We start from the raw sequence: 57671 nt of genomic DNA on the forward strand, positions 1-57671 counted from the left end.
AAAATACATTTTTTATTACTGAAAAAAAAGTCTCCAAGAAAACCACCAAGAATACCTGAAAACAATATGAGGATTAGCGTAGATTCATAAACCCTTATCGCTATATCACTGGTCATTTGTATAGTATCCGTAGTCATATATGCAAATAGCAGCATCAGTAAGCCGTGATGTCCTATTTGTTCTAAAACCCTTGATTTACTAAGGGAATATGCAGATAATGGATGCTTTTGCTCACTCATCACATTTGTATGATTTGTAGGGTGTCTTTCGTTCATATGGCTTTAATATTGGAAACGTTGAGTAGTAAAAATAAGGGTTTGAAATTTATTTGTTTTCGGTTTATGATATTTATCATAGTTATTGCCCCTTATGATCTTTAGTTTTGAGTATCAATTTTAAAAAACAAACGTGATGAATAAGATACTTGTACCTGTAGACTTTTCTAAGTATTCTACGGAAGCACTAAAAGTTGCAGCCCATATAGCAAAAAAACAGAATGCTGAAATTGTTGCCTTACATATGTTGGGTATCACAGAGGCTGTATTGATCAAGAATGAAGAGCAAGAAGTGGCAGAGGCCATGTATTATATGAAATTGGCAGAAAAGCAATTTGATTCCTTATTACAGGAGGATTTCCTTGCCGATGTAAAAATTACCGAAAGGGTGTTGAACCACAAAGTATTTAGCGAAATCAATGATTTAGCTACAGAGCTAGATATTGACTTGATTATTATGGGTTCTCATGGTACCACTAATCTAAGAGAAGATGTTTTTATTGGTTCCAATACCGAAAAAGTTGTCCGTACCTCCAATGTACCAGTGCTGGTAATTAAGGAAAATGCTGAAGATTTTAAAATGGAATCTGCAGTATTTGCTTGCGATTTTAAGCTGCCAAGCCTGAAAGCTTATCATAATGCTATCAAATTATTTGAACGTTTTGATATGGATTTCACCCTATTGTACATCAACTTACCGGGAGAACGATTTAGGAGCAATCTAGAAATTGATGAACGTATCAAAGGCTTTTTGACCAAGGCTGATCCTGAAACGGCAGATGAAGTATTTAAAAAAGTAGTGTATTGGTGTGATTTTAGTGTAGAAAAAGGAGTTTTTCACTACAGTAACAAAATTAATGCGGATATCATTGCTATCCCAACCCACGGCAGAAGAGGTTTAGCTCATTTTTTTAGTGGAAGTATAGGAGAGGATATTGCAAATCATGCTACTAAGCCGGTGATCACCTTCAAAATGTAAAAAAATAAGAGTTTGTGTTTAGTATAAAGGATCAGAACCGCTTTGCTGAGGTGTGTTTTGGTCCTTTTTCTATAGAATACCTAATGCAATTTCAACCATAGTAGAAAAAGTAGTTTCGCGTTCTTCTGCGGTAGTTTTTTCGCCACTGACTAAGGAATCTGAAATCGTTAAAATCGAAAGTGCTTTTACATTATGCTTAGCGGCAACGGTGTATAGCCCAGCGGTTTCCATCTCCACGCACAATACGCCAAATTCTGCCCATTTTTGATAGGACAAGGGATCATCTTCATAAAATTCATCAGCAGACAATACATTGCCGGCTTTTATAGCAATATTATGTTTTTTGGTAAAAGCAATTACTTTTTCAAAAAGTTCAAAATTAGCAGTAGGCGAGTAGTCCGCATTGATAAACCTGGAATTATTGATGCCTGAAGTTGAGGAGGCTGCCATAGCAACTACAATATCTCTTAGTTTGATATGAGGCTGATAAGATCCAGCAGAGCCAACCCGTATTAAATTCTTTGCTCCATAATCGGTAATTAATTCATTGCAGTAAATTAAAGCAGAGGGTATCCCCATACCTGTTCCTTGAACAGAAACTTTTTTTCCTTTATAATTACCCGTAAATCCAAGCATACCCCGTACTTCAGAGTAACAAACTACCTGATCCAAAAAAGTCTCTGCTATCCATTTCGCTCGTAGTGGATCTCCAGGGAGTAGAATAGTTTCAGCGATTTCGCCTTTTTTGGCTGCGATATGAGTACTCATACAAAGCGTTATTCGGATAATATTTTAATACCTGATGAGGTTCCAATTCTTTCGGCTCCGGCTCTGATAAAAGCCACCGCTGTTTCGCGATCTCTAATACCGCCAGAGGCTTTGATTTTAATACGATCGCCTACTTCTTTTTTCATTAATTCCACATCTGCTAAGGTGGCTCCACCCGTACCAAAACCGGTAGAGGTTTTAATAAAGTCAGCTCCAGCCTTAATACTTAAATTACAGGCAATTTTTTTTTGTTCATCAGTAAGATAGCAATTTTCAAAAATAACTTTCAAGGTACGCTCTTCGATGGCGTTTTTAACCATTCGGATTTCTTCTTCAATTAAGTCATAGTAGCCCGATTTGAGCATGCCTACATTGAGCACCATATCAATTTCATCCGCACAATCTTGCGCACATTGTTTTGCTTCAAAAGCTTTAACGGATGCTTTTTGAGCCCCAAATGGAAATCCTACAACAGCACAAACCTTGATATCTGTATTTCTTAACTGACTGTCGGCAAGTGCAGCATAATAGCTATTGACACAAACAGAATAAAAATTGTATTGTTTTGCTTCATCACACAAATTTTTGATATCATCTACTGTCGCATTGGGTTTTAATAGGGTGTGATCTATAAATTTACCAAACTCCATAATTAATGGTAACTGTTAATGACTTCTACAATTTGCTGTTTTTGTAATACGCCTGATTGGCGCCACAATTGTTTGCCGTTTTTAAATAACAACATCGTGGGTACACCTCTTACTTGAAATTTGCCAGCGAGATCTTGATTTTTATCGACATCTACTTTTATGATCTTAATTTGATTACCAAGATCATCTTTAACTTCCTTTAGAATCGGAGCAAGCATTTTACAGGGACCACACCAATCCGCATAAAAATCGACCAGCACCGGTTTATCTGAATTTATAATATTTGAAAAACTATCTTTCATAATTTTATTTGCGGTTTGTTACTAAAGTTAGGTAACTCTAAGCAAACTTGTAAAGGTTATGAATCAAAATTAGTTGTTTTTAAGAATAAAATAACGAATAATACTTAGGTTAACTTACCACTGGCTCGTTGTTATATGCCTTTATAATGGGTAATAATTCTTTGATAGGGATGCTAACATAATAAGTTCCGGTGTAGGAAGGACAAATGACGCAGTCATCAAAATAATAAAGAATAGCATCATCTTTAATGACAAAATTATTTTGATAGACTTCAAAATCTCCTTGCGAAATTTCCCAGCAGTTGTAATACAAATTGCCTTTTTCAATTTCAGCGGTGATAATCTCATTAATCTTATTGAAAACGACACTTTGAGAATTTGGCTTAAAGAAATCATCGAACTCGATGAATTCTCCTTTTTCTAAATCATAGTTAATACAATCAAAACTATAGGTACTGTTTTTCATACCTGCATAGTAATTTTCTTTATAAATTAACACACTAAGTAGGTCGTTTTTTGATTGATATACCTTGTAATCTATATATCGTTTATCTTTTTGGATAGCACCGTTGATAGAATCGCAAAGCATTTCTTTATCATCTAATAAATCATTTTCTGTGGCTTCTATATTTAGATATTTTTTTTGTACATAATCATTGAATGTAGCGTATTGTTTATTGTTTGCTTCATTGAGATTAGGATACCTATAGTCAATAATATAAAAGTCACTTTCTTTAAAAAAGCTCTTATCTACAATAATATCTTGCAGGTTAAGTTTGTCATCTTTTGCTTTAATAAGTATTTCTTTTTTAATAGCCTTTGTTTTTTCTTGATCGTACTCCAGGCTTTCTTCTGAAAAATAATTTTCAGTTTTGTTTGAGGAATCTTGTTCTACAAGTTTTGGTTCTTCTTTATGCTCTTCTTGTTTGCTATCCGATTGTTGATTGCCACAAGAAACCAGTGTCAAAGCTAAGAGGGTTACTATATAGTATTTCATAAATTTATAGTTTTAGGTATAGTATAAAAATACTACACATTTCAGTTCTTATCTATGATTTTAATCACATTTTACACAAAAAAAGACGGAAATATTTCCGTCTTTCTCCTCCTAATCAAAATCGCGAATGATTTTAAAAAAGCATATTTCCAGAAAAAATTATCAAGTTAGTTATAACGCTCAATACTAATAAGTCAAATACAACTTTTGGTTTTTGAACGGTTAATATGGCTGCATTATGAGCACTACATACGACAACGCTTAGAAATACCATAAACATTTGTAGTAGATTATGACCATTCATTAAGGTTGCCATAATTGCGATGGATCCCAAACAGGTAGAAACGATGATTGCTAAAGCGGAGTATCCAATGTAATTTTCGGTAAAGTCAGTGCTTAATTTTGTATACAGTGTCATAATTATATCTTTTTGAATTATGATGTAAAACTACACTTTGGAGAGCTCTTAAAATATGATAAAAATCATACTTAAACGATTTTTAATCTTCGTATAAACGAAGTCTGTTTTTTAAGGTAATTACTTCATTTTGTATCTCTTCTACCTGGCGCAATAATCGCATGATTACTTCTACACCTTCGAGATTTATGTCTAAATCTTGATGTAATAATACAATTTTTTCAAGTTTGGGTAATTCCTCTTGATGGAGATAGTACTCCTTTGAATTTGTGGTAATTATTTCTATCAACCCATAACGTTGCAACGTATTTATGAATTCTATTTCAACTTGATGTTGATTACAGAATTGAGTGATAGAAACCAAATATTCTTTGCTCATGGCATTACTATTTAAAGTTTAGCTAATTTTTTAAATAAGTCCCTCTGCTCTTGTGACAAGGAGGTAGGTAGGTTAACCTTATAGGTTATATAGAGGTCTCCAAACTGACCTTCCTTTTTATACACCGGAAATCCCTTGCCCTTTAGCTTTACCTTACTGTCATTTTGAGTCCCCGGTTTTACGGCTAGCTTAACTTTACCACTAAGTGTATCAATCGTAATGTCTCCTCCTAATACAGCGGTATATAGATCAATCTCTTTTGTTAGGTATAGATTAGATTTGTCACGTTTAAATGGAGTATTGTTTGCAATGACAAAAGTCAGGTATAGATCCCCATTGGGACCACCACCCATACCTGGTCCTCCATGTCCTTTTATTTTAATAGTCTGTCCGTTTTCTACTCCAGCAGGAATCGTAATACGTATGTTTTTATTGTTTATGGTTAGGGTTCTTTTATGCGTAGTTAACACCTCCATAAGATCAAGGTGAAGCTCTGCATTATAATCTTCTCCTCTAAATTTTGCCTGTCTGCTACGATAGCTTCGCTTACCTCCGCCAAACATACTTTCAAAGAAATCCGAAAAATCACCTTCACCAAAATTACTGTGAAATTCTGATCTACCTTGCTGTCCTTGATATTGTCTACGGGATTGCTTCGCTCTTTCAAACTCTTCTGCGTGTTGCCAATCCTTTCCGTACTGATCGTATTTTTTACGATTTTCAGGATTGGCTAATACCTCATGTGCTTCATTAATTTCTTTAAATTTCTTTTCAGCTTCTGAGTTATTTGGATTTAAATCCGGATGGTATTTTCGAGCTAGTTTGCGATAGGCTTTTTTAATATCTGCTTCAGTAGCATCTTTGTTGATACCTAAAACTTTGTAATAATCAATGTAATCCATAAATAGAACTAAAGCTTATTATTGTTGAAATAATAGGTGTAAGTTGGCTAACATGGCGAGTTCTGATTTATTCTTACCACTAAAGGAAGCAGCAATAGCATCACAGGTTTGTCTTATTTTAGTTTTAATAGCAGTACTAAAAAACTCTTGATGCGTTACATAGTAATCTTTAAAATCTTGAAAAGCTTCTTGAGCTTTTGTACCCTCGTTGTCTAGCCAATCAAAAACGGATTCAATTTGAAAAGCCGTGTCTGAACCAAATTCATCTGTATCTTGTTTAATCGGCACCCATTCTTTAGTGACTAATTTTTTTAATGCATCTACCTCTGTTTTTCTGACTACCTTATCGGCAGCTGCCATGGCATAAAACAGTTTACCCAGGTTTTCATAGAATGTAACAGGAATATTTTTTGCGGTTGTGTCCATAAGTATAGTTTTATTGAGTTAAAGCTTACAGTAATTAGTAACCACTACTACTTAGTAGTAAGATACTAACTAGTGTTTTTTTGAGTGCTTAATTTTTCGTTAAAGTACATCCTTGGTTTATCTGAAACAATGACGATCATCATATTTCGATTTCAATACTTTGCTAACTTTTTGTAGGTGTTTTAAAAAAAATCGATATTAGTGCAGTAATACGTATTACTTATAATATGCTAAAAGCCCAGGACAATACATTTAACATTCTCTCTGAGGCGATCTCCGAAGGGGTTGTGGTCGTTGACAAAAATCAGGTTATTGTGGTGGCAAATGCTTCTGTTTTAGAGATGTTTGGTTATTCAGAAAATGAATTGATAGGCAAAAATTTAGATGTATTAATTCCTAAAAAATACAAGCCGTCTCATAGCAAAAATGTCGATAATTTTGTACGCGAGGGGCAAAAACGCCAGATGGCTCACGGTAGAAATTTATATGGTAAGAAGAAGGATGGTGCTGTTTTTCCTGTTGAGGCGGGTTTAAACCCTTTTGTTATTGAGGGAGAGAAATATGTGATGGCATTGGTATCAGACATTACCCTGCGGAAAAAACAAGAGGAGAAAATTCAAAATCTCAATCAAGAGTTAGAAGAAAAAGTACAGCAGAGAACTAAAGCACTTCATAAAACGATTACAGACTTAGAAGATGAGGTGGTTTTACGCAAGGAAGCTGAAGCACGTGCTCAAGAATCTTTACAAAAGGAAAGAGAACTCAATGAATTAAAGACAAAGTTTTTGTCGCTGGTCTCTCATGAATTTAAAACCCCGCTTAGTGGTATCCTTACTTCAGCTACACTAGTCGGTAAATATACCGCCGAGAAACAACAAGAAAAACGAGAAAAACATCTCAATACCATAAAGAGCAAGGTAAAGTATCTTAATACTATTTTAAATGATTTTTTATCCATAGAGCGCTTAGAAACAGGAAAAGTAACCTACAAGTACAGTACGTTTCCGTTGAGTAAGGTGGTTAATGAAGTGGTATATGATGCTAATATGTTACTTAAAGATGGTCAACGTATCAATTACCCAGACGATATTGATGAATGTATCATTGAGTTTGACGAAAAGATTTTGGAATTGATACTGTCTAATTTAATTAATAATGCCATAAAATACTCTGCCGAGCATACATCCATAGATCTCAATGTAAGAACAGAGCAGGATAAATTATACTTTAGTGTAAAGGATCAGGGTATTGGTATACCAAAAGAAGAACAAAAATATATATTCAATAGATATTTCAGAGCAGAGAATGCTTTGCTTAATCAAGGAACAGGAATAGGACTTAATATCGTAAAGACGCACCTCGAAAATTTAGGGGGAGCCATATCTTTTAGTAGTAAGCAGGGAGAAGGATCTACTTTTACCATTCAAGTTCCAATCCATCAAAATCCAAAGTAACCAAATGAAAACGATACTTTTAATCGAAGATGATACGGCCTTAAGAGAAAACACAGCAGAGCTTTTAGAATTATCCGAGTATGAAGTAATTACTGCACCTAATGGAAAGTTAGGGATTGAACAAGCCAAAGCACATCTACCAGATGTTATCGTCTGTGATATCATGATGCCAGAAATTGATGGATACGGAGTTTTAGAAGCATTGGCCCTCGATAAAAAAACCAGTTATATCCCATTTATTTTCTTATCCGCAAAAACGGAACATAAAGAAATACGAAAAGGAATGGATATGGGTGCAGACGATTACCTTACCAAGCCTTTTGATGAGGAAGAACTAATAAGCGCAATAGAAAGTCGATTGGCTAAATCAAAATTATTAAAAGATGTAGTACAGGGCGCTTCTAAATCTATTCAATCCGAGGATGAGGAGCATTTGCGAAGCTTACACGAGCTCAAGATTTTTTTTGATGATTATGGCACTATTACTAGCTATAAAAAAGGTGAAATGGTATATAAAGAAGGAGACCATTCTAATAATGTCTTTTTAATTCTAAACGGGGTTATCAAGTCACATAAAATGGACGAAAATGGTAAGGAGTTAATCACAGCACTTTATAAAGCTGATGATTTCTTAGGATTTACCTCATTTATGGATAATACGCCTTACCAAGAGTCTGCTACAGCTGTTGAACAAACAACCCTGGCAGCAGTTTCTAAAAAAGATTTAAAGGATATTTTAGAAAAGAGTAAAAATGTGTCTTTAGAATTTATGGAGCTTTTAACCGACAATTTATCGGGTGTAAAGGACCAACTACTACAAATGGCCTATAGCTCTGTACGAAAGAAAACCGCAAAAACAATACTTCAATTTGCTGAAGTGCTCAATAAAAAACCGGAGGATGGTATTAAAATCTCCAGAAGTGATTTAGCTAGTGTTGCTGGTATCGCTACAGAAAGCCTAATACGAACATTGTCAAGCTTTAAAAAGGAGCAATTAATTGATATTGAGGGCAGAAATATAAAGATTTTAGATCTAGAAAAACTTCAGCAGTTGGAATAGCAGCTTAATGTGGTAAACTGACTTTTGTCATTTTTTAACAATACCTACTACAATATTTTTGTGGTAATTAGAGAAAGTGGTATTGATGAAAAAAGTCTTAATTCCAACAGATTTTTCGCAGAACTCGTGGAATGCAATTTCTTACGGCTTGTCCTTTTTAAAGGAAAAGGAATGCACGTTTTATTTGCTTCACGTTGAAACGCATAATCCTTATGTATTTGAGGATAATGTCTATAATGCTGCGCCAACATTGGCAAAGAGTTCTTCTAAAGTAAAGGAGAATATGAAGGTGCTCCTAGACAAGATCAAAAAGCAATATCCTAATCTTAAGCATCAATTCGAAACCGTATTTGAATCTCTATTTTTTGTTGACTCCATTAGAAAACAAATTTCAGAAAAGGAAATTGATTTAATTGTTATGGGCACTAAGGGAGCATCAGGCATTAAAGAAATGACCATAGGAACCAATACCGGAGATGTAATTACAAAAGTAAAATGCCCAGTGTTGGTAGTGCCTGAAAATGCCAGGTATACACCAGTAAAAAGGATAGCCCTTCCAACAGACTATAATATCTATTATAAATCCAAAATAGTAGAAACCGTAAAAGAATTTATCAGTTTTAATAAGGCAACGTTGAAAATACTTCACGTAGCCAAAAAAGAAAAAGAACTAACGGAATGTCAACAAAAGAATAAAAGTTATCTACACGAGAGCCTTGATGATACAGCGCACGGTTTCTATTTTTTATCTAATGAGAACATTGAACAAGCGGTACAATCTTTTGTAGACAGCTATGACATAGACCTAATTACAATGGTGGCCAAAAATTTAAACTTCTTTCAACGAATTTTGTTTAGACCACTTGTTGAAAAAATATCCTACCATACCGAAATTCCATTTTTAATTTTACACGAATAATATGTGCAGTACTTTAGTTAATAAATATAATATTCCAGGGCCTAGATATACCAGTTATCCCACTGTTCCGTATTGGGATAACACTACTTTTTCATTAAAAGCCTGGACAAAATCTGTAAAAACAGCATTTGACACCAGCAATGATAAAGAAGGTATTAGTCTTTACATCCATTTACCATTTTGCGAAAGTATGTGTACGTTTTGTGGGTGTAATAAACGAATTACGAAAAGACACGATGTAGAAATTCCTTATATTAAATCCGTACTCAAAGAATGGGATTTATACCAACAGATTTTTGAAGCAAAGCCAAAGCTTAAAGAATTACATCTGGGAGGAGGAACTCCGACATTTTTTTCACCGGAGAATTTAAAACTATTACTACAAGGAATTCTAAAACATACCGATCTTGCCGAAAATTATGAATTTAGTTTTGAGGGGCACCCAAATAATACCACAAAAGAACATTTACAGACTTTGTATGATTTAGGATTCAGAAGAGTAAGTTTTGGAGTACAGGATTATGATCATAAAGTACAGAAGGCGATTCATAGAATTCAATCTTTTGAAGCTGTTAAGTATGTTACAGAAACTGCACGAGAAATAGGATATACATCGGTAGGGCACGATATCATTTTTGGATTACCACATCAGACAAGCGAAGCGGTCAGAAAAACGATTTTGAAAACAAAAGAATTAACTCCGGATCGTTTGGCGTACTATAGCTATGCACACGTACCTTGGCAAAGTGGAAATGGGCAACGAGGATTTGATGAAAAAGATATACCTGCAGGAGAAGAAAAAAGAAAACAGTATGAAACAGGTAAGTCTTTATTAGAAGAAGTCGGTTACGCCGAAATTGGTATGGATCATTTCGCACAAAAAAAGGATAGTCTTTATCAAGCGATGCAGCATAATGCGTTGCATAGAAATTTTATGGGATATACTGCTTCAAAAACTAAGCTTATGATTGGTTTAGGCGTTTCAGCCATTGGTGATAGCTGGACTGGATTTGCACAAAATGTAAAAGGAGTAGAGGAGTACAATCATTTATTAGCTGAGGGAATTCTACCAGTTTATCGAGGCCATATACTTTCTAAAAAAGATACTATTATCCGAAAGCATATTCTTGACTTGATGTGTACTTTTAAAACAAGTTTTCAAGAAGATGGTCTTTCTGAAGAAGAAAAAACTGATATCCTGGAAAGATTACACGAAATGATAGCCGATGATTTAGTTGCCCTCAAAGGAAAGGAGCTAAAGATAACTACCAAAGGAAAACCTTTTGTGCGTAATATATGTATGGCATTCGACTTACGATTACAAGATAAAAAGCCAGACACTAAATTGTTTTCAATGACGGTATAAACTAATGCAAAGAAATTAAAACTTAAAAAATCCCAATTGAATATTGGGATTTTTTGTTGGGTTATTGGATCAAAAAAAGAAGTATTCAAATTATAAATATAATTTGATCTTATTTGGGTACAGAGCAGTTGAAATTAGCATTTACAACTGTAGTAAGATTGGGTATATCCGGTGATAGATAAGGAATCCCTAATCCAAGACCCCTGATAATAAATAACATTCCGATGAGTACCACTACAATCGGAATTAGCTTTTGCAAACGCTGTTGAGACTGGAGCTGTAATGAGGTGCCAAGATAAGCTGCCAGCGTCATTAAAGGAACTGTGCCAAGACCAAATAAAATTAGGTAAAGTCCACTGAGTCCAATATTGCCAAAGGATAATGTACCTAAAACAGCTATATAGATCATCCCACAAGGCAGAAAGCCATTGAGAAACCCTGTAGTCAGAAAGGTGTCTGGGCTTTTTCGCTTAAATTGAGCCCCTAAGGTGTTTTTCAATCGTTGCACCCAGGTTTGTACAGGAAGCAAACGTAAACTTTTAAACCTTACAAAATAATGAGATGCCACAGATATAATCATCAAAGCTCCAATACTTATAGAAAGCGCTTGTTGCCAACCAAATAAAGATAGTCCTTTACCGATAAATCCAAAAACGACACCAATTAAACCATAAGCTAACAATCGACCGATGTGATATAGAGTGATGTATAGTCCCTTTGTCAAAGGTGGCGTGTTACGGCCAATAGGAAGCATAAAAGCGATGGGGCCACACATTCCTATACAATGCAAACTGCCTATAAGTCCTAAGATAAAACCGCTGAGCAACATATTTATAATTTTATCGATTTTTTAATTAAGAATTTTTCATCTTCGATCTGCCAACTAATAGTGATGTCCCATCGACCTGCTGCTAAATGTTTAGTTGGTATTACCATAGCTGATTCTGATAACCGAATAGGAAGCTTAAAATCTAATTTCTTGTCTGATGGTCTATAAAAGTCTACATACCCTGAAATTACATCAACATTGTTGTTGTACGGAAAAAGGATTCGTAATGCTCCTTTTTCTTCGATCAGGGTAACATTTGTTGATAATGAATTTGCATTCTTTAGCGCATTAATTTCATCTTGAAATGCAAGCTCTTTTTTGTAGTAATCATCCGTTACTAAATCGTGGCTATACTTATCTTCGGTGTTCATCCGAACAACAAAAAATAGAATAAAGCTTATAAAACAAACGAAAGCGATTACAATTCCTGTACCCCAGTTTATTTTCATGGTATATATTTTAATTGTTGTATTTCAGTAAATAATTCATTTTTATCGAAACTATCGATATCGACGTGGTCCTAAAAAGGATGCTTTAGTGGTTTCAATCAGTGTATCTCCACTATAGATACCTATTTTTACTTTCACTTTATCCTCTACTAATGCATTGGATTTAATATTAATAAATAATGTGCCTTCTGATAACCCTTGTCCAGGCACACTTAGTGTTCTATCGCGCACCGTTTGGATCTCTCCGGAGTGCGAGAGCAATCTAAATTCTACTTTATTGATCGTGTCTGTGGTCTTATTAATTAATTTAAAGGTATACACGTTGCTAATTATATTATTATCTCGGTGCTCGTATAATTGACCAGGAATTCTTAGGATATTGGCTTCCACATCATTTCGTAAAAACAGCATACTAATAAAAGTACCGATTAATAAGATCAGTACCGCCGTATAGGCCTTAAGTCTTGTAGAAAATTTGAATTTTTCTTTTTTGGCTATATTATTTTCGCTGGCATACCGTATCAAACCTTTAGGTAAGTTTACACTTTCCATCATATGATCACAGGCATCAATACATGCAGTGCAATTAATACATTCTAGTTGAGTACCGTTTCGTATATCTATCCCGGTAGGGCACACGTGCACGCATTGAAAGCAGTCAATACAATCCCCATTGCCAGTAGTTGCTCGATCTTCATTCTTCTTAAATTTTGCTCTACCTTTTTCTTTTTCTCCTCTTTTATAATCGTAGGCAACCACCACCGATTTTGAGTCAAGTAAAACACCTTGTAGTCTTCCATAAGGACAAGCGATTACACAGACCTGTTCCCTGAACCAGGCGAATACAAAATAAAATACTGTGGTGAATATTAATAATGAAACTAGCGTTGAGGTATGTTGTAAAGGTCCCTCAATAACATATCCCAATAACTTATCACTACCAATGAGATAGGCTAAAAATACATTAGCAATTAAGAAGGAAATAAAAAAGAACAAACTCCATTTGAGTCCTTTTTTTCGTATTTTTTCAGCATTCCAAGGTTGTTTGTCTAAGCGTATTTGTTTACCACGATCTCCTTCTATCCAATACTCTATTTTACGGAATACCATTTCCATAAAAATAGTTTGCGGGCATACCCATCCACAAAATAATCTACCAAACGCAACGGTAAAAAGGGTGACAAAGATGACTCCTATAATCATGGAAATGACAAAAAGGTGAAAATCTTGTGGCCAAAAAGGAGCTCCAAATATATTGAAACGCCTTTCTAGTACATTAAAAAGTAAAAATTGATTGCCATTAATTTTAATAAACGGAGCTAGGAAAAGAAATAATAACAACCCATAGCTTACCCAAGCTCTGTAGGTATAAAATTTACCATCAGGCTTTTTTGGATAAATCCAGGCACGTTTTCCTTCTTCACTTATAGTGCTGATGGAATCTCTAAAATTTTCGTTTCCTTGTGTTTCCAAAATCCACAATTATGCTTGTTAATACAGACTGCTGGTTTGCTATTCTTCTACGTTTTGTTGAAGTGAATCAATCACAGCCTCGTGTGTTCCTTCTTCTGGAAGAATTACATTTGGGCTATCAGGATCGATCCATATTTCTCCTTCTGCTTCTTTGGGTTCAGCAGGGGTTGAACCTCCCAAGGAAATAACGTAGCTAGCTACCTGTGCCATTTCAGAGGGTTTTAAAGTTTGTTTCCAGGCTACCATTCCTTTTCCATCACGTCCACCTTCAGAAATGGTTCTAAACACATTTTTAATTCCTCCGCCCATAATCCAATAGTCATCAGTTAGATTAGGTCCGATGCCTCCACCACCATCAGCCTTATGGCAGGCTACACAATTAGCTGCAAAGATGGCACCACCTGCTGTTAAGTCTGAAGCTTCTGTGAGAAGCATTACAGTATTGACATCGATTAAATCCTTAGCATTCTTTTTATATTCTTCAATTTCAATTTGAGCTTCGGCTACTTCCATCAGATACTCCTCTTCTTGATCGTAATCATTAAAAACGTGGAAACGTACCAAATAAATTACTCCAAATATGATGGTAACATAGAAGCTATATACCCACCAAGGCGGTAAATTGTTATCTAACTCTTTTATGCCATCATAATTATGGTCAAGAATTATTTCCTCTTCTTCATCAACCGGGGTACTGTCAACTAGTTTTAAATATATTGATCTAAACCACTGGGTAACCTTTTCTTTTTTAGCTTTTTCGTTTTGCAAGTATCTTTCTTGCGCATCAGGTTTAAGTGCTAAGAATAGAATGTTACTAAGCGCAGCTACACACAGCTCTATAGCTAATGCGAATACGAATACAATGCCTAACCAAATCCAAACCAGGGGTTGGTTAATTATGGCATAATCATCTGTCTGATCAGTCCATTCTATAATGACCCAAGCTATTAATACAATAGCTACTATTCTTAGGTAAGGTGCTATTTTCTTCATTGGATGTTATCTTTTGGGTTTTCTTGGTCTAGTGGTAAATTGCTAATGAAATTGATGTGATCTTTTTTAGCCGTAGCTACCCACCAGAATAGTGCTACAAAAAAGAAAAAGAATATCAGTAGTGAAATCATAGGATAGATCTCTATCCCTTCAATGGATTCCATATGGCCTTTTACGAATTTTAGCATGGCTATTGTTTTTTAGTTTCTGCAATGTTTTCTTGTACCTTGATATCAGTACCTAATCTTTGGATATATGCGATCAACGCTATGACTTCTCGATCTTTCATTTCGATAAACTCGAGTCCATTGGCCTCGGCATATTTTTTATCTTCTTCATAATTTTTCGCAAAATCTGGATCGCTATACAGGTTCTTTTCAATTTGCGAAGCCTGCTCGTCCATCCACTCTTCAGCTCTGGCAATTTGCTCTGGGGTGTAAGGTACTCCTAGTGTTACCATAGCTTCCATTTTTTGTTGTATTTGCGATCTATCGTGCTTATCGGTGATTAACCATTTATAACTTGGCATAATCGATCCCGATGAGGTACTCTGTGGATCATAAAAATGATTGAGGTGCCAGTTATCGGAGTATTTTCCTCCAACTCTATGCAGGTCTGGACCAGTTCGTTTGCTTCCCCATAGAAAAGGGTGGTCGTATACGTATTCCCCTGCCTTGGAATACTCTCCATAGCGCTCCACCTCACTTCTAAATGGACGGATTAATTGAGAGTGACACGACACGCAACTTTCTCTGATATAAAGGTCTCTACCTTCTAATTCGAGTGGAGTATAAGGCTTTACACTACTTATAGTAGGTATATTAGAGTCCACCATTATGGTAGGAATGATTTGAACGATACCTCCTATTAATATTGCTATAGTAGCAAATATGGTTAGCTTTACAGGTCTTCTTTCCAACCAGGTGTGGTACCCTTCTTTTGCTGTTCTATGCTTAGTTACTTTTGTTAGTGGCGCAGCTTCAGCAAGTTCGTCGGTTACTTTTTGACCTGATTTTGCTGTTTTTACGATGTTGTAAAGCATTATAAAAATTCCAAGAATATAAATACTTCCACCAATAGCACGCATCCAATACATCGGTATAATTTCGTTGACTGTTTCTAAGAAATTACCATATACTAAGCTACCATCAGGATTAAACTGTTTCCACATAGAAGCTTGTACAAAACCAGCTACGTACATCGGTAAGGCGTAGATAATAATCCCTAATGTTCCTAACCAAAAGTGGGTGTTGGCAAGTCCTGTAGACCATAATTTAGTTTTAAATAACCTCGGCATCAACCAGTATACCATACCAAAAGTTAAGAAACCATTCCAAGCCAATGCTCCAACGTGAACGTGTGCTATTACCCAGTCACTAAAATGAGCTATCGCATTTACATTTTTTAAGGAAAGCATAGGTCCTTCAAAAGTTGCCATTCCATATCCAGTGATCGCAACCACCATAAATTTTAAAACAGGGTCTGTACGAACTTTATCCCAGGCCCCTCTAAGGGTTAAAAGACCGTTGATCATACCTCCCCACGATGGAGCGATAAGCATTATTGAAAAGGCAACCCCTAAATTTTGAGCCCAATCGGGTAAAGCGGAATATAAAAGGTGATGAGGACCTGCCCAGATATAGATAAATATTAAGGACCAAAAGTGTACGATGGACAATCTATAGGAATAGATGGGTCGATTAGACGCTTTTGGAATAAAGTAATACATCAACCCTAAGAAGGGTGTGGTTAAAAAGAAAGCTACAGCGTTATGACCATACCACCATTGCACCAATGCATCTTGAACACCTGCATAGACAGAGTAACTTTTAAATGCACTAATAGGTAGCTCTAAACTATTAAAAATGTGTAGTACAGCAACGGTCACTACCGTAGCGAGATAAAACCATATAGCTACATAAAGGTGACGTTGTCTCCTTCTTAAAATAGTTCCTATGAGGTTCCACCCAAAAACCACCCAAATAACAGCGATAGCAATATCAAATGGCCATTCTAATTCTGCATATTCCTTAGAGGTCGTAATTCCTAGAGGTAAGGTAATAGCAGCACCAACAATAATAAGTTGCCATCCCCAAAAGTTGATATTACTTAGGGTGTCATTAAACATTCGGGCCTTGAGTAATCGCTGGGTAGAGTAATACACGCCAGCAAAAAGCGCATTACCTACGAAAGCAAAAATTACTGCATTAGTATGTAATGGTCTTAATCTACCGAAACTCAACCATGAGATTCCATCGGTTAGATTTGGAAAAATAAACAAAAAGGCTAATAATAAGCCCACAGACATACCTACAATTCCCCATAGCATAGTGGCATATAGGAACTTTTTTACGATTTTATTATCGTAATGAAACTGCTCGATTTCCATATTTACAATTGATTGTTTTGAGAATTATTTCTTGACTTTCCAGAGGAGTGTTCCGTCAGTTCGTCTTCAAATAACATTCGGATTGAAGGGGTATAGGTATCATCATACTGGCCTTTTTTTACAGATACTAAAAAGGCTGCAAAGAAAATGATGGCAACTACGACACTAACAGATAGCAAAACATAAATCACACTCATAGGTTTGGTTATTTAGGCCAAAAGTAAAAGTGAAAGCTTTCTTAAAAAATGACAATTGTCAGGTTTTTCAACCGTGTAGTGTAACAGACGCTAAAGCCCGATTTTAAAGGCTTTATTTTACTGTAAAACAGTTTGTTATGTTTTGCAGTAAAATTAAAAATAGTTAATTTTTGTTAAAATAGTACCTTTTTATACATAGTACTGTAACAAATTTGATTTAACGCCGTCTTATAAGTAAATAACAGTCAATTAAAACAAATAGATATGCGAACCTTAGACAACAACCAAATCAGTAAAAGAACACAAAATAGTATAGGGTATACTTGGAATCAAAAAAGAAGATACCACTAATACATCAAAAACAAATCATCAATCAAAAAAACAAGCAGTCATGAGAACTTTAGACAACAATCAAATCACAAAAAGACAGAACACCACCATTGGATACATTTGGAACTCCAAAAGGAGATATCACTAATCATTAATCAAATTCATCAATCAATCAATCAAAAAACGAACAGATATGAGAACTTTAGAAAATATTCAACTTAGTAAAAGAGTGCAAAATAGCATCGGGTATACTTGGAATCAAAAAAGACGTTACCGCTAATAAACATAATAATTCATCAATCAAAAAACAAACCATCATGAGAACTTTAGACGACAATCAGATCACAAAAAGACAGAACAATACCATTGGATACATTTGGAATTCCAAGAGGAGATTTCACTAATCATCAATCATCATCAAAATCAATCAATCAAAAAACGAACAGATATGAGAACTTTAAATAGCAACGAAATTACTACAAAATTAAAAGAGACTAACGGTTACATCTGGAACTCCAGAAGAAGATACCGATAAACACCACCAATAAACCCTTTAAAACAATGTGTTATGAGAACGTTTCAAAATGTAAGAAAAAGGCTGAAAAGCTTTGCACAACGACAACATATGTTTTCGGATTTATCAGTTAATTCATACAACAACGAAAACAAACAAATTTTAGAATTTCATAGATATTCATTTTAAATATAAAACCATCTTACCCAAGGGTGGTTTTTTTGGCATTTAATATTTTGTTTGCCTTCCAATTGGTAAGTGCCGTTACATATAAGACGATTGATATCGAACTTAGGGGCATTAATATTGCCGCTATAACAGGTTGCAACTGACCAGTGATCGCAAAATACAAGCCTATTAAATTATACACAAAGGACAAGAAAACACTGGATTTAATGATACTCAAGGCGGCTTTAGCCAAGCGTAAAAAGTTGGGAATTGAATTAATTTCACTAGCTTTTAAAATCGCATCACAAGCAGGAGAGAAGGCGTTAGTATCTTCCGAGACGACAATACCCACATCACTTTGTGCTAATGCGCCGGCATCATTAAGACCATCTCCAATCATCATTACCTTTTTATTTTGTTGCTGTAGTGTTTTGATAAACTCTAATTTTTGATCAGGTTTATGGTTGAAATAGAGCTTTATTGATTTCGGTAACATGGATTGTAACTGTTTTTTTTCTCCTGCATTATCACCAGATAAGATCGTCAAATCGTAATAATTATTTAGAGTGTTGAATAACTTTGGTATTCCTTTTCTATACGTATTGGTAAATTGAAAATATCCTTTGTAGCTGTCATTGGTCTGTATATGGATAGCAGTTTTTAATTGGTTTTTAACGTGCAAATTACCAGTATGTAAAGCCGAGCCAACTTTGATGAAATCTTTTTTGAACTTGGCTTCAATACCTTGTCCGATAATTTCGTCATATTGATCAGCAGTAAGTATATCGTGCTCCTCAAGAATATCATATAGCTTACGACTCAGCGGATGACTGGAGCCCCGTAGCGCATTTTTTAATAAGCGCTCTTCTTTAACGGATAACGGCACACCTTGATAAGCTATAGAAGTTTCTTTATTGGTGGTTATGGTTCCTGTTTTATCAAAAATAATCGAGTCTATTTTGGTTAGCTCTTCTATAACATCTGCATTTTTTACATAGAACTGATGTTTGCCAAAGATCCTTAGCATATTACCCAGAGCAAAGGGCCTGGCTAAAGCCAATGCACAGGGACATGCTATAATGAGCACCGCGGTAAATACGTTCATCGCTTTGGTCGGATTATAAAAAAGCCAAAATAGCGAAGCAAGTATCGCTATGGTTAGGATCGATATCGTAAAATATTTACTAATACCATCGATTATCGTAATATACGTTGGTTTTTTGGTAGCATTAAAAGCTTCTTTTCCCCATAATTTAGTCAAGTAACTTTGTTCAACGGATTTTAACACCTCAACCTCAATGGCACCATTTAATTGTTTGCCTCCGGCATATAATTTATCACCAGTAGTTTTAGTTACTGCGTCACTTTCGCCCGTTACGAAACTATAGTCGATAAGTGCATTTCCCTTTTTAAGGGTACAATCTACTGGGATCAAATCACCGTGTCTGATTAAGAGAATATCATTTTTTGCAACTTCGTATAATTGTATGTTTTCTTCTGTGTAGCGATCTTGATTCTTGTTTTTTTGTATTCGAGTGACCGCTATAGGAAAGTAAGATTTATAATCTCGTTCAAAAGAGAGGAAGGCATAGGTTTTTTGCTGAAAAAATTTACCCACCAGCAGAAAAAACACCAATCCGGTTAAACTATCAAAAAAACCTGTTCCCCAGTCAAAACTAATTTCTAAAGTACTTCTTACAAATAAAACGAAGATGCCCAATGCGATAGGGACATCAATGTTTAGTATATGGTTCTTGAGTCCTTTATAGGCAGATCTAAAGTAGTCACTAGCAGCATAGATCACAACAGGTAGCGAAAAGAAGAACATTAACCATCGGAATAGATGTTTATATTTTTCTAACCAAAATTCTGATAGTTCAAAATATTCTGGAAATGAGAGAAACATCACATTACCAAATGCAAAACCGGCAACCCCTAATTTGTAGAGCAAAGAGTAATCCTTTTTAGTGTTTTTAGTACTTGTATAATCTTCAAGACTTATGGTAGGCTCATATCCTATAGAATTTAGTAATGTAACTATTTCTTTTAAAGAAGTTTCCGTATTTTTATAAGTAATAGATAGTTTTTTTCTGGTAAAATCTACTTGAGATGATCGAATTCCGGATGAAAGTTTTTGTAAATTTTCTAAAATCCATATACAAGAGCTACAATGAATATGAGGGATGTATAACGTTACAATACTAATCTCATTTTCATTAAAATCTAGTAATTGGTTAGCGATACTTTCATTGTCCAAGTAGTTAAATTGATCCTCGGCAGGCCTAGGTTGCGCTCCAGGTGCTTGTTCAAGTTCATAATAACTATGCAAGTTGTTTGCGGTAAGCAGTTCAAAAACCGTTTTACAGCCTTGGCAACAAAATTGTTTGTCTGCACTACTTATAAGGGCAGTGCCTAAAGCATTACCGCAATGATAGCAATTATGAGTATCCATAAGGTATCTTTTTGCCACAAAAATGCTAAAGCTAGTGATAACCTAATATGATAATTGTCATAGATAAGTAGTACTATATAAAATAGATTTGTTAAAGTGTTAAAACAATAGACTATGAGGAAAGTTATTATTCCGACTGATTTTTCTGAGAATGCCTTAAATGCCATTAAATATGCGGTAGAACTCTTAAAATATGAAAGAGGAGAGTTTCATATTGTACACGCTTACGCCGAAAAAGTCTATGAGAATGAAGAAGTGGTATCCAGAGCCATATTGGATGAAGTTAGAAAAGTAGAACATGAGCAATCCAAAGAAAAACTAGGAAATATAAAGAGTGAACTGCAGCACATTTCACCAAATCCCAACCACAACTATTTTTATACTGCCACATTTGGAATTTTAGTAGATGTAGTTAATGATTTAGTAGAGGACATCAATGCAGATCTTGTAATTATGGGTACTCGGGGATTAACCAATGATCGACAAATTACTTTTGGTAGTAATACCATGCAGATTATGAAATATGTACGTTGCCCCGTTCTTTCCATACCTGAAGGACATAGCTATACCGCACCAAAATGGGTGGTATTCCCAACAGATTTTATGCTTCCTTACAAAAGGAGAGAACTGAAATTGCTCTATACTATGGTTGCCAGTTATCGTTCCTTGATAACGCTACTGTATTTTTCAGAAAATCAACAACTGTCTTTCAGGCAACAAGACAATAAAAAATTTATAGAAGAAGCGTTTAAAAATGTGGAGTTGGAGTATGTAACCCAACCATCTGATGATATTACGGCTGGTATTAATCACTATTTGCAGAATCAATCTGTGGACTTATTGGTTATGGTTAATTCGAGGCATTCGTATTTAGAAAATATTTTATTTCAATCCACAATCGATAAAATTGGTTTGCAGATTCAAAAACCATTTTTGGTGATGCAAAACTTAAATCGAGACTAAGCAATAACCGTAAAACAAACCCTAAGAACACAAATAAAGACCTGATGAAAAATATCTTATTACCCACTGATTTTTCTGATAACGCCCTAAATGCGATTCGCTACGCGGTACAGCTGTATCAAGGGCAGCAAGTAACCTTTTATCTACTAAATACATTTACACCGGCATCCTACCATATGTCTTATTTAATTGAAAATCCAATGCCATATGGAATGGAAGATGTTGCTTTAATGAATTCAAAACGACAACTGGAGGAAACCGAAGAAACCATAAAAAAGGAATTTGATTGTTCAACTTTCACGTTCATTCGACTCACTGCCTTTAACATTTTAGTTGATGAAATTAGACATGTGGTTGCTACTTATACTATTGATTTAATTATTATGGGTACTAAAGGAGCTACAGGAGCTAAGGAAATTTTTATTGGAACGCATACAATGTTTACCATTAAAAAAACAAATTGTCCTGTATTGGCGGTGCCCAACGATTATAAGTATGAAGATCCTAAAGATATTTTGTTTCCCACGGATTATGAATTCAGTGAAGAAAATACAGGATTGTCGTTGATCAGAGATATTTGTGCCTTACATAATAGTAAATTGAATATTTTAAATGCCTATTACGGTATTCCGCTAAATGAGCAACAAATTGCAGCCAAAAATTATCTTGACACCTATTTACAAGATACAGCGCACTTATTTCATTTAGCTGACGGTATGGATGTTTTAGAAGCGGTAGAGGATTTTCAAAAAAAGTATAAAATCAATTTACTAGTAATGATCCGCTATGAACATTCTTTTTTGGAAAACCTTTTCTTTAAACCAGTGATTAAAGATGTGGTTTTTCACACAAATATTCCGTTTTTAGTACTTCCTTCTATTGAAACAAAGTAAATCTAATCCTGTCAAAATGAATTGTATGATTTACCCTATCGATTGTGCTAGGCTCTTTTTAGTAAACACTGAGCAATATCATAGTTCAGGTTATATTTTAAAAATAGATTTACATTAAAATATTTTAGTTATAAGCTTTAAGAATATAATTATCAAAGTATAAGCCTTTACTTGTTATGAAAACCATATTAGTTCCAACAGATTTTTCTCACAATGCTTATCACGCATTACTTTATGCAACCCGCTTGTTTAAAAATCAAAAATGTCATTTTGTGCTACTTAATACTTTTTTGGTAAAAACTCCAATATTGACCAGCAGACTAAACACTGAAAAAGGAGAACAATTATACCAGCAATTAAGTTTGCAGTCCAAAGAACAACTTACGGAGGTATATCACAACATTATACGAGATACGGAAGGCTGTAGGCATACTTTTGAGATGGTTTCAATCTCTCAAGAATTAACAGAAACGATTCAAAAAACTGCAGCAACAAAAAATGTCGATTTAGTCATCATGGGAACAAAAGGTGCAACCGGTGCCAAGGAAATCTTTATGGGTAGTAATACAGTGAGTACCATAAAAAAATTAAAAAATACTCCAGTATTAGCTGTGCCCCTGGAATTTGAAACCAGAACGCCTTCAAAGATAGCTTTCGCTTCGGATTTTAAAAGACCTTATAAAGATAATGAGTTAGCTCCGCTGCATCATATAGCATCCTTATTTAAAGCAGCTATTGATGTGATTTATGTTAATGAAGATAAAGGTCTGGACGTAGATCAAAAAAATAATTTAAAAATCTTTAAACAAACTTTTCAGGAGTTTGATCTTACCATTCACGAAATCGAAAAGTCAAAATACATTTCAAAAGAAATTGATAGTTTTATTAAGCAAGATGATTTTGATCTTCTTGCGATGATCTATTACCAACACAGTCTTATGGAAAGTATAACCAAGGAACCTGTTATTAATAAGCTGGGATTTCGAACCAATATTCCGTTTTTGGTCATGCAACAGCTAAGATGATAAAAATCATATTTTTTGTGTAATGGTAGTAGTACTTTTAGTAGTAAGTAACCTCTTAATACTACGACGATGAGAAAAAAGCTATTACTTCCAACTGATTTTTCTGAAAATTCTTGGAACGCTATTGTGTATGCAATTACGATGTTTCAAAAAGTACAATGCGATTTTTACCTGCTCAATCTTTTTCAATCTACAGGATATAGTTTAGATAACTTTATGGTTCCTGAGCCTGGTGAAAAAAATTATGAAGCTTTACAAGAAAAATCCGGGAATGGTCTGGCCAGGACGCTAGAGCGAATTACTGAACTCGAGGATAATCCAAATCACGAGTTTTTTCTGATATCAGAATACAATAGTATGGTTGAAGGAATTAAAAATTGCGTAGCCAAAAAAGATATAGAATTGATCGTTATGGGTACTAAAGGCAATACTAATGCAGATCACGTGATATATGGATCTAATGCAGTGCAGGTTATGGATCAAGTTACCAATTGCCCTGTATTAGCAATACCTACTACAGCACGATTTAAACGCCCTAAGGAAATTGTTTTTCCTACAAATTACAAGACTCATTTTAAAAGAAGAGAATTACAGCATTTAGTTGAATTGGTAAAACTAAATAACTCTACATTAATACTGCTGTATATCGCAGAGGACGATACATTATCTAAGGAACAGCAAGAAAATCAAAAGCTACTACTAGAAAATTTAGACGAAGTTTCTTATAAATTGCAAAACTTACATCATCCAGATGTAAAATCTGGTCTTAACTGTTTCGTGGAAAGCAGGGATAGTGATTTGGTCACCTTTGTAAATCGTAAGCATGGTTTTTTTGAGCAAATTGTATCCAAACCATTGGTTAAAGACCTGGGGTATCGATCTAAAGTACCCGTACTTGCACTGCATGAGTTTCCGGAGTAATCATTAATTTTAGGTGGTATAATGCAACTTACAAACTTTTTTATGAAGAATCGATATCGTAAATTCTATAGTTATGATACTAAGACCTTAGAGGTAAAATAATGGAAAGTCAACAAGAGATCAAGGTTATAAAATCTAGTGGTAAGCGGGCTAAGTTTTCGTTGACCAAATTGCGATCTTCATTAAAGCGTTGTGGTGCAGATGATCATATGATCGATAAGATAGTGAATAGTGTTAGAGACGAACTATATCAAGGGATATCCACTAAAGAAATCTATAATCGGGCGTATGCAATGCTTAAAAAAGAAAAACACGTATATGCCTCTAAGTATAAACTTAAAAAAGCCATTTATGAATTAGGACCCACCGGTTTTCCTTTTGAAAAATTTGTATCCACCATTTTAAACTATTCTGGATACAAGGTCGTCTTAGATCAGCAGGTGGAAGGAAAATGCGTTACTCACGAAATTGATGTAGTAGCGACTAAAAATGAAAAACAAATCCTTGTAGAATGTAAATTTCATAGTGAAGAAGGTAGAAATTGTGATGTAAAAATACCCTTATATATTCACTCTAGATTTCAGGACATTCTCTTACAATCTACAGCTGAAGAAACAAAGCCCCAAGAGTGTTGGGTAGTCACCAATACGCGTTTTACCAAAGATGCATTGCAATACGGTAGCTGTGTTGGACTTTATTTATTGAGTTGGGATTATCCCATAAACGACGGTTTAAAGGATAGAATTGACAGGCTTGGTTTATATCCTATTACTGTATTGTCTCTACTTAGTAATCGAGAAAAACAATTTTTGTTAAGTAGAAATGTAGTGCCTTGCCGACAACTTATTGGAGATCAGTTTTATTTAGATCATTTAGGTGTATCCCAGGAAAGACAAGAAAAAATTATGACAGAAATAAATTTGTTAGCTAATCTTTAAGAAGTTGATATGCCATATATAAAGATTCATTTTTTGGGAGGTGCAGAAACCGTTACAGGTTCTAAATATTTGTTAGAAACGTCTGAAAAAAATATCATGATCGACTGTGGGGTCTTTCAAGGGTTAAAAAAACTTAGAGTTTCCAATTGGGAACCTTTGCCTGTAGATGTGACTAAAATTGATGTAGTATTACTTACACATGGTCATTTGGATCACGTAGGCTATCTGCCAAGACTGGTTAAAGAAGGATTTACCGGCAAGATAATTGGTACTTCTCCAACCTTAGCCATAGCTAAAATAATTCTGTTGGACAGCGCTAAGATACACGAGGAAGAAGCGGACAAAGCCAATAAAGAAGGCTATGCTAAGCATAGTCCAGCACTTCCTTTTTACACCATAGAAGAGGTAAAGGAAATGTTACATCTTTTTGAGCCTCAACCCAAAGAGGAGTGGATTGAGTTGTCAGCAAATTGTAAACATAGGTTCCGATATAATGGCCATATCATTGGAGCCACTTTTATTGAGCTTAAGGTATTTGATAAAGACTTCGTTTTTTCTGGAGATATTGGTAGAAAGGATGATGTTTTATTGATGGATCCGGATCGGCCACAATGGGCTGATTACTTATTTCTAGAAAGTACGTATGGCAATAAACTACATCCAGCTTTTGATGTTGAACAACAGTTAATTGCACTTATTCAGCAAGCCATAGTTTCTAAAGGAACAGTAATCATTCCTTCTTTTGCAGTAGAACGAATACAAACCTTAATGATCATTTTATGGAAGCTTTATCAAAGGAATAAAATTCCTAATATCCCAGTATTTATTGATAGCCCTATGGGTAATAATGTCCTTTCAGTTTTTGAAGAGTATGCGGACTGGCATAAGCTATCTATGCAAGACTATTTTGCTGCAAAACATCATATGAACATTGTTACTTCTTATAAAGAAACCTGGGAGGTGATTGATAATCCAAAGCCTAAAATAATCATAGCGGGTAGCGGTATGGTAACAGGGGGTAGAGTATTAACTTATTTGCAGCAAATGATTGATAAGCCAGAAACGATAATAGTTTTGGTTGGCTACCAGGCAGAAGGCACTAGAGGTAGAGCATTATTAGAAGGAGCTCACGAGCTAAAATTCTTTGGTAAATACTACCCGGTAAAGGCGGAGGTTCATATGATCGAAAGCTTATCCGCACACGCCGATCAACAAGAAATTCTGGATTGGATTAGCGAAGTTAAAAATATACCTGAGGAAGTTTTTTTAATTCACGGGGAGCCAGCAGCAGCAGATGCCCTAAGGGTTAAAATACAAGATACCCTAGGTTGGTTCGTTAGCATCCCAAAACACGGTGCAACTAAAAATATTATAGTATAGTTCAATCGATAGCTGATACAAGATGAAGTTAATGTATTCTATTAAATTACAACGAGATAACTGATAATTGTCATAGTATTTTGATATAAAAATCGTAAATTTAAGTATACCTATTAACCAAAAAACCAACTCATTATGACAACACAAAGTATCCAAACCGAAAAAGAACTGAAAGATATCCATTTTAAGATGTTAGAGTGGAAGTCTATTTTAGGATTTATTGAAGGCGAAATGACCTTTATTAATCAACTATTGCACTCCTATGTTTTCGAGCCAACTACCCCTAATTTATTTGAAAAACTCCAAGAATTTAGGATTCAAATGATTGAGGTAAACAAGGATCTACAACAACTCAAGGAAAGTATACAAGAACAAGAGAATAAGCTAGGTGGAATGCTTGAGTGCGACACGGTTTCTTGTGATACGGTGTATTTTGAGAAGTACAAGGAAATAAAGGCGTCTATGAAATCCTTTAATAAACATTTTGCAGCCTTTAAGGCAGATGTTTTTCAATATGCCGGAAATATCTTAAAAAAAAATAAAAAATAAGAACACTATACTTTAGGTAAAAGTTACGGATGACCATAACGCAATTATGTAAACTTAAAAAAGCGCTAGTATTACTAAAAATTCACAGATATGGCTCTTATTAAATTAAATAAACAAAAACACCCCTGGATAAAGGACCATATTTGTAGTTGGGGTGATTCCGATAACTTTTATTTTCACGATTTCTTACGTAGAGAAACTTATATGCCTAACGTAAAAAATAAAGTAGATAAAATCCCTGCTGAAATTAAAAAATCACGATTACCGTACAACGCAGGTTACAAAAATACCAGTAGAAAAATAAAGGTGGTTTAACTAAGTCTTAAAAGGACAGTGGGCAACTAAGCCTAATTCTCTTTTTGGGGCATTCAAATCAAATTAATTATGAGGCTTAAAACATATAATAATGCAGATACAGGCTGGACAGCACCAAAAGAATTACACAATCAAGCCATTGTATGGCTTTCAGATTTAAAGTTCTATAAAGAAGAACAACATTTTTTAGAAAACCTAATCGAACAACACACTTTTCAATTGATTAAAGGGGCTCTGTTTGATAAGAGCAAAGAAGTCATTTCTGAGCTCAACAGACTAAAGAAGGAAATAGAACCTTTAATAAAAAGAGTAATAAATCACACTAACAATCTTACCCTGGTTATTGACAGTAAAGAGGAATCCGATGAGGTGATTTTGTATAGAGTACATCAAAAAGAATTGTTCGATACTTTTAGAAATTACAGTATTCAATTTATGGAGGTTAAAAAGGCAATTTTTGCGGTAATTTCTAGCGTAATGAAACAGGATAAACAACAAAGACTACTTAATTAGTCACTATACATGCGGATAAAAAAAATTATAGTAGCTGTTATTTTGTTGGGTATTGGTTTCGGACTGCTTTACGTTTTTTTTCTTAAAGGAAATCAGGAGGTGCCCTATACCATCACAGTAGAGCAACCAAAGTTTGAAGTATTGATTGCTTCTCAAGGAAGTGAGTTTAAAGAAGCCCTGGTTCAAAGTGTGTTAAAGCATTATGAAAGCAAACCCATCAATTTCAAAGTTATTGACGCGTATACCCTTTTTACCGTAAACATTGATAAATGGGATGCAGTTGTCGTTATCAATTCCTGGGAGTATAGTACTCCACCATTTAACATTAAGAAATTTATAAAAGAACAGCCAAATAATAGAGATAAGTTGATTATTCTGTCTACAGTGGGTAGCTATAATATGGCTTTAGAAGAAGTAGATACAATATCAGGGGAATCTATCATTGAAAAAGTTCCAGAGTATTCGGCTATTTTGGTTGATCGCTTGGATGCTATATTAACTCGAAATAAAAAATAAAGACATGAATACTATATATAAGTTGATGGTATTGACCTTGGTAATTAGTAGTTGTTCCTCCAGTGAACTAGTTGAGAATTGGAAGAACCCCGATATTGATACCTTTGAGGCAAATAAGGTTTTGGTTATCGGTATTACGCCACAAGAAGATGCACGTAAGTCTTTTGAAAAAAAATTAGTTTCAGCGCTTCAAAGAAACGATGTCAATGCAGTAGAGAGTTTAGACTATTTTAATAATAATTTCACCTCTCAACCCAGAACAGAAGAAGAAATCTATAGTTTAGAAAGAGAATTACTAGCCAATGGATTTGATGCGATTTTGATTTCAAAAGTAATTGGAACTGAAGAAAAGGTATCCCTGGTACAGGCCTATCGTAATTTGGATAGAACCTTTAATAGTTTTAGAGATGATTATTATGAAAATCAAAGTATTTATCAAAACGATAAGGACAATTATGAAGAGTATAAAATTCATCACGCCCAATCTTCTTTGTATTGTATCTGTCCGGATAAGGAGCGAGAAATTTTGTGGAAAGGGGCTATCGATGTCACTGAACCAGATAATGTACGGTCAGCGATAAACGATTATGTTAAATTATTAATATGGGCGTTGAGCGAACAACAATTATTAATTATCAATAAACAATCTAATGAAAGTTTTGATCTTTAGTGCCAAAGACTTTGAAATACCATTTTTAGAAAAAGCCAACACCAATAAATATGCGATTACATTTTTACCTGATAGGTTGACTTCTAGTACAGCAGATAAAGCAATCGGTTATGATATAATTTCTATATTTTCTGCAGATGAGGCTTCGGCTCCCATTTTGGAGAAACTAAGTGATTTTGGTGTAAAGTTGATCACGCTGCGATCTAAGGGATATGATAATGTAAATTTAAAAAAGGCAGCCCAATTAGGAATACAAGTTACCAACGTCCCGGACTACTCTGCAAATTCGGTTGCTGAGCACGCCATAGCTTTGATGCTAGGTGTAAACCGAAAGTTAAAACTGGCGTGTAATCAATTAAATACCAATAATTTCAGTCTTGCTAATTTAGTGGGTTTTGATGTAGTTAATAAGAAATGTGGAGTGATAGGTACGGGTAAAATAGGCAAGATCATTGCTCAAATTTTAGAAGGTTTTGGAGCCGAGTTATTTGGTTATGATTTATACCCAGACTATGACTGGGCAGAACAAGTAGCAATTACCTATACTAATGTAAGCTACATCTACAAGCACTGTGATCTTATATTTTTAGCAACACCACTAACTACGGCCACTCATTACATGATCAATGCGGATACACTTCAACAATTTAAGAAGGATGCAGTTTTAATAAATATTGCACGTGGAGCAGTGGTTAGAACCGAAGCAATACTCAAGGCATTAGAAAAGGGTAAATTGGGTGCCTATGCTACTGATGTTTATGAGCACGAAAGCGGTGTGTTTTTTTATGATCTAAGCGGTCAAAAAATCGATGATCCTTTATTGGATACATTACTTACGCATCCTAAAGTTTTGCTTACACCACATCAGGCATTTGCGACTAAAGAAGCTTTACAGGAGATTGCTGAGGTGACCTTTAAAACAATAGATTGTTGGGAGAAAGGACTACCACTTTGGAATCAACTTACCAAGCAAAAAGAGTTAGAAAGTTAGTGCTTATAAGTTGATGACCTGGATACTGTTTCGGTGCAGTTCAATTTTATTTTGCTGTTCTAATTTTTTAAGTAATCGTGATATGACCACTCTAGAGGTATGTAAGTCATAAGCTATTTGTTGATGGGTGCTTTGTATTAGGGGTGTATTTCCTATTTTCACTTTATCTTTGAGGTATTTTAATAGCCGCTCATCCATATTCATGAAGGCTATACTGTCAATGGTCTCTAGGGCTTCCATTAATCGCTTGTGATAGCTTTCAAAAACAAAATTGCGCCACGATTTATATTTTGCGGTCCATTCTTCCATTTTAGCGATAGGTACCATAACTAATGTTGTTTTCATTTCGGCTACAGCTTTAATTTCGCTTTTATTTTGTCCTAAACAACAGGTAAGAGTCATTGCGCAGGTGTCTCCACTTTCCAGAAAATAGAGGAGGAGCTCATCACCATCGTTATCTTCTCTAAGGATTTTTATAGCGCCACTGAGTATTAGCGGCATGGATTTAATGTAATTACCAGGTTTTATAAGTTCAAAACCTTCTGTAACTTCCTTAAATGTGCCCACTCGATTTATTTCTAACAAAAGGTCTTCTTCAAATAAATTACTGTATTTTTCCCTGAGAAGTTGAATCATTCTTTTGTTCTTTTAATAGTTTAGCGATTTGTTTCTTTGCCTCTTGGTATCCTATCTCATAAACTTTTTCAGTGTTGGTATTGCTAAATAAACCATAATTGATGAGTTCTTTAGGATGAATTATGATGTCGCATTCATTGAATCGTGTCATTGAATTTGGCATGGCTCTTAAATAGTATGCACGTTGCATTACATTAAAGGAATGTTTAAAGTCAGTGATTTTTGGTTTCTTGATTGGAGAGACATCAACACCTACAATAAATTCACTTTTTTGCTTAATGGGTTGCACCGGAAAATTATCTAAAATTCCACCATCAGCGTACAAATGATTATTGATCATAATAGGAGAAAAAACGCCAGGAAATGCAGCAGATGCTATAATAGGCCGTATGAGTTCACCTCGGCTAAATACTTTTACCACTCCTTCTACAAGATCCGTGGCGGTGACAAATAATTTTTTTTCTAAAGCAGCAAACGAGTCTTCGGGGAAATAGGTAGCCAAATCGTCGTAGTATTTTTCGGAGTCAAAAAATCCTGCTTTGCTTCGGGTAAACCGGTTTAGCCGGAATAATGAGGTTTTTTTGAAAAAGGTTTTAATGTCTTCAGGTGAATATCCTGCAGCATACAAGGAGCCTACCAATGCACCAGCACTGGTGCCAGATATAAAGTGAGGTTTAATATTGTGTTCTTCTAAGGCTTTGATTGCACCAATATGTGCCACGCCTTTATAACCACCACCAGATAATACCAGACCAATTTTTGTAGATGCTACCATTACATTTTTGTTTTATAATATAGGACTAAAAATCTTAGCAACCGCTTCTTTAAATTTATGACTCCAAGGCCTCTTTACAAAAGTACGATAGTTCAATACTATCGCAGCATGCGATTCCTTCAAAAAATCTGCTTTTAATTCTACACACAGATTATGGTCATAAACTACCACGTTGACCTCGTAATTTTGCTCAAAACTTCGTAGATCCAGATTAGCAGTTCCAATGGAGCATACACGATCATCAACTGCTATGGTTTTACTATGCAAAAAACCATCGTTAATCAGATAAATTTTTACTCCCGCTTTTAAAAGTCGCTCAAAATAAGAACGAACACACCAACGCACTAACTTACTGTCGGAATTATTAGACAATAAAATTCTTATATCCACCCCACTAAGTGCTGCGACTTCTAGCGCGTGCAAAATACTCTCATTAGGTATGATATAGGGATTGGTAATATATACATACTCTTGAGCATCTGTGATCATGGCAAAAAATAGTTGCATCGCTGATAAATAGTCAGAATCCGGACCGCTGTAAACTACTTGGGCTTTGTGATCCCCTTTTGAAGCCACCTTACTGGGTAAGGTTTGTAAATCAATATCCTTGCCTGAAGCATAAAACCAATCGCTTCCAAAAACGAGTTGTAGCTGCTGTACAACGGGTCCTTCTAATTTAAGGTGCATATCTTTCCAATTCCCTAACTCTGGATCACCTTTGACATATTTGTCAGAAACATTTATACCCCCAGTAAAAGCTATCGTATTGTCAATAACAATAATTTTTCTGTGATTTCGATAATTAATGGAAGATAAAAACTTACCAAAGCGAATGGGTAAGAATCGCTCAATTTCAACACCGATTTCTTCTAGCTTATTAATGTATTTCTTGCCTAGTGAAAAACTTCCGATACCATCATATAGAACTCTTATAGTAACACCTTCTTTAATTTTAGTTTCAAATAAAGCAAAAAGTTCATCCGAGAGTTGACCTTCTTCAAAAATATAATATTCAAGGTGTATAAAACGCTTTGCCGTAGCGATTGCTTTAAAAATTTCTTTGAATGTTACTTCTCCATTTTTAAGAATTTGAATTCGATTGCCCGTAACAGGATAAAAGTCTGAATTACGAATAATTAATTCGGCCAGTCTTGTTGTTTCCTTAGGGTCCTTTATAATAAAAGCCTCGTAGGATTCTTTGATCTTAACACTATAACTTCTAAAGAGTGCACTTTTTTCAAAATCAAAAAACTTATTTTTCCTTCGATTTCTGCCTAAGATCAAATAGAGAAGGATTCCTCCTACAGGTATCGTAAATATGGCCAATAACCAAGCTAATGTCTTTGTAGGGCGAACACCATCTAATAACAATTTAAATATGATCAATATACTAAATAGCACATATAAGCTGATGATTATATAAATGACCATTGGTTCGTTATGTTATTGTGGCATAAGTAAAAGCGGCACCGTAGTTTTATAACTGATAGTTGCCAATTCCGAACCCTTTAAGAACCGTTCAAGAAAAGGAGTTGGTTTAGCAAAAGTAGCTGTTAAGTCTACGTTTTTTATCTGCACAAAACTGTTGATAGCTATTGCAGTAGGTATATTGGTCAGCGTATGAAATGCTACTTCATATCCTTCTAAAATGCTATCCAATTTATTTTTTTGATTTTGTACCGGTAAGGAAATACTATCTTCCTCTTTAATGTTTAGGATGTTGATTTTGGGGTTGTTCTTTTTTAAAATGCCTAAAAAAGCAGTAAGTTTTTCTTTAGAGAGTCTTACCTGATCATCCATCACAAATGCTATGCTATTGATGTTTTGGTATTTATAATTTTCAGGTATCACTAACACAGGACAGTCAATATTTCTTAATACTTGTAAGGTATTGCTTCCAAAGATTTTTTCTTTGGCGTTGGTAGCCCCATCAGTGCCCATAATGATCAGGTCAATTTCTTTGGCAGTAATAACCTGCTGAACTGATGCCGTAAAGGAATCATAATCAACTATCAATTCAAAAGAAAAATTATCCGTATTAAAAATACCTTTTAATTTTTGTGCTAATTTTTCTAGTTCTTCTTGAGGTTTATTGACTATTCCATCGTGAACGGAGGTACCTACTTTTGCAGTCATTAAATCGTCAGTGATATATTCTGATGCTTTTTGAACGTGAAGGAGGTAAAAGGTACACAGTTCATTATCATATAGTTTAAGTGCATAATGAATTGCGTTTATAGAGTTTTTAGAAAAATCGGTAGGCAATAAGATGTTTTTCATTGATGTCATTTTAGGCAAATAAAAGTAAAAAGTACAATATTTTATTGCTATGACAAAAATCAGTTTAGTGGTAGAAGCAAAAAAGCTTCTCGATATGAGAAGCTTTTTTTGAAGTGCGGGCGGAGAGACTCGAACTCTCACACCTCGCGGCACTAGATCCTAAGTCTAGCGTGTCTACCAATTCCACCACGCCCGCATTTTTAATTTTGTACCACTTAGGACTCAGTACAAAAAGCACTTACTTTTATCAGTAAGCGGGTGCAAATATACACAATAGTTACGAATCTCAAAGCAGTTCAATTATTTTTTTCGCTTTTTCATAATCTTTTTCACGAGAAGATTTACATTACGCTCTCAGCCACTTTTTCATTTTTGGAAGGGTAATGTTGTTGGTTTCGGAATCTGTGAGTCCCATCCACTGTAATAAAGGTAGTCCCAGATAATTGCCTTGTTTAAACTGTGTGATCAACCATTGGCTATCACCTTTATAGCCATCTGCGTGAAAAACAGCCTCTACAGGAATTCCAATATGTGTTGCTGCAGCGTATGACCAAAAAAGTACTGCAAATTCTTCGCCTTCTTTCTGTGGGTCATCCAAGGTTACGTTATCATGTAAAGAGGACCTTTTATCTGCTTCTGTAACGGCAATGTGTCCGGCTTCGTGTAATACGTCTCCTGGGTATTTTAGTTGTTCTAGATCTAGGTGAAGCGCTCCGTTTTTAATAAGAATTCCTGGTAAAAATGTAGATTGGGTTATTTTGGATAGATAAACAGGAATTTGAATCTCTTCAATAAATTGAAGTATCTTAATGAGTATTTCATTATTAAGTTGAACGTTTGCTTCCATGATCAAGTTTCCTTTTGGAGATTGGTTATTAATTGATTGGCAGTGGGTGTATTCATTTTTTGTAATTCTTCGATCATCTTAGCTTTTGTATCCGGATCATAATTGTGCTCTTTTTTTATAGCAAAATCGTATCCTGCTTTTTTAAAGAGGGTATCCGTCCATTCATTTCGTACACAATCTAGTACAAGATGAACTCTATCCGTATTGCCATGATTCTCAACACTATGTGGTAGGGTAAAATCACCATACCAGCACTCCCCGGGCAACATCTCAACTTTATGATCCCCGATTGTAAAATCTACCAGGTCATTGGTGGTGATCGGAATATGAATTCTGAATTCCTTGTCCTCATAACTTAGATTGTGATCTGTATGGGTTTTTATCAAACTTCCTGCGGAGAGATTAAGAAGCCGTATCGATAGTTTCGGACATTTAAAACCTTCAATAATTTCTTTGAAATATAAACATTTGGTCAATAGTTCGGTATCCTTGTAGTTATTGGAACTACTTGCAGTTGCAAAAACCTCCTCAGGATTTCCAGAACTGGATCGTAATGCAATAGAAGTCCAGGTACCCGAATAATCTTGTTGGTTGTAGTGATCAGTAAAATCGTATTTTTTACAATGATCTAAGTCCTTCAACAGTTGTGAGGTTGAAAAGAATAATGGAAGTTTAATAACATCGTTATGCATAAGTATACTGCTGATAAGGCTTCAATTTACCTCATTTTTACTACTTTTAAGCAAAAATTAATTCAAAAAACATGCAAGATCTTACATCCTACATACAGGAGCATAAAGAACGATTTATAAACGAATTAACGGAGTTATTAAAAATTCCATCCATTAGTGCCGACCCTGCGTATAAAAAAGATGTCATTAAAACAGCTGAAGCAGTTAAAGAACAATTAAAAAAAGCAGGCTGCGATACGGTAGAGATATGTGAGACACTTGGGTATCCTATAGTATTTGGTCAAAAAATAATAGACCCTGCATTACCCACTATTTTGGTATATGGACATTATGATGTACAGCCGCCAGATCCATTAGATTTGTGGAATAGCCCTCCATTTGAGCCCGTAATCAAAAAAACAGACACACACCCAGAAGGAGCCATTTATGCAAGAGGCGCCTGTGATGATAAAGGTCAGATGTACATGCATGTCAAGGCACTAGAATACATGACATCTACCAATCAACTTCCTTGTAATGTAAAATTTATGATTGAGGGAGAAGAAGAAGTAGGTAGTGAAAGTTTAAGCGGTTTTGTAGCTCAAAATCGAGAAAAACTAGCTAATGATGTGATTTTAATAAGTGATACCGGGATGATCGCTAAGGATGTACCTTCTATCACTACAGGTCTAAGAGGTTTGAGCTATGTAGAAGTTGAGGTTACTGGTCCAAACCGGGATTTGCATAGTGGCTTATACGGTGGTGCAGTGGCCAATCCAGTAAATATTTTGGCAAAAATGATCGCGTCACTTCACGATGAAAATAATCATATTACCATTCCAGGGTTTTATGATAAGGTTGAAGAACTATCAGATCAAGAACGCGCTGCTATGGCAGAGGCACCTTTCTCATTAGAAGCCTATAAGAAAGCCTTAGCCATTGATGCCGTGTACGGCGAAACAGGATATACAACAAATGAAAGAAACTCTATAAGACCAACGCTAGATGTTAATGGAATTTGGGGAGGATATATAGGTGAAGGTGCGAAAACAGTTATAGCTAGTAAAGCTTTTGCCAAGATATCGATGCGTTTGGTCCCCAATCAAGATTGGAGAGAAATAACAGCATTGTTTCAAAAACATTTTGAAAGTATTGCGCCTGATGCCGTAAAAGTGAAGGTAAAACCTCACCACGGCGGTCAGGGATATGTTACACCAATCGATAGTACGGGGTATCAGGCGGCAAGTAAAGCGTATGAAGAAAGTTTTGGTAAAAAACCGATTCCGCAACGTAGTGGAGGAAGTATTCCTATCGTTTCTTTGTTTGAAAAAGAATTGAAAAGTAAAACCATTTTGATGGGCTTTGGATTAGATAGTGATGCCATTCATTCTCCTAATGAACATTTTGGAATATGGAACTATCTGAAAGGAATAGAAACAATACCCTTGTTTTACAAACATTTTACAGTGTTGAAAAAAAATGAGTAAAGTATGGTATGAATATTGAAGCGTAAAGAAGTAATACTAATAATAACTAAATTAAATCCATGTTTTTCAAAGTAAACGAACTTATGGTTTTCACATTCATTACAATGTTTTTTTACGCTTCAATACCATCCACTTTAAATGCTCAAGTCATCGCTGCTCCTTCTATAAAGACAAAAGCAGAAAAATTAGACCTTTCAGATTTTCAAGGGAGTCCATATTTAAAGGAGGAATACCAACAAGCAATGATCTACGATGCAATAACTGGACAGAACAGAAATGCATTTATACGATATAACGTTCTGGATGATGTTTTTGAGATAAAAAGTTCTAAAACAGCAAATGTGGTTGAGGAGTTAAAAAAAAGCTATGAAATTCACGTGGAATTTGATAATCGAAAGTTTTATTATAGAAATTATACAGACGAGGGAGAAAAAGCAGTAACTGGTTATTTGGAGCAGCTTGGTACTTCAGAAAATAATGATTTTTATATTAAATATGCCAAAGAACTCAGAATGCCTCAGAAAGCTCAAACTTCCTTAGAGCAAGATCGACCTGGTAAAATAAGAGATCAGAGCTATTATCTTACAGGAACGGGTAACGCTATCAAGCCTTCGGATATTGATAAGCGGAATATTCTTAATTTTTTTCCAAAAGCGCAAAAAGCAAAATTAAAAGAGTATATTAAGGAGCAGCGACTTAAGTTTAGAGATGCTGAGGATATTAAGAAATTGGTAGTATATTTTAATAGCTTATAATCGACTTGAAGACCAAATGATACAAAAACCTTTCTGATTTCAGAAAGGTTTTTTTGTTCCTAATTTGTTTTATAAAATTTTTATTCTACATTTGTAGAGTTAATTCTAAAAAAGTAGAGCAATGCAGCTATCAAATTCAGAAGAACAATTGATGAAGTACCTGTGGAAGTTAGAAAAAGCTTTTATGAAGGATCTTTTAGATGCTTATCCTGAGCCAAAACCTGCAACTACTACAGTAGCTACGTTACTCAAAAGAATTAAGGATAAAGGTTTTGTAGATTATAAACTCTATGGTAAATCAAGAGAATATTATCCCGTTGTTAAGAAAACCGATTATTTTTCGAAGCACGTCAATACACTGATTAAAAACTTTTTTAATAATTCAGCTTCACAATTTGCCTCTTTTTTTACCGCAGAGACTAATTTATCCACGGAAGAATTAGAGGAGCTACGAACTATCGTTAATAAACAAATAGAAAAGCAAAGCAAATGATTGCCTATATTATCAAATCATTATTGTGTTTACTGGTACTATGGAGTTTTTATCGTTTAGTACTGGAAAAGGAAAAATTTCATACCATAAAAAGATTTTACCTCATTTTTAGTTTGGTTTTTTCTTTAGTAATTCCAATGATAACCTTCAGTTATACCGAAGAAGTACGGTACGATCCTTCAGAACTGCTAATGGAGGGTGATGAATTAATTACATATACTGTAGTACCCAAAAAAAGCTCAGAAACCGACTTTACGTTGTATCTAAGTCTACTTATAGCGTATCTTCTTGGAGTTGTAGTTTTTGCCATTCGATTTGGTCGCAACTTGTATAGTTTATTTAAAACTGTAGCAACAAATGAAAAAAAGAAAGATGTCATACATACCAATGTATTACTTAACAAAACCATAATACCATACTCTTTTCTTACATACATTTTCTTACCAAAAAATGATTTTGAATCTGGAGCGATTCCCGAAGAAATAATGCTTCACGAAAAAGCCCATGTCGTACAAAAACATAGCTGGGACATTTTAGCAATCGAGTTGATCCAGGTCTTTTTTTGGTTCAATCCGTTGTTCATCCTTTTCAAAAAAGCAATACAGTTGAATCATGAGTTTTTAGCCGATCAAAGTGTAGTAAAAAAGAATTTTTCGATAAAAAACTATTTACATATGCTGGTAGAATATCCAGTCAGTCCTAATCAGGCTGCGCTATCCAGCCCAATCAATTATTCATTAACCAAAAAACGAATTTTTATGATGACAAAGCAATTTTCCAAAACAAGAGCGGTAACCCGTTTACTGCTCTTAGTACCCGTATTAGCCCTGTGTATGTTCTTTTTTAATAATGAAATACGTGCTGAAGAAAAAAACACCTGGGAACCAACAACAACCTTAGCGGTAGAACAAGATAATAACCTGAAAATTAAAATTGAAGGATCTTCTGTTCAGGTTAACGGACAAACTACTTCATTAAATAACTTTGCTAAGACCATTGATCAAATCACTTCGACTTGGAGTCCTGCTGAGATAGCAGGTGCTAACGTAACGATTAAAATAAACAATGCAGACGAAGAATTGCTTAATAAATTAAACAAGGAGTATCGTACATCTAAATTTTACCAGGCGAATCCAGAGCGACATGAGTTAATTCCGCCACCGCCGCCATCTCCTGTAGTAACTGCCAATAACAAAAATACAACGCGTATACCACCACCGCCACCAGCAAAAAAGGCAGGGGAACCAAGGATGCCACCTCCACCGCCAAAACCTGTAGCACCGAAAGCAGGAAAGCAGGATATCAAGGAGATGGAGCGTACAATAGCAGAAGCTAGAGAAGTAGCGTTTAGGGCAGAAAGAGAGGCAATGATAGCTATGAACTCTTCTGAGCAGGCACGTGAAAAAGCGATGTTACGAGCTGAGAAAGCAATGCGAAAAGCTGAAGAGGCCAGAAGAAGAGCAGAGATTAGAATGCAAGAGGCTGAAGTTCGAAGAATAGAAACTACGGTAAGAAGACAACAACATCTAGAGAATCAAAGTGTAGAAGTAGAACGTATTCGTCAGCTAGCAAGAGAAGAAGCTGAAAAAGCCAGAGTAATAGCTAGGGAATACGCCGAGGTAGCAAGAGAACAGGCCATGGAAGCTAGAGAAGTAGCAAGAGAACATGCTATGATAGCAAGGGAGGAAGCTTTGATAATGGCAAAAGAAGCCAGAGAGCGTGCCATGGTAGAAGCTATGAGAGCAAGAGAAAGTGCATTAAGAGAAACAAGAGCTGTCAGAAAGGAATATAACATGGATCGAGAGGATTTGTTAAAAGCACAAGAAAAAGCTCTTAAAAAGCAACTGAAAACGGTTAAAAAACAACTTAAAAAAGAAAAGAAGGCAAATAAAAATTAGCTGCATAGATTTAATTAAAAGTTAAACTCCCTTCACGGGAGTTTTTTTATGCAACATTTTGTTCATTATCAGCGTTGTATAGGTGTATTCAATCAAAAAACCTCCTAGATTATGTTAAAACGATTTTTTATGATCTGCTCGGGAGCAGATATGACAATTTTAAAAGATTGCTCCAATGGAGAGCAGAATAAATATGCCGGTATTGGCGCAACCGTTTTTTTTACAGCAGTTATGGCTTTTGTAGCTGCATCTTATGCCTTGTATACTGTTTTTGACAATTATTATACCTCAGTATTTTTTGGACTGCTTTGGGGATTATTGATTTTTAATCTTGATCGCTTTATCGTATCCACGATTAAGAAAAAAGATAGTTTTATCGATGAGCTGTTGCAGGCGTCTCCTCGAATCATTTTAGCGATTATCATTGCAGTAGTAATTGCTAAACCGCTTGAATTAAAAATTTTCGAAAAGGAAATCGATCGTGTACTGCTCGAACAGAAAAATGAATTGACGCTAGCTAATAAAGAACAAATTGCAACACAATTCACCCCTCAAATATCTGCAATCGATGCTGAAATCAATACGTTGAAAGCCGAAGTAAGTGCAAAAGAAGCAGAAGTCAATGCTTTATATGCTACCTATATAGCCGAAGCTGAAGGAAGAGCAGGTACTAAACTGTTAGGAAAAGGTCCGGTGTATAAAGAAAAACGCGAAAAACACGATGCGGCCTTAGCTGATTTAGTGACGCTTAAAAATAGTACTCAAGAAAAGATTACTCTTTTGGAATCAAAAAAGCAAGAGCTGGCATTGGCCTACGATAGTAAAGTTGAAAATTCACAACCCATCATTGACAATTTTGATGGATTGATGGCAAGAATCAATGCCCTCAATGAATTACCCTGGTTGCCAAGTTTTTTTATATTCTTATTGTTTTTAGCTATTGAAACCTCTCCTATTTTTGCAAAATTACTTTCACCCAAAGGAGAGTATGATTATAAGTTGTCCGATAAAGAAGGGGAAATAAAAACTTGGGTAGCACAAAAACAAGCACAAAGAAAAACGGTATTGAATACCGATAATACGATTAATGATCGAGTGTATACTGATCTATCCGAAGAGGAAGAACTTTATGCCTATAAAAAGAAAATTGCCAGGGAGCTATTGAAAAAGCAACAAGATGCTTTTTATAAGCGGCAAACCGAATTTTTGTAATAAATACTATTAAAAAGTTCTGTTGGGATTAAAAACATCGATTGCTATCGATGTTTTTTTATTTGTGATGATTTCGGACACTAATTTTCCTGTAGAGGCACCCATAGTCCAACCTAGCATGGCGTGTCCGGTAGCTACCGTTGCATTTGTATAAGTTGATACTCGCCCAATATAAGGTAAACCATCTGGCGTTACAGGTCGTAACCCACAAGCAGCATCAGATTTTTCTTGTTCACTTATTTCTATTTCAGGATAGTATTTCTTAGCAGCGCTGGCGATCGCATTTACTCTTACAGGGTTTATGGAGTGATTTATCCCAGCGATCTCCATAGTACCTGCAAACCGGGTAAATCCAGTCATAGGGGTTACCGCCACTTTTGACTCAACCAAAATAGCAGGTAAGGAAATCCCCGTATCTCTTTGTAGGTTGATACGATATCCTTTTCCGGGTTCAAGAAGTAGTCGAACACCTATTTTTTTACATAATGTTTTTGTCCATGCGCCAGAGGTAAATATAAACTCATCTGCTGTGTAGCGCTTGTTTTCGCTCAAAACAGCAGTAATACTTTTATGAGTAGTTGCGACCTCATTAATTTTTTCGTTTTTAATGATGGTTACGCCTACTTTTAACAAATAGCTTTTAAGCTCTTCCATAAAAGAGTGAGGAGTACTATGCCAGTCACATAAAAAGTGAACCGCTCCTAAAGCTTCAATTTTTGTATTTGGTTCTAATCTTTCTAGTTCTTCAGCAGCTATGATTTTGACATCTAACCCTTCTTTCCTGGCAATTGCTGCAACCCTAAACTCCTCCTCAAGTGCTTTTTCTGTTTGGCATAACATCAACAACCCTTTTTTATCAAGATGTGCATTAAAGTTTTCCTCGGTTATAATCTGATCGTACAAATCTCTGCCTAAAGAGGCAATTGCTTTGATAGCAGGAATAGCTTTATCCACATTTTTGGTAGAACAGGATTTATTAAATGCCCAGACCCATTGTAAAAAATCAGGTCTTAGACTAGGTTTAATGAATAAAGGACTTGAGGGATTAAACATCCATTGTATCCCTTTGGCCATTACACCAGGAGCGGCAAGTGGTATAATATGACTGGGTGATAAATATCCGGCATTGACATAAGAAGCGCCAAAGTCCATTGAAGATTGATCGATTACAGTGACTTCATGACCTTCTTTATGTAGATAATAGGCCGAACATAAACCGATGATGCCACCTCCAATAATGTTTATCTTTTTTTTCATATCAAATTACTTGAAATCCAAAAGCGTAGGGGTCGTTTTCTTCATCAATACTAATGGTATTATAGCCATAAATCTTTGCCCATCCCTGGATGCTAGGAACTATAGCTTTGGTATCGGCTATAGCAGTCACTTCTTCTATCCTTCCAATAAATGTACTACCTATATAGCTTTCATGGATATATTCTTCATCTTTTTTTAGCATACCCTTAGCAAATAATTGCGCCATACGCGCAGAAGTTCCGGTTCCACAAGGAGAGCGATCGATTGCTTTGTTGCCGTAAAAGACAGCATTTCTACCGGAGGAAAGAGGATTAATAGGAGAGCCTGTCCATAACAGATGCGTTACGTTTTTTATGGTTTTATTTTCGGGATGTACAAAGTAGCCTGGGTACTTCTGATTAATACGGTCTCTTAGCACTTGTGAATATTGAATAATTTTACCTGCTGTAAAATCTTGGATACCGCTAAAGTTTTTTTGAGGATCTATAATGGCATAGAAATTTCCTCCATACGCCACATCAAAGATGAGTTCGCCTAATTCAGGGCAAACAATTCGTAATTCTTCTGCAGCGAGATACGAGGTTACATTTTTTAGCTTTACCCATTCCACTTTACCATTGCGCTGTTGGTACTCTACTGCTATCAATCCTGCTGGAGCTTCCATTTTTAATTTTCCTGGAATTTTAGGAACAATAAGTTGTTCTTCAATTGCTATGGTTATAGCACCAATAGCACCGTGTCCGCACATCGGTAGACATCCTGAGGTTTCAATAAAAAGAATTGAAAAATCGTTTTCTGGATTGTGCGATGGATACAAAAAATTTCCACTCATCATATCATGCCCCCGAGGTTCAAACATTAAGCCTGTTCGAATCCAATCGTATTCTTTGATAAAGTGTTGTCTTTTTTCGCTCATAGAATTACCGATGAGCAAAGGGTGACCGGTTGTTACCACTCGTACAGGGTTACCACAGGTGTGGGCATCAATACATTTAAAAATCTGTTTTGGCATTATTAGATCGCAGTATTGGTTAATGCACCGTTTACCCTACGGTACAGTTGTAATGGGTTCTTATTTTTTAAGGCATCGGGTAACAATGCATCAGGCCAATTTTGATAAGAGAGCGGGCGTACCCACCTATAAATCGCAGCGGTACCTACAGAGGTAAATCTGCTATCTGTAGTAGCAGGATAGGGACCACCATGTGTCATCGCAGGACAAACTTCTACTCCTGTAGGAGCCCCGTTAAAAATCAGTCTACCTACCTTCTGTGATAAGGAATCAATGAGTTGTGGGTAATGGCTTATATCGTCTTTGTCGGCCATTACGGTGCCGGTAAGTTGCCCTTCTAAACTATTTATTACCTGTAATGCTTCAGCTATGTTTTTGCACCGAACTAATAACGAAAGCGGGCCAAAGACTTCTTGATGTAATTGAGGGTTGTTGATAAAATCGCTGCCGCTTACTGTCGTTAGTGACGGCAAACCATAATTTGCTGTAAGCTCTAGATTCGATGTGGTAAGCTGTTGTACCCCCGACTGCGCTATGAGTGTTGATTTATTATTTTCATAAGATTGTTGTATGCTAGGGTGTAGCATACAGGATGGGGATATTGCATTTAGCTGATCGGTTAATAGAGCGATGAATTGATCTAATGCTTTACTTTGCAAACCAATTAAAAGACCAGGGTTTGTGCAAAATTGGCCTGCCCCTAAGGTTATGGATTGCGCATAGGTTGTGGCCAGCTCTTTACTGTTGTTTTGTAAGGCTTCACGGAGCAGTATTACAGGGTTAACACTGCCCATTTCGGCAAATACAGGTATGGGTTCTTTGCGTTGAGCGGCTAGGTCTAGTAATGCTTTACCAGCTTTAAAGCTTCCGGTAAATCCAACTGCTTTTGTTAAGGGATGACTGACTAACTTTTGTCCCACTTCAATACCTGAACTGTTAAGGTTAGAAAACACTCCATTTGGCATTTGTGTTTTTGCGGCTGCTTTAGCAATGGCAGCGGCAACTAATTCTCCGGTCCCGGCGTGTAGCGGATGTGATTTTACAATTACCGGACATCCAGCGGCTAGTGCAGAAGCGGTATCTCCGCCTGCTGTTGAAAAGGCTAATGGAAAATTACTGGCTCCAAATACCACCACAGGCCCTATCGGGATATTCATCTTTCTGATATCTGGTTTAGGCACTGGCTCACGATCAGGTAAAGCGGTATCTATGGTAGCTTCGATCCATGATCCTTCTCGTAGTAACTCAGCAAAGGCTTTGAGCTGATTAACCGTTCGTCCCCGTTCGCCAATTGCCCTTCCCTCTGGTAGACCAGTCTCGGCAATATAAGTGGAGATGAGTACATCGCCAATCTTTATTATTTCGTCTGCGATGCTATCCAAAAAATCTGCTTTCTGAGCACCGGAAACATTTTTATAGGTTGCATATGCCTCGTCGGCAAGTTGCATCGCTTTTTCTATTTCTTGATCGCTAGCTTCATAAAATAGTGGTTCATTAGCTATCGAAAGGGCAGGATTAAAAGTGCGAAACGTGTTTTTGCTTAATGCACTTAATGTGTTGCCTATTTGGTTTTTACCGGTGATCATATGGTACTTAGATTTTGATAGTTTGGAAGTGTAGGACGATTTTGGAGTGCGGTGGTAATAATTTGCAGTACCTGTTTTCGCTCCTGCCCGGTAAGTGGTAATCGTGGAGCTCTTACATATTCCGTTCCTATACCGGTTGCTACTTCTGCGAGTTTAATGTTTTGTACTAATTTACTATTTATATCCAACTCCAGCAATGGTAAAAACCATCTGTAGATATTAATGGCCTCTTTGATTTTCCCTGCTTTCTGAAGCTCATAAATGGCTACGGTCTCTGCCGGAAAAGCGTCTACCAATCCGGCAACCCAGCCATCAGCTCCCATAAGAAGACTCTCAAGGGCTAGAGTATCAACCCCGCACAAAATTTTTAACCGATCGGCAAACCTGTTTTTTATTCGGGTAACGTTGGAGATATCTCGTGTAGATTCTTTGACCGCCTGTATATTTGGTTGTGAGAGTAGTTCTTCAAACATATCCAATGTCACTTCAACTTTATAATCTACCGGATTGTTATATACCATTATAGGAAGTGCCGTGCTTTTAGCGACTTCCGTAAAATACGTTATCGTTTCATAATCATCAGCTTTGTAGCGCATAGGCGGTAACATCATTAATCCTGAGGCTCCGTTTTTTTCTGCTACTGCTGCAGCCTTTACCGCTGCTTTGGTGGTTTGTTCTGCAATGTTGATAATTACCGGAACATCACCTGCTACCATGTCAACAGTCTCTTTTAATAGTATCTGTTTTTCTTCATCGGTTAATGTACTAGCTTCTCCGAGTGTTCCACCCATAATAATACCGTGCACGCCTGCTTCAAGCTGTGCGCGTATATTGGTTTTAAACATTGCTAAATCTAAAGTGTCCTTAGCGGTAAATTTTGTAGTTACCGCAGGCATTACTCCTTGCCAGTTTACCATAACTTGTAGTTTAAGTTGGGTTAAAAATGATTGTATGTTGCTTTTTGATTGCTAGAATCAGTGTTGTATACGTAGGTTAAAGATAGTTGTGCACAGTTAAGCAATCCGTATGAAAATTACCCAAAACTGATACTATATTACCTAATATTGTATATATTAGTGTTAAAAGTGTTAGTATCAATGTAGTTATGAAACCGTTACCCTTTAAAATTCCTAAGACCAGCGACGCTACTCTTATTGTACAGGAGGATAGAGGAGCTATTTTATACGATCATTATCATCAGCACGAGGAGCTTCAGATTTCTTTGATCGTCCAAGGAGAAGGGAAACTAGTGGTGCGCGATTCTTTTTCGGAGTATCGTCCAGGAGATTTATTGGTTTTTGGGAGTAAGGTTCCGCATTTATTTAAAAGTACGTTTACGGGTAAGGAAACCTACATGATTTCATTATTCTTTACAGAAGATTCGTTTGGTAGGGCGTTTTTTGACCTGCCCGAGTTCAGTAAGCTGAAGTCATTTTTTGAAAATACCAGTTATGGTTTTAAAGTCTTATCTCAGCCTAAAGGATTGCATCAATTATTTTTGACGCTAGTCCATTCAAAACAAAAATTACATCGCTTTATCCTATTTCTGCAAGTGCTAGAGTGTATTATTGATATTCCTGTACAAAAACTTTCGCAGCAACCATTACAAAAGAAATATAGAGAAGGAGAAGGGCAGCGTATGGCAAAAGTATTTCAACGTATGATAGAAGATTTTAACGAAGATATTTCCTTGTCAGAAATTGCTAGGATGGCCAATATGACGCCCAATGCCTTTTGTAGGTATTTTAAACAACGAACCAACAAAACATTTTTCCAATTCTTAACCGAAATACGAATAACTAATGTAACACGGTTGTTAGAAAAAAATAGGGAGCTGTCTATTGCAGAAGCTGCATATCAAAGTGGATTTAAAAACTTATCCAATTTTAATAGAAAATTCAAAGCAATCAAGCAAATAACTCCTTCGGCCTATAAAAAAACCTTAAATGATCCCCATCTTTTTTAATAAGAAGGAAGCATTCATATTTTGACAAATACCTTCTTTAAAGGTGTAATCAAAGAATAGCTCGTCGTCGATAATCTGAGCATCAAAATATCGATTCTGTACTTGTGGTAGTTCTTTAGCAGTTTCGCATAGGCTAAGATCGTGGGTGGCAATTATCCCTGTAGCCTTGGCACCCACCAGTCGTTCAACGAATTTTTTAGAGCCCGAAGCTTTATCTTTGCTATTTGTACCTTTTAAAATCTCGTCTAAAATGATAAAGTATTCATCTTCCTGAAGTTTGTCAACAATTTTTTTAAGCTGACTCAATTCGGCAAAGAAGTAGGAGGCATCATCACTTAGTGAGTCCGAGGTACGCATACTCGTTACGAGTTTGATAGGTCTATAGTTGCAAGAAGTGGCACAAACTGGCAGTCCCACATTACTCATTACAATCTGCAAACCAACGGTTCTTAAAAAGGTACTTTTGCCTGCCATATTAGCACCAGTGATGATAAAAAACTGTTCGTTTTGTATGGTAATATCATTATCTACTCGCTTCTCCGGGTGTAATAAGGGGTGACCCAATTGTACGGCTGCAATGGTAGTTGCACCCGATGTGATGTTAGGAAACCTAAAAGTGGGATGGTTAAATGCAAAATTTCCGAAGGAGTTATAGGCATCAAAAAAAGCGATCACCTCAAACCAATCTCTAACCTTATGATTATGTGAAGCAATCCAACCTTCCACACGACTACTTTGCCATAAATCCCAAAGTACTAAACCATTTGCCAATGCTCCAAATAGCATGTTATTACGCTGATCAAATGCTCCTAGTATTCGAGCGAATTTTTTAAGTACGGTAGAAGCTTTTTCTTTTTGGTCGATCACTTGTTGCTGCTTTGCTCTTAAAAGCTCAGATGTGAAGGTTTCTTTCTCTATAAGAGCGACAAGTTTATAATATTGCTCAAAAGTATTTTGAACTTGGTTGGCGTCCTGATAAAGCGAATTGATTTTTTTAATAAAAACTCCAGTGATTCCTAAACCTAAAAAGAACCAGTATAGTAGTATCGAAAAAGGGATCACTTCAAAGAACAATAGTGAGATTAAGGTCAGTGATATGACTGAAAATACTTTGGGCAATTTTGCTACTGCAGAGGAAACAAAGGGTTTGAATTTGTCAAACCAGTTTTGAATGTCTGCTACCGGAACATCAACGGCTACCAGTCGCGCAATAGCAGAGAAGTCTTGCCGCCAAGATACTTTTTTTGCCAGCTCTTTAACAGCCTGTTGCTTTTGGGCGATGTGTTCAATATCATTGGCACACAATAGTTGGGCAAGATATTTTCTACCCGCCAGAGTGACTGTTCTATTGAGGTATTGAAAAAATGATTTCGGTCCAAAAAGATCAATATCCAGGCTATACTCGTGGGTAGGATCAATAAAGCGGGATCCTGGGGTTAGTTTAGACAGCTCTCCGGATTGCACATCGATCTCTAATTGATTGATATTTATGAGCTCTTGTAGCTTATCTTTTTGATGCGAAAGATTTGCGTGTCTCGTTACCAAGAATAAAAATAGTACGATACCTATCGCTGCTGTGCCTATAATGAGCTGTGTATTGGGGTAACCAACATACACGCAGGCTACAATACTTACAAATAAAAGCACTCTAATTGTACTAGAGGCTGCCAACCTTTTTTTAACCCGGCTGAGGGCGGCTTGTTTTTCTTCTAGTTGGGTATGGTAATATGCTATGGGTTCTTTCATTATGGTTATTATCTAAAAATGCTAAAAATGGAGTCAATAAATCCTCCACCTCCTGAGGAGGTCGTTTTTTCTCTGGTTTGCAACCAGATGCGTCCTTGACCAGAAATTTCGAACAAGAATCCTTCTCCGCTAGTCACAAACTCTTTGATTCCTTTAGAAACGGTCTTTACCGATAACGAATCATCGTAAGCTATTAGTGCCTCTTCATCCACTATAATTGGTGTGTTGGTATCTAATTGTTTTTCTATAATTCTACCGTAACCAGTTAAAAATAAAGTTCCTGTGCCTGTGGCTCTTAGTTTTACCCCATCATTTAGGGTGGTTTTTAAATCTTGTTTCGCTAATTGCAAATTAATAGAACCACATCGCGCAAAATGTGCATTAGGTTCAATTAACAAGGTATCCGTATCTTTTAGTTCGATCTCAAACAGTTCGGCATTGGTCGCTGGAGCTAAAATCAATTCTACATCGGTCACCGCAGTATAGGCATTATAGGTAAGACTTTTACCTCCAAAAATTTTTGCCAACCAGTGATTTACTGATTTTGCCTCGATTTTGGTTTCTAGGGTATACGATCCTTCGGCATAGAGTAATCCTCCTCGTTCTGTAATTACCTGTTCGCCTTTTTGTAGGTTGATGGTAAGATAGGAATTAGGATATGCTAAAACAGCTGTTTTCATGTACTATAAATTTTCTAGCGCTTCTTTGTCTTTTTTTGGTAAACCGCTTACGACCAAATCATAAGAGTGGTTGATGAGTTCGTATAACCTATTAGTAGCTAAATTGCCAGAAAAGTTAATCGTATTCCAGTGTTTTTTATTCATATGATATCCCGGTTGTACTTCAGGGTGATGTTCTCGGAGTGTAATAGCCCGCTCGGGATCACATTTTAGATTGACACTAAAGGGAATCCTATCTAACCCGGTTAGTGCAAACATTTTGCCCATGACTTTAAAGACCAAAGTAGTTTGATCGAAGGGAAAAGACTCAGTAACGCCCTTTTTAGCCAAACAGTAATTTCTGAATTCTTCAATATTCACGATTACGCTTTTAATGCTTTGTCCGATTCTTCTTCTTGTATTTTTAGGGCGGTATAGTCCAATTTCCAGCCGATCGAAGCAGCCAAGGATTCCATGAGAGATATGGCTTGTAAGGCTTCTTTTCGAGCGGCTTCCATAAGACCGCTTTGCGGTACTTTATCTCTTATAAACTGTTTGGCTTCTTTGTTGATTTCGGTTAAATCTACCGACGTAAAAGGATTGAGCCACCCCTCTTTCATATCATAAAATTTAAAATCCGTTTCGATAGTCAGTAGGGTAGGTTGCGGAAAATGCGAAAGTACGATGCGTTTATTTTTGGTATCGCTATTCATTTTTATTTGCGACAGGTCAAAACCTACGTGAGCTTTGGCATCGATAAGAATCAGGGCTTTTTTTCTACCGATCAGCAGGTTAAAAAACTTGTCTTTTACGCTTTGGTAATGATAAATTTCTGCAAAATCCCCTTCTACCGTAACGAGTTTGCATACGCTACGGATTTTTTCCATCAAAAGGACGGATTGTGATTGTGCTTTTTCCTTTCTTTTGGAAGCATTGAATCGGGATAGAATAAAATACGATATAACGGCACCTGCCAATAATCCTATAAAAAGTAATTCCATAGGGTAAAGATAAATGAAGCTTTTTTAATATCCTATTGCTGGTTTGTTGGATTAAATAGGTTACCTCCAAAAATTGAATTAGTCGTTGCAAGCGTTTAATTTGTTATTTTAGTGACAGAGCTATTCTTGTCTTCAAGTTAGGAGAAATTACAATTGAATGGTTTTTGTATTAAAGGGAAAAAGTTACAGGTTCAATTTTGAAATTAAAATGGTAAACAAACAGCTTATTTGGGTTATCGGGCTTTGCCTGTCTTTTGTAGTGCAGGCACAGGATACTACGTATTATGATTATGAAAAACGGGTACTTCCTAATAAAGAAAATGCCGAATATTATCGTATCCTAACAAAAGAGGATAGTATCTGGAAAGTGGAACGTTTTTACAGTGCCACCCATCATTTAGAAATGCAAGGTTATTATACGGACCCTAAAAAGGCCACTCGCGAGGATACTTTTACTTGGTATTTTGAAAATGGTAATAAAAAGGAAGAAACCACCTATCACCACAATGTTGAAAAAGGGACAGCCAGAGCTTATTATAAAAACGGAAATCTTAAATGGGAAAAATTAATTAGACCAGTAACTTCCTCTAGAATGCTACAAGCCTGGACACCAGAGGGTGAAGCGGTTTTGACTAAGGGTAATGGCACATTTCGCTATTATGATAGCACAAAAGAACGTTTTATAACTACTACCTATAAAGATTCCATAGGTATAGATAGCTATGTTACGGACGAATCAGGTAAGATACTAGATACCTTACCAAAAATTACCGAGGCCGCGCCAAAAGGTGGTAAAATGGCATTGGCGAAATACCTGAGCAGCAACTTGAGGTATCCGGATATTTCAAGAAAAATGGGCGTTGAAGGTACAGTATATGTTGCTTTTAAGACCCTCAAAGATGGTAGTATAAGTAATGTTTGGGTGATCAAAGGTTTAGATCCGGCGTGTAATGCAGAGGCCATCCGTATCGTACAACAGATGCCGGTATGGGAGCCTGCAACCTTTTTAAGTGAACCTTTAGAAACCAAGCAACTGTTGCCGATAGTTTTTAAGTTGAAGTAATTGGAGTTAGTGGGATAGTAAGACTTCTTTATAGTAAGTTTATTGTTATTGCTGCGAAGTCACAGACATTCGCAGAGCACACTTCGCTTAACGGGCACTGGAAAGGATTGACTTCGTCGAATCTTCGATTTCCAGCGCTAGCGGAGGAGCTGGTTTAAGATAGTTCGATTTCTAATTCTTGATTAACTATCCGCCTTATAAGATTCTCGTCAATATTATCTTCTTTTACCTTTTCTATAAAAATATTAGGTAAGTTAATTGCGTGATCACTTATGTAATGTTTAAGCCATTCCGGCCAAACCCAATTACCATCAGTATAATAATTAATAGACCCTGCAATTTTTCCGCAAAATTCACATTGCCTTTTGCTTGAAACTGTAGAAACTTTACCTCCTTTATCAAGGTAATTAATTATCTGGTCAAGGTTGTAATTTTGTCTTTCAATTAAACTTGATTTTACCAATTCATCATCAGTTAAAATGTAATTTAAGATATTATTTAATTTATGCACCTTCATAAGAAAATATTATTTGCATTATTTAGGAGTAAAACCTTTTCCCAGTTGGTAGGACTTATAATCAAAATTCTAATTTTTTTAGCACCATAATTAAACAAGTAAAAGACAGTATGCTATATATTATGGCAATCGAGCGATTTAACTTATTCGATTTCTGGCAATTCTTATCTAGTTCTAAAATCTTATCATCTTTCACTAGGCCAAAAACTATAAATAAAGGAGTAACCATTGCAATCAGTATTATAGTGATCAAATCAAATTTAACATCAAAATACTTATTTAAAAAATAATAAAGAGTAAACAAATTCATTGCAATCTCTGAGCTTAAAATTAACTTGGTAGAAAATAGCGTATTAGATTTTATTAAAGAAAAGTTATCGTTAATAAGAAATTTTTCGTGAATGATTTTGTGTAACATTGTATTTATTTTTACAATAGTATCTAATCTGTAAAATAGAGGTTTTTTGCACTTGTTAAATTTAAGTATATGCCTTACTGTTTTATCGTAGTAGTAAGTTTCTTCTATTATGTACTAAATATTGTTAAACAATTCTAAGTTGTTCCACCTCTTTTGCTACCCTGCTATTTTGCAGACTTTGCGAAGCGGGTAATTACCTTCTGCGATTTTCCAAGGTATTTTCTATGATTAAATAGCAATAGCCATTAAGAAATTTATAAGCAAACTTGTACTCTCTTGAAGTTTCACAATCAGTGAATTGATCCATCTTTGCGTTATAATGACCTACAAAATCTGGATTAAGATTGTAAACTGGTTGCCACCAATTTACTTCAGATAAATTAAAAGGGAAACTGTTTGCCTTCATGTTTTCATAACGACAGCCTTTAAAAGTATTACAATTAGGCACATACTTAGGACTATTTATTAACTTGTAATACTCATCTTTCGTCATTTCTGCTTTGTAAATAATTAATAGTGGGGTTACATAGTCATTAGACTCAAAAAATTTGTTTTGAAAGTTATAATCTTTGTAATTTTCAAAAACTTTACTGAGAATTTTATTTGGTCTATTGTTACAACTCAATAGAAAAATCAGCATAATAAATAATAAAATTCCTCTCATATTAAAATCTAGATTTCATGCTTTCTAGCTAATTATAGTTTTAACTAAACTTCAACTGTGTAGAGTACAGGCTTACTGGGTGAGGCATCATTCTCAAAAGAAGCGATTTGTAGGTTGAGGACATACGTACCATCGGAGATACGATCCGCTACGAAGATCATCTCGGTTATCGTAGCTCCTTTTCTTGGGTTGGTAGGGTAATCCCAAAAAGCTTTATGAGCCAGTAACTTGCCTCCGTCTTTTTCTTTATCTACAGAGGGTAGATCAATAAGTAAATGTTGGATACCTTGTTCTCTGATGAACAAAGCAGCATCTTCAGTTAGATAAGGCCAGTTGGTATTCGAATACTGTTGATTACACTTCGCATCTGTATTGGGTAAGGTTCGTAGTAGTAATGCCTCAGGATTGGTATGCAACTGCTCTTCAATTTGTTGTTTGGTGATGACCTGATCTTCCCCAATAGCTATCGGTGTAATCGTAATGAGTTCAGCGATAAAAAAGAATTGGGTCAATGATTGATGGATACTGTAAAATTCTTTGGTGATATGGCCCACACATTCTGTATGCGTGCCGTGTCCGTGTGGGTTAAATAGGATGTTGTTAAAATTGGTAGAGGCACCTTCTTTAACCTTACCCACCCAATCTCCAAAGCGAACGGGTTCAATTTTGGGTTCGGGAATGTACCATGCATTCACATTCTCTTTCGAGGCACGTATGGGTATCGAAATATCTAACGGTTTAGACAAGTCTAGGGTGTAGGTTTTATTGTGGTGTGTAAGTTTTGTAATCATAGCGCTCTGACTATTCCAAATTTAATAAGAAAAGGTCACTTGCAATTCCATCGCTTAAAAATTTCCCTTTTTTAGAGGTAAATAGCTGTTCATTATCCAGATAGAGTAGATGTTCTTGTAAGTGTTTTTCGGCCTGTTTTAACAGATAGGTTTTATAAGTAGGGCCAAATTCCTCTACTATTTTTTGTAGCGATACCCCCCACATAGTGCGTAGCCCTGTCATTACATACTCATTGTATCGATCTCTTTTGCTTAGGGTTTCGATCTCAGCGGGTAGTTGGTTTGCTTGTAAGGCTTTGATGTATTGGATGTTATTGGCAATATTCCAACTCCGTTGGACCCCATTGTAGGAATGAGCGGAGGGACCAATACCGAGATACGACTTGCCAAGCCAATAAGCCGTATTGTTTTTGCTGTAGTAACTTGGTTTTCCAAAATTGGAAAGCTCGTAATGATCAAAATTCGCGGAGGCTAACATATCAATTAAAATTTGAAAATGCTGCTGGGCAAGCTCATCTTTTACCGGAGGGATAATCCCTTTTTGAATTAGTTTAGGTAAGGCGGTATTTGGCTCTACGGTTAGCGCATAACTCGATATATGCGGAATGTCATAGGATAAGGCTATACCGATATTAGCATTCCAATCAGCACTGGATAATTCTGGGATGCCATAGATCAAATCTATAGAAATGTTTTCAAATAAGGCGCGAGCTTCTGACAGACATCGGTGGGCTTCTTCGCTGTTATGCGCGCGATTCATAAGTCGAAGATCTTGATCTCTAAAAGACTGAATACCGATGCTTAACCGATTTACCGGACTAGCATTTAGTTCTTTTAGGTAGGCCGAAGTAAGATCGTCGGGGTTTGCCTCTAAGGTAATCTCTGGAGCTGCAACCACAGCGTACTTTTGGTAAACAGTATCAATGATTTTTTGGAGTTCTGCATAGGTGAGTAGGCTAGGGGTGCCACCACCAAAATAGATGGTTTCGATGGGTGTGATTGCCTCGTCTTTTCGCAACATTAATTCCTGTAGCAAGGCATCGATAAGTGCTTCTTTATGCTTTAAAGAAGTTGTAAAATGAAAGTCACAATAATGACAAGCTTGTTTACAAAAGGGGATATGGATATAAATTCCGCTGATGACGTTACAAATTAGGTTTTACGTTTTTAATTTTTTAAAAGCACTACTTTTTTACTCTACCTTCATTTTGCTTTACAAAAGCAGCCCAGCCTGTATAGCTTTTACCAACGATATCTTTTTTTCCTAGATTATAAAAATGGCATACCGCAGCGGCAAGTCCATCTGTAGAATCTAGATTTTTAGGAAGCTTTTTTAACTTCAGCAGGCTCTGCAGCATTTTGGCGACCTGTTCCTTACTGGCATTACCGTTGCCGGTAATGGCCATTTTTATCTTTTTTGGCGAATATTCTGTCACCGGCACTTCTCTACTTAAGCCAGCCGCCATTGCTACTCCTTGGGCTCGCCCTAGCTTTAACATAGACTGCACGTTTTTGCCAAAGAAAGGTGCTTCTATCGCAATCTCGTCTGGGTGATAGGTGTCAATCAGTTCAACGGTTCTTTCAAAAATTAACTTTAGCTTCAGATAATGATCATCATATTTACTAAGCTGTAGTTCATTGAGCTGCAAAAAGCGCATCGTATTGCCTACAACTTTGATTAATCCAAATCCCATAATGGTGGTTCCTGGATCTATGCCTAATATGATTTTTTCTGAACTCAAGGGTAAAATGATCTAGTTTAGGGTACAAAGCTAAGCAATAATTAATCAACGCTGCTCAATAGAAATGATTATGGGTAATCGATATTGTGTTGAAACTTCAGTACCTCTTGTATGTGCTGGTTTTACCGGAGGTAAAGTTTTAATACTCTCGCCAAGTAAAGTAGCAAAATTAGGGATCTGTTGTTGTATGCTTGCAGGCACCTTCATTTCTTTAATTAGCACCTCTGCTTCTTTAGTGATTAATATAGGCACCCAAACAGTATCATTGATAGATTCAGTAACTGCTAGATTTTGAGATTCAAGATAGGATTTGATGTGATTAGTTATGGTACGTTGAAAGCAACGTTCTAAAGCAGCTTCGGTTGTGGTGCTGCAATTTTCAAATAGAGGCGGTTCTTCTACCTCGTTAGTTGCAATTTTTTGCCATTCCTCGTCTAGGATTTGTTGCTTTTTCTCTTTTTTGGGTATCAAATTACACGACAGCAAGGTCAACGTACATAGTATAGCTAAAAAGTAACTCCATTTCATAGCGTACAAATATAGCGCTATTACCAGACAAATTTTAGTCGAATTATAATCTTAATTGTTTTCTAATCTTTATCTTCAACTTTTAGGATATACAGATCATCAGTGTATTTATTGTTGAAATCAGAATACAACATTTTCTTAGCCTCATCTAATGTTTCGAATTTATCGAGATAAGTATAATAATAGCCATCGTGCGGATTTGTAAATGACTTAGGTTTGAGTCCTTTATTTTGTATCATTTCCATTCCCTTTTTAAGATAAAGCTCTCTCTTATATACACCTGTTACAAGATAATAACCGGGCTCTGGATTAGTGTATTTCTTATAATCAATATATTGTTTTAAAATATTATCATCTGTTATTGATGATTTAGTTCGCGTTTCATTTTTTTTCCCTTCAACTTGAAAAACAATTGGTAAGGAGTATAGTACTTTAACTTTTTGCCCTTGATGTTCACCCGGTATTACTGGTGGGATAGATTGTATAACTCTTTTTGCTTCTTCTTCTAATTTTGGATGGGATGCACGCGCTTCCACGCTTGTTAAAAACCCGGTAGTATCTATGGCAAATTTCACATAAATTCTATTGACCCCTGTTTGCGCATAAGGAGTTACTTTTTTTACATCAAAGTATCGAACTACATATTTTTTGATTTCAGTCGCGAAACACGATTTTCTTTGCGAATTTTCTTCTATATTTTCACAAGCTTTGGTTGCAGGTACTTTATCAATTAAGGCAAAAGGCATTTCATTCTTTGGCGTAATCAAAATATGACGTATTTCTCTTGCATTACCATTGATCTTTTCTAACAATATAATGTGATAGCCAAAACTGGTTTGGAATGGATCGGAAATTTGCCCTTCAGATAGGCGAAAAGCAACATCAAGAAAAGCTTCTTCAAAGGGAGCGTCTTTTGTAACCTTATAGTAACCACCATTTGATTTTGAACCTGGGTCTTCTGAATATAATATTGCTTTTTCTGCAAAGCTATCTCCTTGTTCTACTTCTAGTTTAATTTTTAGTAATTTATTTACAGCTTCCTTTTTAAAGATATTAATCGTGTCCTGTACAGTTTTTTGAGTAATTATTGATTCGTTTAGCTTGTTAGAATTGGGAACTTCTTCTGTTTCAAAAACGTTTTCAGTACTTGTGGTAGTAGCTGGCAGGGTATTGTCTTCTTTGAAATTTTCTGCGAAATCTCTTTTATCAGCAAAAGAACTTAAAACGACCATTACTACAATTAAAGGAACGAGGCTTATAAATTTATATTTAGCCATGGTCTTTGATTTCTTCTTATTCAGCAT

The 57671-nt window shown here is 35.8% G+C and carries 62 protein-coding genes and 1 tRNA gene (2 of these 63 only partly in view); 24 read left to right on the top strand and 39 right to left on the bottom strand.

The window, feature by feature from the left end:
• A protein-coding gene (locus EV197_RS04290) for an MFS transporter (RefSeq protein WP_130285495.1) crosses the window boundary here: on the bottom strand, window positions 1-275 show its 5' end (the start). 970 nt of this gene lie to the left of the window's left edge; only the first 275 of its 1245 coding nucleotides appear in the window; it begins with the start codon at window positions 273-275; its stop codon lies beyond the left edge, outside the window.
• Window positions 276-411: 136 nt separating this feature from the next.
• On the opposite strand from EV197_RS04290, the gene EV197_RS04295 reads away from it, so the two are divergent.
• Window positions 412-1254, top strand: coding sequence for a universal stress protein (locus EV197_RS04295; RefSeq protein WP_130285496.1), 843 nt, complete (start codon window positions 412-414; stop codon window positions 1252-1254).
• Between the two features lie 69 nt (window positions 1255-1323).
• On the opposite strand, the gene deoD is transcribed toward EV197_RS04295, so the two are convergent.
• From deoD to EV197_RS04335, 8 genes are all read right to left on the bottom strand, one after another.
• Window positions 1324-2022, bottom strand: a complete 699-nt coding sequence (gene deoD / locus EV197_RS04300; RefSeq protein ID WP_130285497.1) for a purine-nucleoside phosphorylase — start codon at window positions 2020-2022, stop codon at window positions 1324-1326.
• 8 nt (window positions 2023-2030) lie between these two features.
• Window positions 2031-2672, bottom strand: coding sequence for a deoxyribose-phosphate aldolase (gene deoC / locus EV197_RS04305; protein ID WP_130285498.1), 642 nt, complete (start codon window positions 2670-2672; stop codon window positions 2031-2033).
• Window positions 2673-2674: 2 nt separating this feature from the next.
• Entirely contained in the window at window positions 2675-2974 is a 300-nt protein-coding gene (gene trxA / locus EV197_RS04310) for a thioredoxin (protein WP_130285499.1), read from the bottom strand.
• 109 nt (window positions 2975-3083) lie between these two features.
• Window positions 3084-3971 carry an RsiV family protein gene (locus EV197_RS04315; protein ID WP_130285500.1) on the bottom strand — a complete coding sequence of 296 codons (888 nt, stop codon included), beginning with the start codon at window positions 3969-3971 and terminating at the stop codon, window positions 3084-3086.
• Window positions 3972-4104: 133 nt separating this feature from the next.
• Window positions 4105-4389, bottom strand: coding sequence for a hypothetical protein (locus EV197_RS04320; RefSeq protein ID WP_130285501.1), 285 nt, complete (start codon window positions 4387-4389; stop codon window positions 4105-4107).
• Window positions 4390-4471: 82 nt separating this feature from the next.
• Complete coding sequence (locus EV197_RS04325) at window positions 4472-4768, bottom strand: chaperone modulator CbpM (protein ID WP_130285502.1); 297 nt, start codon at window positions 4766-4768, stop codon at window positions 4472-4474.
• A gap of 11 nt (window positions 4769-4779) precedes the next feature.
• Window positions 4780-5670: a DnaJ C-terminal domain-containing protein gene (locus EV197_RS04330; protein ID WP_130285503.1), complete on the bottom strand. Its 891-nt coding sequence runs from the start codon at window positions 5668-5670 to the stop codon at window positions 4780-4782.
• 18 nt (window positions 5671-5688) lie between these two features.
• Entirely contained in the window at window positions 5689-6096 is a 408-nt protein-coding gene (locus EV197_RS04335; protein ID WP_130285504.1) for a hypothetical protein, read from the bottom strand.
• Window positions 6097-6323: 227 nt separating this feature from the next.
• Between EV197_RS04335 and EV197_RS04340 the strand changes: the two genes are divergently transcribed.
• From EV197_RS04340 to hemN, 4 genes are all read left to right on the top strand, one after another.
• Window positions 6324-7550: a PAS domain-containing sensor histidine kinase gene (locus tag EV197_RS04340; RefSeq protein ID WP_130285505.1), complete on the top strand. Its 1227-nt coding sequence runs from the start codon at window positions 6324-6326 to the stop codon at window positions 7548-7550.
• A 4-nt stretch (window positions 7551-7554) separates the two neighbouring features.
• Window positions 7555-8610, top strand: a complete 1056-nt coding sequence (locus tag EV197_RS04345) for a response regulator (RefSeq protein ID WP_130285506.1) — start codon at window positions 7555-7557, stop codon at window positions 8608-8610.
• 85 nt (window positions 8611-8695) lie between these two features.
• On the top strand, window positions 8696-9529 hold the full coding sequence (locus EV197_RS04350; protein WP_130285507.1) for a universal stress protein: 834 nt from the start codon (window positions 8696-8698) through the stop codon (window positions 9527-9529).
• 1 nt (window position 9530) lies between these two features.
• Entirely contained in the window at window positions 9531-10895 is a 1365-nt protein-coding gene (gene hemN, locus EV197_RS04355) for an oxygen-independent coproporphyrinogen III oxidase (RefSeq protein ID WP_130285508.1), read from the top strand.
• Between the two features lie 109 nt (window positions 10896-11004).
• On the opposite strand, the gene EV197_RS04360 is transcribed toward hemN, so the two are convergent.
• The 8 genes from EV197_RS04360 to EV197_RS04395 form a co-directional block, all read right to left on the bottom strand.
• The gene (locus EV197_RS04360; protein WP_130285509.1) at window positions 11005-11724 is read right to left on the bottom strand and encodes a sulfite exporter TauE/SafE family protein; all 720 of its coding nucleotides are present in this window, start codon (window positions 11722-11724) and stop codon (window positions 11005-11007) included.
• Window positions 11725-11726: 2 nt separating this feature from the next.
• Entirely contained in the window at window positions 11727-12173 is a 447-nt protein-coding gene (locus EV197_RS04365) for a FixH family protein (protein WP_130285510.1), read from the bottom strand.
• A 51-nt stretch (window positions 12174-12224) separates the two neighbouring features.
• A complete protein-coding gene (gene ccoG, locus EV197_RS04370) occupies window positions 12225-13646 on the bottom strand; it encodes a cytochrome c oxidase accessory protein CcoG (protein ID WP_130285511.1) in 1422 nt (473 codons plus the stop codon).
• Window positions 13647-13685: 39 nt separating this feature from the next.
• Window positions 13686-14639 carry a cbb3-type cytochrome c oxidase N-terminal domain-containing protein gene (locus EV197_RS04375; protein ID WP_130285512.1) on the bottom strand — a complete coding sequence of 318 codons (954 nt, stop codon included), beginning with the start codon at window positions 14637-14639 and terminating at the stop codon, window positions 13686-13688.
• Complete coding sequence (locus EV197_RS04380; protein WP_130285513.1) at window positions 14636-14827, bottom strand: CcoQ/FixQ family Cbb3-type cytochrome c oxidase assembly chaperone; 192 nt, start codon at window positions 14825-14827, stop codon at window positions 14636-14638. Before EV197_RS04380 ends, EV197_RS04375 begins: the two co-directional genes overlap by 4 nt.
• Window positions 14828-14829: 2 nt before the next feature.
• Window positions 14830-17028 carry a cytochrome-c oxidase, cbb3-type subunit I gene (ccoN, locus tag EV197_RS04385; RefSeq protein ID WP_130285514.1) on the bottom strand — a complete coding sequence of 733 codons (2199 nt, stop codon included), beginning with the start codon at window positions 17026-17028 and terminating at the stop codon, window positions 14830-14832.
• Between the two features lie 2 nt (window positions 17029-17030).
• Window positions 17031-17225 (bottom strand): cbb3-type cytochrome oxidase assembly protein CcoS, encoded by a 195-nt coding sequence (gene ccoS / locus EV197_RS04390; protein WP_130285515.1) that lies wholly within the window; start codon window positions 17223-17225, stop codon window positions 17031-17033.
• Window positions 17226-18271: 1046 nt separating this feature from the next.
• Window positions 18272-20689, bottom strand: a complete 2418-nt coding sequence (locus EV197_RS04395; RefSeq protein WP_130285516.1) for a heavy metal translocating P-type ATPase — start codon at window positions 20687-20689, stop codon at window positions 18272-18274.
• Window positions 20690-20803: 114 nt separating this feature from the next.
• Between EV197_RS04395 and EV197_RS04400 the strand changes: the two genes are divergently transcribed.
• The 12 genes from EV197_RS04400 (at window position 20804) to EV197_RS04455 (ending at window position 30363) form a co-directional block, all read left to right on the top strand.
• Entirely contained in the window at window positions 20804-21652 is an 849-nt protein-coding gene (locus EV197_RS04400) for a universal stress protein (protein WP_130285517.1), read from the top strand.
• A gap of 44 nt (window positions 21653-21696) precedes the next feature.
• Complete coding sequence (locus tag EV197_RS04405) at window positions 21697-22545, top strand: universal stress protein (protein ID WP_130285518.1); 849 nt, start codon at window positions 21697-21699, stop codon at window positions 22543-22545.
• A 176-nt stretch (window positions 22546-22721) separates the two neighbouring features.
• Entirely contained in the window at window positions 22722-23570 is an 849-nt protein-coding gene (locus tag EV197_RS04410; protein WP_130285519.1) for a universal stress protein, read from the top strand.
• A 69-nt stretch (window positions 23571-23639) separates the two neighbouring features.
• Window positions 23640-24491 (top strand): universal stress protein, encoded by an 852-nt coding sequence (locus EV197_RS04415; RefSeq protein ID WP_130285520.1) that lies wholly within the window; start codon window positions 23640-23642, stop codon window positions 24489-24491.
• A 101-nt stretch (window positions 24492-24592) separates the two neighbouring features.
• Window positions 24593-25429, top strand: a complete 837-nt coding sequence (locus tag EV197_RS04420) for an ATP cone domain-containing protein (RefSeq protein ID WP_130285521.1) — start codon at window positions 24593-24595, stop codon at window positions 25427-25429.
• Window positions 25430-25438: 9 nt separating this feature from the next.
• Window positions 25439-26809 carry an MBL fold metallo-hydrolase RNA specificity domain-containing protein gene (locus EV197_RS04425; RefSeq protein ID WP_130285522.1) on the top strand — a complete coding sequence of 457 codons (1371 nt, stop codon included), beginning with the start codon at window positions 25439-25441 and terminating at the stop codon, window positions 26807-26809.
• Window positions 26810-26944: 135 nt separating this feature from the next.
• Window positions 26945-27358: a hypothetical protein gene (locus tag EV197_RS04430; RefSeq protein WP_130285523.1), complete on the top strand. Its 414-nt coding sequence runs from the start codon at window positions 26945-26947 to the stop codon at window positions 27356-27358.
• A gap of 90 nt (window positions 27359-27448) precedes the next feature.
• Window positions 27449-27673 carry a hypothetical protein gene (locus tag EV197_RS04435; RefSeq protein ID WP_130285524.1) on the top strand — a complete coding sequence of 75 codons (225 nt, stop codon included), beginning with the start codon at window positions 27449-27451 and terminating at the stop codon, window positions 27671-27673.
• Between the two features lie 69 nt (window positions 27674-27742).
• A complete protein-coding gene (locus tag EV197_RS04440) occupies window positions 27743-28186 on the top strand; it encodes a hypothetical protein (protein WP_130285525.1) in 444 nt (147 codons plus the stop codon).
• Window positions 28187-28195: 9 nt separating this feature from the next.
• On the top strand, window positions 28196-28702 hold the full coding sequence (locus tag EV197_RS04445; protein WP_130285526.1) for a hypothetical protein: 507 nt from the start codon (window positions 28196-28198) through the stop codon (window positions 28700-28702).
• 4 nt (window positions 28703-28706) lie between these two features.
• Window positions 28707-29372, top strand: coding sequence for a hypothetical protein (locus tag EV197_RS04450; RefSeq protein WP_130285527.1), 666 nt, complete (start codon window positions 28707-28709; stop codon window positions 29370-29372).
• Window positions 29353-30363 carry a 2-hydroxyacid dehydrogenase gene (locus tag EV197_RS04455; protein ID WP_130285528.1) on the top strand — a complete coding sequence of 337 codons (1011 nt, stop codon included), beginning with the start codon at window positions 29353-29355 and terminating at the stop codon, window positions 30361-30363. The genes EV197_RS04450 and EV197_RS04455 overlap by 20 nt, the downstream gene beginning before the upstream one ends.
• A gap of 3 nt (window positions 30364-30366) precedes the next feature.
• On the opposite strand, the gene EV197_RS04460 is transcribed toward EV197_RS04455, so the two are convergent.
• The 7 genes from EV197_RS04460 to EV197_RS04490 form a co-directional block, all read right to left on the bottom strand.
• Window positions 30367-30999: a Crp/Fnr family transcriptional regulator gene (locus EV197_RS04460; RefSeq protein ID WP_130285529.1), complete on the bottom strand. Its 633-nt coding sequence runs from the start codon at window positions 30997-30999 to the stop codon at window positions 30367-30369.
• Window positions 30968-31774 carry a patatin-like phospholipase family protein gene (locus EV197_RS04465; protein ID WP_130285530.1) on the bottom strand — a complete coding sequence of 269 codons (807 nt, stop codon included), beginning with the start codon at window positions 31772-31774 and terminating at the stop codon, window positions 30968-30970. Before EV197_RS04465 ends, EV197_RS04460 begins: the two co-directional genes overlap by 32 nt.
• 12 nt (window positions 31775-31786) lie before the next feature.
• The gene (cls, locus tag EV197_RS04470; RefSeq protein WP_130285531.1) at window positions 31787-33205 is read right to left on the bottom strand and encodes a cardiolipin synthase; all 1419 of its coding nucleotides are present in this window, start codon (window positions 33203-33205) and stop codon (window positions 31787-31789) included.
• A gap of 12 nt (window positions 33206-33217) precedes the next feature.
• Window positions 33218-34054, bottom strand: a complete 837-nt coding sequence (locus tag EV197_RS04475) for a universal stress protein (RefSeq protein WP_165388999.1) — start codon at window positions 34052-34054, stop codon at window positions 33218-33220.
• Window positions 34055-34168: 114 nt separating this feature from the next.
• Window positions 34169-34250 (bottom strand) — tRNA-Leu (locus tag EV197_RS04480).
• Between the two features lie 150 nt (window positions 34251-34400).
• Complete coding sequence (locus tag EV197_RS04485; RefSeq protein WP_130285533.1) at window positions 34401-34901, bottom strand: hypothetical protein; 501 nt, start codon at window positions 34899-34901, stop codon at window positions 34401-34403.
• Window positions 34902-34903: 2 nt separating this feature from the next.
• Entirely contained in the window at window positions 34904-35593 is a 690-nt protein-coding gene (locus EV197_RS04490) for an aspartyl/asparaginyl beta-hydroxylase domain-containing protein (protein ID WP_130285534.1), read from the bottom strand.
• A 71-nt stretch (window positions 35594-35664) separates the two neighbouring features.
• On the opposite strand from EV197_RS04490, the gene EV197_RS04495 reads away from it, so the two are divergent.
• The 5 genes from EV197_RS04495 to EV197_RS04515 all read left to right on the top strand — a co-directional run bounded on the left by EV197_RS04495 (window position 35665) and on the right by EV197_RS04515 (window position 41417).
• Complete coding sequence (locus tag EV197_RS04495) at window positions 35665-37059, top strand: dipeptidase (protein ID WP_130285535.1); 1395 nt, start codon at window positions 35665-35667, stop codon at window positions 37057-37059.
• A 59-nt stretch (window positions 37060-37118) separates the two neighbouring features.
• Entirely contained in the window at window positions 37119-37814 is a 696-nt protein-coding gene (locus tag EV197_RS04500; protein WP_165389000.1) for a hypothetical protein, read from the top strand.
• Window positions 37815-37935: 121 nt separating this feature from the next.
• Window positions 37936-38307 (top strand): BlaI/MecI/CopY family transcriptional regulator, encoded by a 372-nt coding sequence (locus EV197_RS04505; protein ID WP_130285537.1) that lies wholly within the window; start codon window positions 37936-37938, stop codon window positions 38305-38307.
• Window positions 38304-40205, top strand: coding sequence for a M56 family metallopeptidase (locus EV197_RS04510; protein WP_130285538.1), 1902 nt, complete (start codon window positions 38304-38306; stop codon window positions 40203-40205). Before EV197_RS04505 ends, EV197_RS04510 begins: the two co-directional genes overlap by 4 nt.
• 111 nt (window positions 40206-40316) lie before the next feature.
• Window positions 40317-41417 (top strand): DUF4407 domain-containing protein, encoded by a 1101-nt coding sequence (locus tag EV197_RS04515; protein WP_130285539.1) that lies wholly within the window; start codon window positions 40317-40319, stop codon window positions 41415-41417.
• A gap of 9 nt (window positions 41418-41426) precedes the next feature.
• On the opposite strand, the gene EV197_RS04520 is transcribed toward EV197_RS04515, so the two are convergent.
• From EV197_RS04520 to EV197_RS04535, 4 genes are read right to left on the bottom strand one after another with little or no spacing between them, the layout of a single operon-like run.
• A complete protein-coding gene (locus EV197_RS04520; RefSeq protein ID WP_130285540.1) occupies window positions 41427-42674 on the bottom strand; it encodes an NAD(P)/FAD-dependent oxidoreductase in 1248 nt (415 codons plus the stop codon).
• Window position 42675: 1 nt separating this feature from the next.
• Window positions 42676-43686, bottom strand: a complete 1011-nt coding sequence (locus tag EV197_RS04525; protein ID WP_130285541.1) for a 4-hydroxyproline epimerase — start codon at window positions 43684-43686, stop codon at window positions 42676-42678.
• A gap of 2 nt (window positions 43687-43688) precedes the next feature.
• Window positions 43689-45272, bottom strand: a complete 1584-nt coding sequence (locus EV197_RS04530) for an aldehyde dehydrogenase (NADP(+)) (RefSeq protein ID WP_130285542.1) — start codon at window positions 45270-45272, stop codon at window positions 43689-43691.
• Window positions 45269-46189: a dihydrodipicolinate synthase family protein gene (locus EV197_RS04535; RefSeq protein WP_130285543.1), complete on the bottom strand. Its 921-nt coding sequence runs from the start codon at window positions 46187-46189 to the stop codon at window positions 45269-45271. Before EV197_RS04535 ends, EV197_RS04530 begins: the two co-directional genes overlap by 4 nt.
• Window positions 46190-46377: 188 nt before the next feature.
• On the opposite strand from EV197_RS04535, the gene EV197_RS04540 reads away from it, so the two are divergent.
• The gene (locus EV197_RS04540; RefSeq protein ID WP_130285544.1) at window positions 46378-47238 is read left to right on the top strand and encodes an AraC family transcriptional regulator; all 861 of its coding nucleotides are present in this window, start codon (window positions 46378-46380) and stop codon (window positions 47236-47238) included.
• Here EV197_RS04540 and EV197_RS04545 read toward each other — a convergent pair.
• Genes EV197_RS04545 through EV197_RS04560 form a run of 4 tightly spaced genes read right to left on the bottom strand, consistent with a single transcriptional unit; the run spans window position 47215 to window position 50644 of the window.
• Window positions 47215-48984: a MutS-related protein gene (locus tag EV197_RS04545; protein ID WP_130285545.1), complete on the bottom strand. Its 1770-nt coding sequence runs from the start codon at window positions 48982-48984 to the stop codon at window positions 47215-47217. The genes EV197_RS04540 and EV197_RS04545 overlap by 24 nt on opposite strands.
• A gap of 8 nt (window positions 48985-48992) precedes the next feature.
• Window positions 48993-49664 (bottom strand): TIGR00266 family protein, encoded by a 672-nt coding sequence (locus EV197_RS04550; RefSeq protein WP_130285546.1) that lies wholly within the window; start codon window positions 49662-49664, stop codon window positions 48993-48995.
• A 3-nt stretch (window positions 49665-49667) separates the two neighbouring features.
• Window positions 49668-50024 (bottom strand): MmcQ/YjbR family DNA-binding protein, encoded by a 357-nt coding sequence (locus tag EV197_RS04555; RefSeq protein ID WP_130285547.1) that lies wholly within the window; start codon window positions 50022-50024, stop codon window positions 49668-49670.
• Between the two features lie 2 nt (window positions 50025-50026).
• Window positions 50027-50644 carry a DUF4230 domain-containing protein gene (locus EV197_RS04560; protein ID WP_130285548.1) on the bottom strand — a complete coding sequence of 206 codons (618 nt, stop codon included), beginning with the start codon at window positions 50642-50644 and terminating at the stop codon, window positions 50027-50029.
• Between the two features lie 208 nt (window positions 50645-50852).
• On the opposite strand from EV197_RS04560, the gene EV197_RS04565 reads away from it, so the two are divergent.
• Window positions 50853-51707: an energy transducer TonB gene (locus tag EV197_RS04565; protein ID WP_165389001.1), complete on the top strand. Its 855-nt coding sequence runs from the start codon at window positions 50853-50855 to the stop codon at window positions 51705-51707.
• 154 nt (window positions 51708-51861) lie between these two features.
• On the opposite strand, the gene EV197_RS04570 is transcribed toward EV197_RS04565, so the two are convergent.
• From EV197_RS04570 to EV197_RS04600, 7 genes are all read right to left on the bottom strand, one after another.
• Complete coding sequence (locus EV197_RS04570) at window positions 51862-52224, bottom strand: hypothetical protein (protein WP_130285550.1); 363 nt, start codon at window positions 52222-52224, stop codon at window positions 51862-51864.
• A gap of 611 nt (window positions 52225-52835) precedes the next feature.
• Entirely contained in the window at window positions 52836-53306 is a 471-nt protein-coding gene (locus EV197_RS04575) for a hypothetical protein (protein WP_130285551.1), read from the bottom strand.
• A 44-nt stretch (window positions 53307-53350) separates the two neighbouring features.
• A complete protein-coding gene (locus EV197_RS04580; protein WP_130285552.1) occupies window positions 53351-54097 on the bottom strand; it encodes a cyclase family protein in 747 nt (248 codons plus the stop codon).
• Between the two features lie 10 nt (window positions 54098-54107).
• The gene (gene hemW, locus EV197_RS04585) at window positions 54108-55238 is read right to left on the bottom strand and encodes a radical SAM family heme chaperone HemW (RefSeq protein ID WP_130285553.1); all 1131 of its coding nucleotides are present in this window, start codon (window positions 55236-55238) and stop codon (window positions 54108-54110) included.
• Window positions 55239-55281: 43 nt separating this feature from the next.
• A complete protein-coding gene (gene ruvC / locus EV197_RS04590) occupies window positions 55282-55839 on the bottom strand; it encodes a crossover junction endodeoxyribonuclease RuvC (protein WP_130285554.1) in 558 nt (185 codons plus the stop codon).
• A gap of 45 nt (window positions 55840-55884) precedes the next feature.
• On the bottom strand, window positions 55885-56367 hold the full coding sequence (locus EV197_RS04595; protein WP_130285555.1) for a hypothetical protein: 483 nt from the start codon (window positions 56365-56367) through the stop codon (window positions 55885-55887).
• Between the two features lie 62 nt (window positions 56368-56429).
• On the bottom strand, window positions 56430-57671 hold the 3' portion of the coding sequence (locus EV197_RS04600; protein ID WP_130285556.1) for a peptidylprolyl isomerase. The gene runs 774 nt beyond the window's last position; 1242 of the gene's 2016 nt are visible here — the last part of the coding sequence; its start codon lies off the right edge, out of view; it ends in the stop codon at window positions 56430-56432.

The organism is Aquimarina brevivitae, from assembly GCF_004216895.1.
Taxonomy (GTDB): Bacteria; Bacteroidota; Bacteroidia; order Flavobacteriales; family Flavobacteriaceae; genus Aquimarina; species Aquimarina brevivitae.

Coding starts and splice junctions, on each gene's coding strand:
- EV197_RS04295 (WP_130285496.1), top strand. CDS start 412: ATGAATAAGATACTTGTACCTGTAGACTTTTCTAAGTATTCTACGGAA.
- deoD (WP_130285497.1), bottom strand. CDS start 2,022: ATGAGTACTCATATCGCAGCCAAAAAAGGCGAAATCGCTGAAACTATT.
- deoC (WP_130285498.1), bottom strand. CDS start 2,672: ATGGAGTTTGGTAAATTTATAGATCACACCCTATTAAAACCCAATGCG.
- trxA (WP_130285499.1), bottom strand. CDS start 2,974: ATGAAAGATAGTTTTTCAAATATTATAAATTCAGATAAACCGGTGCTG.
- EV197_RS04315 (WP_130285500.1), bottom strand. CDS start 3,971: ATGAAATACTATATAGTAACCCTCTTAGCTTTGACACTGGTTTCTTGT.
- EV197_RS04320 (WP_130285501.1), bottom strand. CDS start 4,389: ATGACACTGTATACAAAATTAAGCACTGACTTTACCGAAAATTACATT.
- EV197_RS04325 (WP_130285502.1), bottom strand. CDS start 4,768: ATGAGCAAAGAATATTTGGTTTCTATCACTCAATTCTGTAATCAACAT.
- EV197_RS04330 (WP_130285503.1), bottom strand. CDS start 5,670: ATGGATTACATTGATTATTACAAAGTTTTAGGTATCAACAAAGATGCT.
- EV197_RS04335 (WP_130285504.1), bottom strand. CDS start 6,096: ATGGACACAACCGCAAAAAATATTCCTGTTACATTCTATGAAAACCTG.
- EV197_RS04340 (WP_130285505.1), top strand. CDS start 6,324: ATGCTAAAAGCCCAGGACAATACATTTAACATTCTCTCTGAGGCGATC.
- EV197_RS04345 (WP_130285506.1), top strand. CDS start 7,555: ATGAAAACGATACTTTTAATCGAAGATGATACGGCCTTAAGAGAAAAC.
- EV197_RS04350 (WP_130285507.1), top strand. CDS start 8,696: ATGAAAAAAGTCTTAATTCCAACAGATTTTTCGCAGAACTCGTGGAAT.
- hemN (WP_130285508.1), top strand. CDS start 9,531: ATGTGCAGTACTTTAGTTAATAAATATAATATTCCAGGGCCTAGATAT.
- EV197_RS04360 (WP_130285509.1), bottom strand. CDS start 11,724: ATGTTGCTCAGCGGTTTTATCTTAGGACTTATAGGCAGTTTGCATTGT.
- EV197_RS04365 (WP_130285510.1), bottom strand. CDS start 12,173: ATGAAAATAAACTGGGGTACAGGAATTGTAATCGCTTTCGTTTGTTTT.
- EV197_RS04375 (WP_130285512.1), bottom strand. CDS start 14,639: ATGAAGAAAATAGCACCTTACCTAAGAATAGTAGCTATTGTATTAATA.
- EV197_RS04380 (WP_130285513.1), bottom strand. CDS start 14,827: ATGCTAAAATTCGTAAAAGGCCATATGGAATCCATTGAAGGGATAGAG.
- ccoN (WP_130285514.1), bottom strand. CDS start 17,028: ATGGAAATCGAGCAGTTTCATTACGATAATAAAATCGTAAAAAAGTTC.
- ccoS (WP_130285515.1), bottom strand. CDS start 17,225: ATGAGTGTGATTTATGTTTTGCTATCTGTTAGTGTCGTAGTTGCCATC.
- EV197_RS04395 (WP_130285516.1), bottom strand. CDS start 20,689: ATGGATACTCATAATTGCTATCATTGCGGTAATGCTTTAGGCACTGCC.
- EV197_RS04400 (WP_130285517.1), top strand. CDS start 20,804: ATGAGGAAAGTTATTATTCCGACTGATTTTTCTGAGAATGCCTTAAAT.
- EV197_RS04405 (WP_130285518.1), top strand. CDS start 21,697: ATGAAAAATATCTTATTACCCACTGATTTTTCTGATAACGCCCTAAAT.
- EV197_RS04410 (WP_130285519.1), top strand. CDS start 22,722: ATGAAAACCATATTAGTTCCAACAGATTTTTCTCACAATGCTTATCAC.
- EV197_RS04415 (WP_130285520.1), top strand. CDS start 23,640: ATGAGAAAAAAGCTATTACTTCCAACTGATTTTTCTGAAAATTCTTGG.
- EV197_RS04420 (WP_130285521.1), top strand. CDS start 24,593: ATGGAAAGTCAACAAGAGATCAAGGTTATAAAATCTAGTGGTAAGCGG.
- EV197_RS04425 (WP_130285522.1), top strand. CDS start 25,439: ATGCCATATATAAAGATTCATTTTTTGGGAGGTGCAGAAACCGTTACA.
- EV197_RS04430 (WP_130285523.1), top strand. CDS start 26,945: ATGACAACACAAAGTATCCAAACCGAAAAAGAACTGAAAGATATCCAT.
- EV197_RS04435 (WP_130285524.1), top strand. CDS start 27,449: ATGGCTCTTATTAAATTAAATAAACAAAAACACCCCTGGATAAAGGAC.
- EV197_RS04440 (WP_130285525.1), top strand. CDS start 27,743: ATGAGGCTTAAAACATATAATAATGCAGATACAGGCTGGACAGCACCA.
- EV197_RS04445 (WP_130285526.1), top strand. CDS start 28,196: ATGCGGATAAAAAAAATTATAGTAGCTGTTATTTTGTTGGGTATTGGT.
- EV197_RS04450 (WP_130285527.1), top strand. CDS start 28,707: ATGAATACTATATATAAGTTGATGGTATTGACCTTGGTAATTAGTAGT.
- EV197_RS04455 (WP_130285528.1), top strand. CDS start 29,353: ATGAAAGTTTTGATCTTTAGTGCCAAAGACTTTGAAATACCATTTTTA.
- EV197_RS04460 (WP_130285529.1), bottom strand. CDS start 30,999: ATGATTCAACTTCTCAGGGAAAAATACAGTAATTTATTTGAAGAAGAC.
- EV197_RS04465 (WP_130285530.1), bottom strand. CDS start 31,774: ATGGTAGCATCTACAAAAATTGGTCTGGTATTATCTGGTGGTGGTTAT.
- cls (WP_130285531.1), bottom strand. CDS start 33,205: ATGGTCATTTATATAATCATCAGCTTATATGTGCTATTTAGTATATTG.
- EV197_RS04475 (WP_165388999.1), bottom strand. CDS start 34,054: ATGAAAAACATCTTATTGCCTACCGATTTTTCTAAAAACTCTATAAAC.
- EV197_RS04485 (WP_130285533.1), bottom strand. CDS start 34,901: ATGGAAGCAAACGTTCAACTTAATAATGAAATACTCATTAAGATACTT.
- EV197_RS04490 (WP_130285534.1), bottom strand. CDS start 35,593: ATGCATAACGATGTTATTAAACTTCCATTATTCTTTTCAACCTCACAA.
- EV197_RS04495 (WP_130285535.1), top strand. CDS start 35,665: ATGCAAGATCTTACATCCTACATACAGGAGCATAAAGAACGATTTATA.
- EV197_RS04500 (WP_165389000.1), top strand. CDS start 37,119: ATGTTTTTCAAAGTAAACGAACTTATGGTTTTCACATTCATTACAATG.
- EV197_RS04505 (WP_130285537.1), top strand. CDS start 37,936: ATGCAGCTATCAAATTCAGAAGAACAATTGATGAAGTACCTGTGGAAG.
- EV197_RS04510 (WP_130285538.1), top strand. CDS start 38,304: ATGATTGCCTATATTATCAAATCATTATTGTGTTTACTGGTACTATGG.
- EV197_RS04515 (WP_130285539.1), top strand. CDS start 40,317: ATGTTAAAACGATTTTTTATGATCTGCTCGGGAGCAGATATGACAATT.
- EV197_RS04520 (WP_130285540.1), bottom strand. CDS start 42,674: ATGAAAAAAAAGATAAACATTATTGGAGGTGGCATCATCGGTTTATGT.
- EV197_RS04525 (WP_130285541.1), bottom strand. CDS start 43,686: ATGCCAAAACAGATTTTTAAATGTATTGATGCCCACACCTGTGGTAAC.
- EV197_RS04530 (WP_130285542.1), bottom strand. CDS start 45,272: ATGATCACCGGTAAAAACCAAATAGGCAACACATTAAGTGCATTAAGC.
- EV197_RS04535 (WP_130285543.1), bottom strand. CDS start 46,189: ATGGTAAACTGGCAAGGAGTAATGCCTGCGGTAACTACAAAATTTACC.
- EV197_RS04540 (WP_130285544.1), top strand. CDS start 46,378: ATGAAACCGTTACCCTTTAAAATTCCTAAGACCAGCGACGCTACTCTT.
- EV197_RS04545 (WP_130285545.1), bottom strand. CDS start 48,984: ATGAAAGAACCCATAGCATATTACCATACCCAACTAGAAGAAAAACAA.
- EV197_RS04550 (WP_130285546.1), bottom strand. CDS start 49,664: ATGAAAACAGCTGTTTTAGCATATCCTAATTCCTATCTTACCATCAAC.
- EV197_RS04560 (WP_130285548.1), bottom strand. CDS start 50,644: ATGGAATTACTTTTTATAGGATTATTGGCAGGTGCCGTTATATCGTAT.
- EV197_RS04565 (WP_165389001.1), top strand. CDS start 50,853: ATGGTAAACAAACAGCTTATTTGGGTTATCGGGCTTTGCCTGTCTTTT.
- EV197_RS04570 (WP_130285550.1), bottom strand. CDS start 52,224: ATGAAGGTGCATAAATTAAATAATATCTTAAATTACATTTTAACTGAT.
- EV197_RS04575 (WP_130285551.1), bottom strand. CDS start 53,306: ATGAGAGGAATTTTATTATTTATTATGCTGATTTTTCTATTGAGTTGT.
- EV197_RS04580 (WP_130285552.1), bottom strand. CDS start 54,097: ATGATTACAAAACTTACACACCACAATAAAACCTACACCCTAGACTTG.
- EV197_RS04595 (WP_130285555.1), bottom strand. CDS start 56,367: ATGAAATGGAGTTACTTTTTAGCTATACTATGTACGTTGACCTTGCTG.